The 57,671-nt window shown below is 69.6% G+C and carries 33 protein-coding genes (2 of these 33 running past the window's edge); 18 read left to right on the top strand and 15 right to left on the bottom strand.

Annotated features, from left to right (window positions below):
• Both ACIBTM_RS20295 and ACIBTM_RS20290 read right to left on the bottom strand, forming a co-directional pair.
• Positions 1 to 402 carry the 5' portion of an LLM class F420-dependent oxidoreductase gene (locus tag ACIBTM_RS20295; RefSeq protein WP_395878610.1) on the bottom strand. It extends 624 nt beyond the left edge of the window, so the window shows 402 of its 1,026 coding nt (coding positions 1-402); the start codon lies at positions 400 to 402; its stop codon lies off the left edge, out of view.
• 12 nt (positions 403 to 414) lie between these two features.
• Positions 415 to 1,335 (bottom strand): oxygenase MpaB family protein, encoded by a 921-nt coding sequence (locus tag ACIBTM_RS20290; RefSeq protein WP_378369282.1) that lies wholly within the window; start codon positions 1,333 to 1,335, stop codon positions 415 to 417.
• 90 nt (positions 1,336 to 1,425) lie between these two features.
• Here ACIBTM_RS20290 and ACIBTM_RS20285 point away from each other — a divergent pair, with 90 nt between their 5' ends.
• Positions 1,426 to 2,019: a TetR/AcrR family transcriptional regulator gene (locus ACIBTM_RS20285; RefSeq protein WP_016334041.1), complete on the top strand. Its 594-nt coding sequence runs from the start codon at positions 1,426 to 1,428 to the stop codon at positions 2,017 to 2,019.
• Here the strand turns inward: ACIBTM_RS20285 and dmpG are convergent.
• Both dmpG and ACIBTM_RS20275 read right to left on the bottom strand, forming a co-directional pair.
• Entirely contained in the window at positions 2,010 to 3,044 is a 1,035-nt protein-coding gene (gene dmpG, locus ACIBTM_RS20280) for a 4-hydroxy-2-oxovalerate aldolase (protein WP_395878609.1), read from the bottom strand. The genes ACIBTM_RS20285 and dmpG overlap by 10 nt on opposite strands.
• Positions 3,041 to 3,943: an acetaldehyde dehydrogenase (acetylating) gene (locus ACIBTM_RS20275; RefSeq protein WP_038514145.1), complete on the bottom strand. Its 903-nt coding sequence runs from the start codon at positions 3,941 to 3,943 to the stop codon at positions 3,041 to 3,043. Before ACIBTM_RS20275 ends, dmpG begins: the two co-directional genes overlap by 4 nt.
• A gap of 41 nt (positions 3,944 to 3,984) precedes the next feature.
• Here ACIBTM_RS20275 and ACIBTM_RS20270 point away from each other — a divergent pair, with 41 nt between their 5' ends.
• The gene (locus ACIBTM_RS20270; RefSeq protein ID WP_395878608.1) at positions 3,985 to 4,752 is read left to right on the top strand and encodes an IclR family transcriptional regulator; all 768 of its coding nucleotides are present in this window, start codon (positions 3,985 to 3,987) and stop codon (positions 4,750 to 4,752) included.
• A gap of 5 nt (positions 4,753 to 4,757) precedes the next feature.
• Here the strand turns inward: ACIBTM_RS20270 and ACIBTM_RS20265 are convergent, their stop codons facing one another.
• The 3 genes from ACIBTM_RS20265 to ACIBTM_RS20255 all read right to left on the bottom strand — a co-directional run bounded on the left by ACIBTM_RS20265 (position 4,758) and on the right by ACIBTM_RS20255 (position 7,598).
• The gene (locus ACIBTM_RS20265; protein ID WP_395878607.1) at positions 4,758 to 5,861 is read right to left on the bottom strand and encodes an LLM class flavin-dependent oxidoreductase; all 1,104 of its coding nucleotides are present in this window, start codon (positions 5,859 to 5,861) and stop codon (positions 4,758 to 4,760) included.
• A gap of 484 nt (positions 5,862 to 6,345) precedes the next feature.
• On the bottom strand, positions 6,346 to 7,056 hold the full coding sequence (locus tag ACIBTM_RS20260) for an MBL fold metallo-hydrolase (protein ID WP_395878606.1): 711 nt from the start codon (positions 7,054 to 7,056) through the stop codon (positions 6,346 to 6,348).
• Between the two features lie 17 nt (positions 7,057 to 7,073).
• Positions 7,074 to 7,598 (bottom strand): DinB family protein, encoded by a 525-nt coding sequence (locus tag ACIBTM_RS20255; RefSeq protein ID WP_395878605.1) that lies wholly within the window; start codon positions 7,596 to 7,598, stop codon positions 7,074 to 7,076.
• Positions 7,599 to 7,639: 41 nt separating this feature from the next.
• Here ACIBTM_RS20255 and ACIBTM_RS20250 point away from each other — a divergent pair, with 41 nt between their 5' ends.
• Positions 7,640 to 8,491 (top strand): hypothetical protein, encoded by an 852-nt coding sequence (locus tag ACIBTM_RS20250; RefSeq protein ID WP_395878604.1) that lies wholly within the window; start codon positions 7,640 to 7,642, stop codon positions 8,489 to 8,491.
• Here ACIBTM_RS20250 and ACIBTM_RS20245 read toward each other — a convergent pair.
• Positions 8,472 to 9,509, bottom strand: a complete 1,038-nt coding sequence (locus ACIBTM_RS20245; RefSeq protein ID WP_395878603.1) for a FecCD family ABC transporter permease — start codon at positions 9,507 to 9,509, stop codon at positions 8,472 to 8,474. The genes ACIBTM_RS20250 and ACIBTM_RS20245 overlap by 20 nt on opposite strands.
• Before the next feature lie 23 nt (positions 9,510 to 9,532).
• Positions 9,533 to 10,576, bottom strand: a complete 1,044-nt coding sequence (locus tag ACIBTM_RS20240; protein ID WP_395878602.1) for a FecCD family ABC transporter permease — start codon at positions 10,574 to 10,576, stop codon at positions 9,533 to 9,535.
• Positions 10,577 to 10,688: 112 nt separating this feature from the next.
• On the opposite strand from ACIBTM_RS20240, the gene ACIBTM_RS20235 reads away from it, so the two are divergent.
• The 3 genes from ACIBTM_RS20235 (at position 10,689) to ACIBTM_RS20225 (ending at position 15,318) form a co-directional block, all read left to right on the top strand.
• Positions 10,689 to 12,365, top strand: coding sequence for an ABC transporter ATP-binding protein (locus ACIBTM_RS20235; protein WP_395878904.1), 1,677 nt, complete (start codon positions 10,689 to 10,691; stop codon positions 12,363 to 12,365).
• Positions 12,362 to 14,119, top strand: a complete 1,758-nt coding sequence (locus ACIBTM_RS20230; RefSeq protein WP_395878601.1) for an ABC transporter ATP-binding protein — start codon at positions 12,362 to 12,364, stop codon at positions 14,117 to 14,119. The genes ACIBTM_RS20235 and ACIBTM_RS20230 overlap by 4 nt, the downstream gene beginning before the upstream one ends.
• Positions 14,120 to 14,232: 113 nt before the next feature.
• On the top strand, positions 14,233 to 15,318 hold the full coding sequence (locus tag ACIBTM_RS20225; protein WP_395878600.1) for an ABC transporter substrate-binding protein: 1,086 nt from the start codon (positions 14,233 to 14,235) through the stop codon (positions 15,316 to 15,318).
• 152 nt (positions 15,319 to 15,470) lie between these two features.
• Here ACIBTM_RS20225 and ACIBTM_RS20220 read toward each other — a convergent pair whose 3' ends face one another.
• The 4 genes from ACIBTM_RS20220 to ACIBTM_RS20205 all read right to left on the bottom strand — a co-directional run bounded on the left by ACIBTM_RS20220 (position 15,471) and on the right by ACIBTM_RS20205 (position 40,666).
• The gene (locus ACIBTM_RS20220; protein ID WP_395878599.1) at positions 15,471 to 16,496 is read right to left on the bottom strand and encodes a metallophosphoesterase family protein; all 1,026 of its coding nucleotides are present in this window, start codon (positions 16,494 to 16,496) and stop codon (positions 15,471 to 15,473) included.
• Between the two features lie 167 nt (positions 16,497 to 16,663).
• Positions 16,664 to 16,873, bottom strand: a complete 210-nt coding sequence (locus tag ACIBTM_RS20215) for an MbtH family protein (protein ID WP_007029404.1) — start codon at positions 16,871 to 16,873, stop codon at positions 16,664 to 16,666.
• A complete protein-coding gene (locus ACIBTM_RS20210) occupies positions 16,870 to 39,102 on the bottom strand; it encodes a non-ribosomal peptide synthase/polyketide synthase (protein ID WP_395878598.1) in 22,233 nt (7,410 codons plus the stop codon). The genes ACIBTM_RS20215 and ACIBTM_RS20210 overlap by 4 nt, the downstream gene beginning before the upstream one ends.
• Before the next feature lie 220 nt (positions 39,103 to 39,322).
• Positions 39,323 to 40,666 (bottom strand): lysine N(6)-hydroxylase/L-ornithine N(5)-oxygenase family protein, encoded by a 1,344-nt coding sequence (locus ACIBTM_RS20205; RefSeq protein WP_395878597.1) that lies wholly within the window; start codon positions 40,664 to 40,666, stop codon positions 39,323 to 39,325.
• Between the two features lie 137 nt (positions 40,667 to 40,803).
• On the opposite strand from ACIBTM_RS20205, the gene ACIBTM_RS20200 reads away from it, so the two are divergent.
• The 7 genes from ACIBTM_RS20200 to ACIBTM_RS20170 all read left to right on the top strand — a co-directional run bounded on the left by ACIBTM_RS20200 (position 40,804) and on the right by ACIBTM_RS20170 (position 48,646).
• Positions 40,804 to 41,751, top strand: coding sequence for a methionyl-tRNA formyltransferase (locus ACIBTM_RS20200; RefSeq protein ID WP_395878596.1), 948 nt, complete (start codon positions 40,804 to 40,806; stop codon positions 41,749 to 41,751).
• A 100-nt stretch (positions 41,752 to 41,851) separates the two neighbouring features.
• Positions 41,852 to 42,817, top strand: a complete 966-nt coding sequence (locus ACIBTM_RS20195) for an RNA polymerase subunit sigma-70 (protein WP_395878595.1) — start codon at positions 41,852 to 41,854, stop codon at positions 42,815 to 42,817.
• Positions 42,817 to 43,254 carry a PPOX class F420-dependent oxidoreductase gene (locus ACIBTM_RS20190; RefSeq protein ID WP_395878594.1) on the top strand — a complete coding sequence of 146 codons (438 nt, stop codon included), beginning with the start codon at positions 42,817 to 42,819 and terminating at the stop codon, positions 43,252 to 43,254. Before ACIBTM_RS20195 ends, ACIBTM_RS20190 begins: the two co-directional genes overlap by 1 nt.
• A 166-nt stretch (positions 43,255 to 43,420) precedes the next feature.
• Positions 43,421 to 45,526 (top strand): alpha-galactosidase, encoded by a 2,106-nt coding sequence (locus ACIBTM_RS20185; protein ID WP_395878593.1) that lies wholly within the window; start codon positions 43,421 to 43,423, stop codon positions 45,524 to 45,526.
• Positions 45,527 to 45,664: 138 nt separating this feature from the next.
• Positions 45,665 to 46,936: an extracellular solute-binding protein gene (locus ACIBTM_RS20180; RefSeq protein ID WP_395878592.1), complete on the top strand. Its 1,272-nt coding sequence runs from the start codon at positions 45,665 to 45,667 to the stop codon at positions 46,934 to 46,936.
• Between the two features lie 34 nt (positions 46,937 to 46,970).
• Positions 46,971 to 47,831 (top strand): carbohydrate ABC transporter permease, encoded by an 861-nt coding sequence (locus ACIBTM_RS20175; RefSeq protein ID WP_395878903.1) that lies wholly within the window; start codon positions 46,971 to 46,973, stop codon positions 47,829 to 47,831.
• A complete protein-coding gene (locus ACIBTM_RS20170; RefSeq protein ID WP_395878591.1) occupies positions 47,828 to 48,646 on the top strand; it encodes a carbohydrate ABC transporter permease in 819 nt (272 codons plus the stop codon). The genes ACIBTM_RS20175 and ACIBTM_RS20170 overlap by 4 nt, the downstream gene beginning before the upstream one ends.
• Before the next feature lie 99 nt (positions 48,647 to 48,745).
• Here the strand turns inward: ACIBTM_RS20170 and ACIBTM_RS20165 are convergent, their stop codons facing one another.
• Positions 48,746 to 50,383, bottom strand: a complete 1,638-nt coding sequence (locus ACIBTM_RS20165; RefSeq protein ID WP_395878590.1) for an ABC-F family ATP-binding cassette domain-containing protein — start codon at positions 50,381 to 50,383, stop codon at positions 48,746 to 48,748.
• Between the two features lie 148 nt (positions 50,384 to 50,531).
• On the opposite strand from ACIBTM_RS20165, the gene ACIBTM_RS20160 reads away from it, so the two are divergent.
• From ACIBTM_RS20160 to ACIBTM_RS20150, 3 genes are all read left to right on the top strand, one after another.
• Positions 50,532 to 51,422 (top strand): PaaX family transcriptional regulator C-terminal domain-containing protein, encoded by an 891-nt coding sequence (locus ACIBTM_RS20160; RefSeq protein WP_395878589.1) that lies wholly within the window; start codon positions 50,532 to 50,534, stop codon positions 51,420 to 51,422.
• 36 nt (positions 51,423 to 51,458) lie between these two features.
• On the top strand, positions 51,459 to 52,238 hold the full coding sequence (locus tag ACIBTM_RS20155; RefSeq protein ID WP_395878588.1) for an enoyl-CoA hydratase/isomerase family protein: 780 nt from the start codon (positions 51,459 to 51,461) through the stop codon (positions 52,236 to 52,238).
• A gap of 272 nt (positions 52,239 to 52,510) precedes the next feature.
• Complete coding sequence (locus ACIBTM_RS20150; protein WP_395878902.1) at positions 52,511 to 54,727, top strand: glycosyl hydrolase family 18 protein; 2,217 nt, start codon at positions 52,511 to 52,513, stop codon at positions 54,725 to 54,727.
• Between the two features lie 35 nt (positions 54,728 to 54,762).
• On the opposite strand, the gene ACIBTM_RS20145 is transcribed toward ACIBTM_RS20150, so the two are convergent.
• Positions 54,763 to 55,470, bottom strand: a complete 708-nt coding sequence (locus ACIBTM_RS20145; protein ID WP_395878587.1) for an SDR family NAD(P)-dependent oxidoreductase — start codon at positions 55,468 to 55,470, stop codon at positions 54,763 to 54,765.
• Positions 55,471 to 55,512: 42 nt separating this feature from the next.
• Here ACIBTM_RS20145 and ACIBTM_RS20140 point away from each other — a divergent pair, with 42 nt between their 5' ends.
• A complete protein-coding gene (locus tag ACIBTM_RS20140) occupies positions 55,513 to 56,538 on the top strand; it encodes a lactonase family protein (protein WP_395878586.1) in 1,026 nt (341 codons plus the stop codon).
• A gap of 133 nt (positions 56,539 to 56,671) precedes the next feature.
• Positions 56,672 to 57,671, top strand: partial view of an alginate lyase family protein gene (locus tag ACIBTM_RS20135; protein ID WP_395878585.1) — the 5' portion only. 170 nt of this gene lie beyond the right edge of the window; 1,000 of the gene's 1,170 nt are visible here — the first part of the coding sequence; the start codon lies at positions 56,672 to 56,674; the stop codon falls past the right edge of the window.

The following is a 57,671-nucleotide window of genomic DNA, read 5'->3' as shown; positions in this document are numbered from 1 at the left end:
GGTCACCGGCGCCTCACGCGCGACGACCTTCCGCACGATGTCGACGTACTCGCGGGTGCGGGCGAGCGGTTTCGGATAGGGCTGCCCGTACCAGCCTTCGACCACCTGCGGCCCGGACGCGCCGAGCCCGAGCACGAACCGGCCGCCGGACAGATGGTCCAGCGTCAGCGCGTGCATGGCGGTGGCGGTCGGGGTGCGCGCCGACATCTGGACGATGTTGGTGCCGAGCTTGATCCGGCTGGTCGACGCGCCCCACCAGGCGAGCGGGGTGAACGCATCCGAGCCGTAGCCCTCGGCGGTCCACACCGAATCGAAGCCGAGTTCTTCGGCGCGCAGGATCGCGTCCAGCGCGCCCTCCGGCGGGCCGGAGGACCAGTAACCGAGGTGGTAACCAAGCTTCATCGAGGCTCCTCGTCAGACGTTCGGTGAGTAGTGCTCGGGTTTGCCCCGCTCCGAAAGCGGCGGAAGGTTCCTCGCGGGAGTCTCGACCAATGGCGCGTCCGGGGCCAGTTCGCCTCGCTCGCGACGCCAGCCCGCCCTGGCGCGCGGGTGGTAACGGCGATCGCGCGGGACCAGCTTGAACGCCGCGTTGATCAGCTTTCCCACGCGGCGGTGCCGTCGCTCGTCGCGTTCGGTCCAGGTGTAGCCGAGCCGCTCGCGGATCGGCGGGTCGTACAGGCCGACCGTCAGCCAGACGAAGTTCCGCGCCACCTGCCCGCGCACGAGATTCCACGCGAAATCCGGCAGCCAGGGCAGGAAATGCGGCTTGGCGATGTCCTGGATCTCGAGGACGTCGCGAGTCGCCTTGTTGTCCTCCAGGACGTCCTCGCACATGCGCTTCCAGTACAGCTGGAAGTCCTCCCACGACTCCGGCACCGGGCGCATGCTCATCCCGTACATCTCGTACCACCGCACGTGCTCGTCGAAGAGTTTCCGCTTCTCGGCCTCGCCGATGCCGCCACAGAAGTTGTCGGCGATGAGGATCGCGCTCACGAAGAACGTCGAATGCGCCCAGTAGAACGTGTCCGGGTTGAGCGCGTGATAGCGCCGCCCGTGTTTGTCGACGCCCTTGATCCGATCGTGGTAACCGCGCACCTCCAGCGCGGTCTGCCGCGCCCGCGGGCCGTCGTAGATCACTCCCCCGATCGGGTAGAGCGAGCGGAACAGCCGCTGCCAGCGCTCCTCGAAGAACCGCGAGTGCTCCTCGACGCCCGCACCCAGCTCGGGGTGCATGTTCTGCATGGATCCGGCCCAGAGCGCGATGAGCAGCCCGCGCCAGTCGCCGAAGTACTTCCAGGTCAGCGAATCCGGTCCCAGCGGCCGCGGCTGTGTCATCACCGGTCTCCTCAATGAGCTGGTTAAATTGACCACAACTGTTGTCAGGTTAAAGTTGACAACGGCCGTAGTCAACAAGAGGAGCCGATCATGGCCGGCCGGAGCTGGGCAGGCACGACCCTGGACGACCGCAAGGCCGCGAGGCGGGGACAACTCGTCGACGCCGGCCTCGACCTGCTCGGCACCCAGGGCAGCGCCGGGGTGAGCGTCCGCGCGGTGTGCCGCCACGCCAAGCTCACGGAGCGGTACTTCTACGAGAGTTTCACCGACCGCGAGGAACTGGTCGTCGCGGTGTACGAACACATCGGCGAGCAGGCACGGCAGGCACTGGTCGACGCGGTCAGCGACACCGCCGAACCCGCCGAACGGGCCAAGGCCGCCGTCCGCGCGTTCGTCGAATTGATGCTCGACGACCCGCGCAAGGGCCGGGTGCTCCTGCTCGCGCCGATCACCGATCCCGCGCTGACGACACGCGGGATCGCGCTCCTCCCCTCGTTCGCCGAACTGGTCAGCGGGCAGCTGTCCCACGGCGACGCCGCCGAACGGCAGATGACCTCGATCGGGCTGGTGGGCGCGCTGAGCAACGTGTTCATCGCCTACCTCGACGGCTCGCTCAAGGTGAGCCGCGAGCGCCTGATCGAGCATTGCGTCCGCCTCGTGCTCGGCGCCGACCGTCAACCCTGACCGCGTTCGGCGACCAGCTGCAGGGCGATGTCGATGATCATGTCCTCCTGCCCGCCCACGTACTTCGCGGCGCCGACGCGGTAGAGGATCTCGTGCGCCGGGACGTCGTAGCGTTCCGCCGCGCGTTCGGCGTGCAGGAGAAAACTCGAGTACACCCCGGCGAATCCCTGCACGATCGACGACCGGTCCATCACCGGCAGCCGGGTGATGTAGGGCTTCACGACGTTTTCGGCCGCGTCCATCAGCACGTCCTTGTCGACGCCCGTGCGGATCCCGAGCCGCTCGAAGGTCGCCGCGAGGACCTCGGTCGGCGAGTTGCCCGCGCCCGCGCCGAGCGCCACGAGCGAACCGTCGATCTGCCGTGCGCCCGCGCGGTAGGCGAGCACCGAGTTCGCGACGCCGAAGCTCAGGTTCTGGTGCCCGTGGTAGCCGACCTGCGCCTCGTCCCCGAATTCCGCGACCAGCGCGGCGACGCGTTCACCCGCGTCCTCCAGGATCAGCGCCCCGGCGGAGTCGACGACGTAGACGCACTGGCAACCGGCGTCGACCATGATCCGGCCCTGTTCCGCCAGCGCCTCGGGCGTGGACATATGGGACAGCATCAGGAAACCGACCGTCTCCAGCCCGAGCTCGCGCGCCGCGCCGAAGTGCTGGACGGAAACGTCGGCCTCGGTGCAATGGGTCGCGATCCGGACCGCGCCGGCACCGAGGTCCGCGGCCACCCGCAGGTCGCCGACCGTGCCGAGTCCCGGCAGCAGGAGCACCGCGATCTTCGCGTGCCGCGCCTCGTCGACCGCCGCCTCGATCAGCTTCCGTTCGTCCACAAGGGAGAAGCCGTAGTTGAACGTCGAGCCGCCGAGCCCGTCGCCGTGGCTGACCTCGATCAGCGAGACCCCGGCGTCGTCCAGCGCCCGGACGGTGTCGCGCACGTTCTTCTCGGTGAACTGGTGCGCCATCGCGTGGCTGCCGTCGCGCAGGCTCGTGTCGACCAGCCGGACCTCACGGTCCACGTCGTCCCAGCTCATGCCGCCACCTCCTGCGTGGCCAGAAGGTCACCGACACGGGCGGCCGCGGCCGTCATGATGTCGAGGTTCCCGGCGTATTTCGGCAGGAAGTCCCCGTTCCCGGCGACCTCCAAGAACACCGCGACCCGTGCCTGCCCGCTCCAGCCAGGCCGGGGCGGATCGTATTGCGGATCTGCCTTGAGCGTGTAGCCCGGCACGTAACCCTGGACCGTCTCGACCATCCGGTGGATGGATTCGCTCACCGCGTCGAAGTCCGCGTCCGGGTCGATCGCGCAGAACACGGTGTCGCGCATGATCATCGGCGGCTCGACCGGATTGATGATGATGATCGCCTTGCCGCGGCTCGCTCCCCCGACGAGTTCGATCCCGCGCGCCGTCGTCGCGGTGAACTCGTCGATGTTCGCCCGCGTCCCGGGTCCTGCCGAACGCGACGAGACGGACGCGACGATCTCCGCGTAGGGCACCGGCGTCACCCGCGACACCGCGTGCACGATCGGGATCGTCGCCTGGCCGCCGCAGGTGATGAGGTTGACGTTGGGCACGTCGAGCCGTTCGGGCAGGCCCACCGCGGGGCAGGTGAACGGGCCGACCGCGGCCGGGGTCAGGTCGATCGCGCGGATCCCGGCGGTGGCATACCGCGGCGCGTTCGCCAGATGCGCCTTCGCCGAAGTCGCCTCGAAGACCAGGTCCGGCAGCTCGTCGCGCGACAGCAGCCAGTCGACTCCGCCGGCGGAGGTCTCCAGTCCCAGTTCCGCGGCCTTCGCCAGCCCGTCCGAGTCCGGGTCCACGCCGACCATGTACCGCACCTCGACGTGCTCGCTGCGCCTCAGCTTCGCGAGCAGGTCGGTGCCGATGTTCCCGGGACCGACGATCGCGGCCACCGCTTTCCGTTGCGCCATGCCAGGTGACGCTCCCCGAGCGGATAGGGCACACTCAACCCATGCGTGCCGCTGGGCGGAACGACGACCCGGAACGAACCGGAGCGGACGGCCTCGTCGCCGCCCGCATCTCCGCGCTGCTCTCCGCCTTCCGTCCCGGCGACGACGCGCTCGGCGTCTCCGAACTGGCGCGGCGGACCGGGCTGGCGAAGTCGACCGTCCACCGGCTCACCGGGCATCTGGTCGCGACCGGTCTGCTCGAACGCGAGGGCGCGGCGTTACGGCTCGGGCTCAAGCTGTTCGAGATCGGCCAGCTGGCGGTCCGGCGCCGAGGGCTCGTCGAGGCGGCGCGGCCGTATCTCGCCGACCTGCGCGAGGCGACCCGCAACACCGTGCACCTCGCGGTGCTGGAAGGCACCGAGGTGGTCTACCTCGACATCCTGCGGGGACCCGACGCGCCGTCGCTGCCGTCCCGGATCGGTGGCCGGTTCCCCGCGCACGCCACCGGCGTCGGCAAGGCCATCCTCGCCTTCTCCCCGGAATCCGTGGTGACACAAGTGATCGAATCCGGTTTGCCCCGCGTCAGCGCGCGGACGATCACCGCCGCCGGCCTGTTGCGCCGTCAGCTGGCCAAAATCCACGGTGAAGGAATCGCGTTCGAACGGGAGGAGTCCGGCGTCGGCGTCGTCTGCGCCGCGAGCCCGCTGCTCGACGCGCGAGGTGTCGCGGTGGCGGCGTTGTCGATCTCCGGCTGGGCCAACCGCATGCACACCAACCGCGTCGCGCCCGCGGTGCGGACCGCGGCTTTGGCCCTTTCCCGCACCCTGTAAGGGATTTACGCGACGAGACCGCGGCGGACCAGCTCCGGCCGCACGCCCTCGCCGAACCAGTACGCCTCTTCCAGATGCGGGTATCCGGAAAGGACGAACTCCTCGATGCCGTGCGCGTGGTACTCCTCGATGAGGTCGGCCACCTCGCGGTGACTGCCGACGAGCGCCGTGCCCGCGCCACCGCGGACCAGGCCGATCCCGGCCCACAGGTTGGGGTACACCTCCAGGCCGCGGACGCCGCCGTCGGTCTTCCCGCCGTGCAGTGCGGCCATCCGTTGCTGGCCGACGGATTCACTGGCGGACAACTGTTTCTGAGTATGGGCGATCCGCTCCGGGTCGATCGCGTCCAGCAGTTTCCCCGCCTCCGCCCAGGCTTCCGCCGACGTGTCACGGGAAAGGGTGTGCAGCCGGATACCGAAGCGGATCTTCCGGCCCTGCTCCTCGGCGAGTTCGCGGACCTTGGCGATCTTCTCGGCGACCTGCGCGGGCGGCTCGCCCCAGGTCAGGTAGACGTCGGCGTGCCTCGCCGCGACCGGCAGCGCCGCCGCGGACGACCCGCCGAAGTAGATCGGCGGGACCGGGTCCGGCGCCGCGCGCGTCGTCGCGCCTTCGACCTTGAGGTGCTCGCCGTCGAAGTCGAACGGCTTGCCGCTCCACACGCCGCGCACGATATCGAGGAACTCGCCCGTGCGGGCATAGCGTTGATCGTGGTCGTGCCAGTCGCCGAACCGGCGCTGCTCGACCGTGTCGCCGCCGGTGACGACGTTGAGCAGCACACGCCCCCGCGAGATGCGCTGGAACGTCCCGGCCATCTGCGCGGCCAGCGTCGGCGAGATCGTCCCCGGCCGGAACGCGACCAGGAACTTGAGGCTTCTCGTTTCGCGGATCAGCGCGGCCGTCGTCAGCCAGGCGTCCTCGCACCAGGTGCCGGTCGGCGTCAGCACGCCTTCGAAGCCGTTGGCCTCGGCGGCGCGGGCGACCTGAGCGAGATAGTCGAGGCTCGGCTCACGGGCGGCGGACGCTCCGGCGGCGCGGCTGGCGTGGAAGTGCTCGACGATCGTCCGGCCGTCGCCAGTGGTGGGCAGGAACCAATGCAGCTTGAGCGTCACGGTTCCGAGCTTCGGCTTCCGGGGCGGGCCGGGTCAATCGGCGGGCTCCGCGTCCCGCGATCTGGACATCTTCCCGCGCATTTAGTCCTCTGAATGCGGGAGGCGGGATGTGTCGCGGCCCGGCGGAGGCCCGCACTCATGCACGAACGGGCGGGCAGGCGGCTCGACTATCCACAAGGGACACTACTTCGATCGAAATGCCCTGTTCGAGTGCTTTGCGCAGCTTCAGGCGGGGGCGTGAGTGCGTGTCGCGAAAGCCACTTTCGGGACATCACACGTCGCGAAAGTGGCTTTCGCGACACGCACCCAGATCATGGGGCTCGCCAAGAGGCACATCGGTGGCGTGGTGAAGGGCCCCTTCCCTACCTTCAGGGTAGGCAAGGAGGCCTTCACCACAACCTGAGCCCACACTCCGCTGACATTGCGAAAGCGGCTTTCGCGACACGCACCGCCACATTCGCCTGCAAGCGGTTGGAGGAGGCGGTCAGCCGCCGAACATCAGCCGCCATTCCTCCAGCGACTTCGGCCGGAACACGAAGTTCGTGTCCTTCACCCGCGACAGGTTCGCCGACGGCTCGGCGGAGTACTGGTGCCCCGGATAGACGACCGGGTCCCCGTCCAGCCCGGCCAGCCACTGCAGGCTCCGGTAGATCGCTTCCGCGTCACCGCCCGGGAAATCGGTCCGGCCGCAGCCTTCCAGGAACAACGTGTCCCCCGAGACGAGCCGTCCGTCGACCAGGAAGCACTGGCTGCCCGGGGTGTGCCCGGGCGTGTGCAGCAGCCGGATCGGCACCGCGCCGACCTCCAGGACCTCGTCGTGCTCGTGCGACCGCAGGTCGGTGCCGGAGACGCCGGTGATGCGCCGAACCCACTCGGCTTCGGCGCTGTTGACGTGGATCGGCACCTGGACGCGCTCCAGCAGCTCCGCGATCCCCGGCAGCGAGAACCCCATCATCTCGCCGCCGACGTGGTCGGGGTGGTGATGCGTCGCGAGGACACCGGTCAGCCGCATGCCGTCGGCTTCCAGCTGGTCCAGGAGATCGCCGACCGCGTACGCGGGGTCGACGACGACGGCCTCGTTCGTCTCCCGGTCGCCGATCAGATAGGCGAAGTTGACCATCTGCGTCGCGACGGGGTCCCCCACCGCGAAGTCGCGGCCCGCGAGCAACTGCCGGAAGTACAGCCTGTCAACCATGCGCACACCTTACGGCGCTACTCGCCCGTGGTTCCGTCGGCCAGCTCCCGCAAGACGTCCAGATGCCCGACGTGGCGCGCGGTCTCCTGAAGCACGTGGGCGAGCACCCAGCGCACGGTGAACTTCCCCGACCTGCGCGCCCGGTCGTCCGGCGAGACGCCTGCCAGCGACGACTCCGACAACGCCCACTCGGCGCGGTACGCCTCGACGACCGAGCGGGGGTCGTCGTCCTCGGACAGGTCCCAGCTCGGATCCGGTGAGCCTTCCCACAACGAAGGCAGATCGGCACCGCCCGCCTCGATCGAGAGCCACCAGCGTTCCACCGCGGTCAGATGCTTGAGCAGCCCCAGCGCGCTCGTCCTTGGCGACGACGGCAGCGGTGTCGCGGCCGCCTGCTCCCTGGTCAGCCCGGCGACCTTGTTGACCGCCGTCGCGCGGAGGAAACGCAGGAAATCCCACTGGATCCCGATTTCGTCCTCGGCGATCCCGTCCGGCCAGGCCCGCTCCACCGGCTCGGCGGGGCTCGAACTCGTGTTCGACATGCGGTCACCCTACACAGAGGACAGGACTAGGCTCACGATCCATGTGGTGGGGATTGATTTGCGCGTTCTTCGCGGCCTGTGCCTACGGTGTCGCTTCGGTGATGCAGGCGATCGCCGCGAAAGCGACCTCGGGCGCCGAAGACCGAGTCGATCCCCGGCTGCTCGTGCGGGTGCTGCGGCAGTGGAAGTTCGTCGCTGGCCTGGCGCTGGACGTCGTCGGGTTCGTCGCACAGGTCGCCGCCCTGCGGGTGCTACCGCTGTTCGTGGTCCAGGCGGCGCTGGCGGGCAGTCTCGCGGTGACCGCGGTCGCCGCACGGACACTCGGCGTCCGGTTAGGCCGTCGTGAGTGGACGGCGGTCGCGGTCGTCTGCGCCGGGCTCGCCTTGCTCGGGATGTCGGCGGAGAGCGAGGGCTCGGAGCCGACCGGGCTGGGTTTCCGGCTCGTGCTGATCGGCGCGGTGGTCGTCCTCGGTACGGCCGGGATGTTCGCAGGCCGGGCGTCACGACGGATCCGGACACCGTCGCTGGGCCTGATCGCCGGTCTGTGCTTCGGCGTCGTCGCGCTTTCCGGCCGCGCGCTCACGAGCCTCGCCCCGCTGGATCTGCTCGCCGACCCGGCCACGTACACCCTGGGTGTGGCGGGCGCGCTGGCGATGTTGTTCTACGCCACCGCGTTGCAACGCGGCAGTGTCACCACCTCGACCGCGATGATGGTGATCGGCGAGACCGTCTTCCCGTCCCTGATCGGCGTGCTCGTACTGGGCGACACCACGCGGCCGGGTTTCGCGGCCGTGGCGGCGATCGGGTTCGTGCTCGCGGTTTCGGCCGCGCTCGCGCTGGCCCGCTTCGGCGAGCCCGCGCCGATCGAGCCGGTCAGCGCGCAGCTCGGCTGACCCCGCGCCGGGACACCAGCAGCCAGGCCAGGTACAGCCCGCCGATCGCGCCGGTCACCAGACCGACGGGAAGGCCCGCCAAGAACTGTTGCGTGACCAGATCGCTCGTCACCAGCAGGAGCATGCCCATCAGCGCGGCGGCGGCGAGCCCTGGTCCCGAAGACCGGGTGAGCCGCTTCGACAGCTGAGGCGCGGCGAGCGCCAGGAACGCGATCGGGCCGGCGGCCGCCGTCGCGATCGAACACAGCCCGACACTGACGCCGAGCAGCACGATCCGGCTCCGCTGGACGGGCACGCCGAGCCCCATGGCCGAATCGTCGCCCATCTCCAGCAGCGAAAGCCGTCTGCCGTAGACGAATCCGGGCGGCAGCAGGACGGCGATGGCGATCGCGACCGGGACGACGTGTTCCCAGCCGCGTCCGTTGAGCCCGCCGACCAGCCAAGCCTGCGCCGCGAGCCCGTCCTGCCAGGCGGCCCTGGTGATCAGGTAGGAGTTGAACGCGATGAGCATCGCGTTCACGCCGATGCCGACGAGGATCAGCCGGAAGGTGTGCACGCCGCCTTTCAGCGCGAGCAGCGCGATCAACCCCGCCGTCACGACACCGCCGACCAGCGCACCCAGCGACACCTGGAGCATGCCGCCGTGCACCACGATGATCGTCAGCAGCGCCCCGGCCGCCGCGCCTTCGGTGAAGCCGATGAAGTCGGGGCTGCCCAAGGGATTCCCGGACAGGCTCTGCAGGATCGCGCCACTGACCGCGAGCGCGCCGCCGACCAGCAGGGCGGTCAGCAGCCGGGGCAGGCGCAGGGTGGTCACGATGAACTCGGTGCTCCGGTCGCCGAAACCGAACAGCGTCTGGATCACTTCGCCGACGGAAAGCGGGTAGTCGCCGGTCGTCATGCTGACCGCGCCGACGAAGAACACGGCGATGGCCAGCAGGGTCACGACGATCGCGGCCCGTGGGGTGACGCGCAGGGAAAGCCCGCCGCCCGGGGTGCGCAGGACGCGGGTGGTCATCCGTGGGTGCTCCTTGGTCGCGGTCACAGGCGGGCCAGCTTCCTGCGGCGGCAGAGCGCGATGAACACCGGCGAACCGAGGAACGCGACGACGATCCCCGCCTGCAGTTCCTCCGGCGGGTTCAGCACGCGGCCGACGACGTCGGCGCCGATCAGCGCGATCGGTGCAAGCAGCATCGAATACGGCAGGACCCAGCGCTGATCCGGGCCGACCAGCATCCGCGCGGCGTGCGGTACGGCGAGCCCGAGGAACAGGACCGGTCCGATCGCCGCGGTGCCCGCGCCGCAGAGCAGCATCACGACGACCGCGCCCAGCACCCGGGTGCGGCCGACGTGGGCGCCGAGCGCCTTGCCGGTCTGGTCGCCGAGCGCGAGCACGTTGAGCGGGCGGGCGAGCAGCAGCGCGATGATCACGCCGAGCACGACGAACGGAGAGATCTGCAGGAACACGTCCCATTTGCGGCCGCTGAGCGAACCGACGTTCCAGAACCGGAATTGGTTGAACGTCTCCGGCATCAGCAGCAGGACACCGACGATGTACGCCTGGAGCACCGCCATCACGGCCGAACCGGCGAGCACCAGCCGGTCCGGCGTGGCGCTGCGGCCCGCCGAGCCGAGGAGGTACACCACGACCGAGGCGATCGCGGCGCCGGCGAAGGCGAACCAGATGTAGCCGAGCACGCCGGTGACACCGGCGAACGCGATACCCGACACGACGGCGGCCGAGGCACCGGTGTTGACGCCGAGCAGGCCGGGGTCGGCGAGCGGGTTCCTGGTGAGCGCCTGCATCACCGCGCCCGCGAGCCCGAGCGCCGCGCCGACGACCACGCCCAGCAGGGTCCGCGGGATGCGGAGGTCGTGGATGATCACCGCGTCGGTCGAGCCGTCGTTGTGCCACAGCACCGACCAGGTCGAGGTGAACGGGATGCTCTTCGACCCCACCCAGATGCTGAGCAGGAACACCAGCGCCAGCAGGGCGAGCCCGACCACCAGACCGCCGGCGCGGAACGTCCGTGCCGCCGTACTGGGCGGGGACGCCGCTTCGGACGGGCGTTCGGTGACGACCACGGGACCTCCTTCGAGTGAGGCGAGGCTAACCGAACGCCGGAGTTCACCTCAACGAGCTACCTACTTAGACTAGCCTTACCTACCCCGATCTAGGAGGCCGCCGGTGACCGTAATGGCCACCACCAGCCGGAGTGTCCTGCGCCAGGCGATTTCCGGGCAGCGACGGCAGGTCACGCTCGCGTCCGTGCTCGCGGCCGGGCACCAGGGCGGTGAAGCACTCGTCCCGGTGATCATCGGCGTGGTGATCGACCAGGCGGTCGACGGCGGTTCCGTGGGCACGCTCGTGTTCTGGCTCGCCGTGCTCGCCGTGGTCTTCGCGGGACTGTCCTACAGCTACCGGTTCGCCGCGCGTGCGGCCGAAGGCGCGTCGCTGCGGGCCGCGCACGATCTCCGCATCGCGATCAGCCGGCGTGTCCTGCATCCCGGCGGTGGCGCCGAAAACGGCAAGCTCGCCGGTGAGCTGGTCAACATCGGCACCAGCGACGCGCAGCGCGTCGGGGTGGTGAACGCGGCGCTGCCGTTCGGGATCGCAGCGCTGGCCGGGGTACTGGTCAGCGCGGTCGCCCTCCTGCGCATCTCGCTTCCGCTGGGCCTCCTCGTGCTTCTGGGCACGCCGCCACTGCTGTACCTCGCGCATCTCATCGGCAAGCCGCTGGAACGCCGCAGCGAAGCGGAACAGGAGCGATCCGCGCATGCCTCGGGGGTAGCCACGGATCTGGTCGCCGGCCTGCGGGTGCTCAAGGGCATCGGCGCCGAACCGGCCGCCGTCGCCCGCTACCGGGACACGAGCCAGAACTCGCTCAAGGCGACGCTGCGCGCCGCGCGGGCCAAGGCCTGGCACGACGGCGCGGTGCTCGCGCTGACCGGCGTCTTCATCGCGATCGTCGCCCTCGTCGGCGGGCATCTCGCGACGTCGGGGTCGATCAGCGTCGGCGATCTCGTCGCGGCCGTCGGGCTCGCCCAGTTCCTGCTCACCCCGTTCCTGATCTTCTCGTGGGTCAACGGCGAACTGGCGCAGGGCCGCGCGTCCGCGTCCCGGGTCGCCGACCTGCTGACCACGCCGGCCGCGGTGGAACCGGGCGACGGCGAACTCCCTTCGCCCGCTACGGGGAACGTCCGGCTCGCCGCGGTCTCGTACGGCAGCCTTCGCGGTGTCGACCTCGACATCCCGGCCGGGCAGCTGATCGGCGTCGTCGCCGCGGATCCGGCCGCCGCGACCGATCTGCTCGACTGCCTCGGCCGGGCGGGCGATCCCGCCGAAGGCAGGGTCCACGTCGACGGCGTGGATCTGTCCACTGTGGACCCCGAACGGGTACGGGAGGTCGTCCTGGTGGCGGCGCACGACGCGGACCTGTTCGAAGGGACGCTCGCGGAGAACGTCCACGCCGGGGACCGCCCACTCGACGAGGCACTGGCCGCGTCGGCGGCGGACGAGGTCGCGGCGGCGCTGCCGGACGGCACCGGGACCGCGGTCACCGAACGCGGACGTTCCCTCTCCGGCGGCCAGCGGCAACGGGTCGCGCTCGCCCGCGCGCTCGCCGCGGACGCGCCGGTGCTCGTCGTCCACGACCCGACGACGGCGGTCGACACGGTGACCGAGGCGAAGATCGCCACCGGGCTCGCCCGGCTACGACGAGGACGGACCACGATCCTGGTGACCACCAGCCCCGCCCTGCTCGCCGTCGCGGACCGCGTCGTCGTCCTCGACGGCGGCCGGATCACCGGCGAGGGCGGCCACGCCGAACTCGTCCGGGATCGCGCCGACTACCGCGCGGCGGTGCTGTCATGACCCGCGAACTCCTGCCCACCGCCGACGGCAAGCGGATCCGGGCGGTCCTCGGCGAGCTGCTCCGCACCTCGAAGGCGCGCGCCGCCGGCGCCCTCACGATGCTCGTCGGCGCCACCGCGATCGGGCTGCTCACCGCCCGCCTGCTCGGCCACATCGTCGACCTGGTCATCGAGAAACGGCCCGCGACCGAACTCGCGACTCCGGTGGTAGCCCTGGTCTTGGTCGCCGTCGCACAGGCGATCGCGACGGCGCTGGGTGTCTCGCTCACCGCGAAGCTCGGCGAAACACTGCTGGCGGAACTACGCGAACGGTTCGTCGACCGCGCGCTGGGTCTTCCGCTGGAGCAGGTCGAACGCGCGGGCTCCGGCGACCTGACCGCCCGCGTCACCAACGACGTCACGGTGGTCGCGAGGGCGGTCCGCGAAGCCCTGCCCGAACTGGGCCGCTCGGTGCTCACGATCGTGCTGACCCTCGGCGCACTCGCCGTCCTGGACTGGCGGTTCCTGCTCGCCGCGCTGCTGGCGGCGCCGATCCAGCTGCACACCGTGCGCTGGTACGTCCGCAACGCCGTCCCGTTGTACGCGAAGCAGCGGATCGCGACGGGTTCGCAGCAGCAGCAACTGCTCGACACGATCGGCGGAGCGAAGACCGTCCGCGCGTTCCGGCTCGCCGACGCCCATGTGGAGCGCGTCCGGCAGCGGTCCGAGGGTGCGATGGACCTGATGCTGCGCGGTGTCCGGCTGATGACGAAGTTCTTCGCCCGGCTCAACCTCGCCGAGTTCATCGGTCTCTCGGCCGTGCTCGCGGCCGGTTTCCTGCTGGTGGGTGCCGATGCGGTGACCGTCGGCGCGGCGACGGCGGCGGCGTTGTACTTCCACAGCCTGTTCGGCCCGATCAACACCGCGCTCGCGCTGGTGGACGACGCGCAAGCGGCCGCCGCGAGCCTCGCCCGGCTGATCGGGGTCGCCGACCTGCCCGCGCCGCGCGAACCCGAGCGGCCGTCGAGGCCCGTCGACGCGTCGGTGAAGGCCGCCGGGATCTCCCATTCCTATGTGGACGGACATCCGGTGTTGCGGGACGTCGACCTCGACCTCTCCCCCGGCGAGCGGGTCGCCCTGGTCGGGGCGAGCGGGGCCGGGAAGACGACGCTGGCCAAGCTGATCGCCGGGATCCACACCCCGGCTTCGGGCACGGTCTCCGTCGGTGGGATCCCGCTCGACGAACTCGGGCCGTCCGCCACGCGGCGGGCCGTCGCGCTGATCAGCCAGGAGGTGCACGTCTTCGCCGGCTCGCTGGCGGACGACCTCCGCCTGGCCCGTCCGGCCGCGTCCGACGCGGACCTGTTGGCAGCGCTGGAAAAAGTCGGCGCGCGGGGCTGGGCGGAGGCGCTGGGCGAGGGTCTCTCGACCATCGTCGGCGAGGGCGGGCATCAGCTGACGGTCACCCAAGCGCAGCAGCTGGCGCTGGCCAGGCTGGTGCTCGCGGATCCGCCGATCGCGATCCTCGACGAGGCCACCGCGGAAGCCGGGAGCGCGGGTGCGAAGACCCTCGAAGCCGCCGCGGCCGCCGCTCTGGAAGGGCGGACCGGTCTCGTCGTCGCGCACCGGCTGACGCAAGCGGCGGCCTCGGACCGCGTCGTCGTGCTCGACGCGGGCGTGATCGTCGAAAGCGGGACACACGACGAACTCGTGGCCGCGGGTGGTCAATACGCAACGCTTTGGGCGGCCTGGTCGGACAACCGTTCACAGACGTGACCCGGGACGCAGCGTCACCGGTTGCAATCGGCCCGTCGGCGTCTTAGGTTAGCCAAACCTGATTCTCGATTAATCCGGCATCCCGCCGGACCTCCGATCACGAAGGACGGATGATGGCCCGAATCCCCACCCTCTCCGCCGTGCGCGGGCGCCTGAAGACCGCCGGCCTGCTGGCGTCCACCCTGGTGCTGGCCGCCTCGCTCACCGCGTGCGGAGGAGGCGGCGAGTCGGCCACCCCGGCCGCGCAGAACTCCGCCGGCTCCGCGGTCGACGCGAACGCGTTCCCGACCACCATCGAGCACAAGTACGGCAGCACCACCATCACGCAGGAGCCCAAGCGCGTCGTCACGGTCGGCCTGACCGAACAGGACGCGCTGCTCGCCCTCGGCGTGGTCCCGGTCGGTGTCACCGAGTGGCTCGGCAAGTTCCCCGGCACGATCGGCCCGTGGGCGACCGACAAGCTCGGCGGCGCCGCGCTGCCCGAGGTCCTCAAGGACGTGGACGGGCCGCAGTACGAGAAGATCGCCGCGCTCAAGCCGGATCTGATCATCGCCCTGTACTCCGGGCTCACCAAGGAGCAGTACGACAAGCTGAGCCAGATCGGCGTCCCGGTCGTCGCGCAGCCCAAGGAGTACAACGACTACGGCATCCCGTGGAACGAGGCGACCAAGAAGGTCGGCCAGGCCGTCGGGCGCGCGACCAAGGCGAACGAACTGGTCAAGGCCGTCGAGGACAAGTTCGCCCAGGCTCGCAAGGACCACCCGGAGTTCGCGGGCAAGTCGGCGCTGATGGCGTCGACCTACGAGGGCTATTTCGTGTACGGAAGCCAGGACGGCCGCTCGCACATCCTCGAATCGCTCGGTTTCAAGCTGCCCGCGGACCTCGACGCCGTCATCGGTGACAAGTTCGGCAAGAGCCTCAGCGCCGAACGGACCGACCTCCTCGACCGCGACGCGCTCGTGTGGCTCATCGACACCCCGGCCAAGGCGCAGGAGATCCTCGGCAAGGACGCGCTCTACACCGGTCTCAAGGTGGCGAAGGAAAAGCGCGAGGTCTTCATCGAGAACGAAGGCAACTACGGCAGCGCGGTCTCCTTCGTGACCGTGCTGAGCCTGCCGTACGTGATCGACCGGATCGTCCCGCAGCTGTCCGCGGCGGTCGACGGTAACCCGGCGACCGAGGTCAAGCCGGCCAGCTAGGCGGGATTCCGGCACAACGGTTGCGCGTGAAGGCCCCCTTCCCTCGGCTGAGCCGAGGGAAGGGGGCCTTCACGCGCTGGGGCCGGCCAGGGCCGCGGTGTCCCAGCTCCCCGCTCACCGGCATCGGCTCCGCCGCCGCGCCAGAACCGTCCTTACCACTCACGACCCCAGGAGTTGTGCAGCGGAACGGTGATCTGCTTCAGCCAGGTCTTCGTGGTGAAGTCGCGGGCCTTGATGACCACCGAGCCGGACGAGACCTCGACCTGCAGCCCCTGGTTGAACGCGCCACCGAGGGACACTTCCCCGCCTTTGCCGTCGTCCGTCCACCCGGTCTGGACGGCCGCGGTGTTGACCACGGTGAACCCTTCGAGGTTCCCGGTGCCCGGGACCACCCGGCGGACCACCCAGTCCGACAGGTTGAGATCCCAGTGCGTGTGCCCGGAGAACAGGAACACGTCCCGGTGCCTGCCGAGGATCGAGAGCAGCCTGTCGGGCTGGAGGTAGTCGGACCGGTAGAGCTTGTTGTGCGTACCGGAAACCGTGTTGGGCAACGGATGATGGGTCAGCACCATCACCGGGCTGCGCCGGTTCGACCAGTACCGGAGCCGCTGCTCCAGCCAGGTGAACTGGCGGTCGCTCATCCAGACCTCGTCCCACAGCTTGGGGTCGTGGTACTTCGCGTACCGCTCGGTCCCGAGGCAGAGCACCGGAACCCCGCCGAACGACGTCTCGTTGTAGACGGTGTTGCGGCCCGCGAACCGGTAGAAGCTGCGGAACAGGGAATCCTCGGTCGTCCCGTTGGGCCAGGTCTCCTGGGCGAGGGTGTCGGGATCACGCCATTTCGGGACGTAGAACTCGTGATTGCCGATGGCCCACGCGACCTCCCGCGGATGCGGGTGCTTGTCGAAGGTCGAGCGCAGCTGGGCGTACTCGAAGTCGTAGCCGCGCGGGGTGAGATCACCCGCGATACCGAGTCCCGTACTGCCCGGGTTGATCGCGTGCAGGTCGTCGAGCGCCTTGCCGAAATCGGTGAGATCACCCTGGATGTCGCTGAGGATGTTGAAGCGGACGACAGGCCGATGCGGGCCCCACTTCTCCTGTGCCTCGGCCTGTCCCGGCAGCATCGCCGCCCCCGCCGCCGCGCTTCCGGCGGCCACCATGAACGCTCTTCGATCCATAACCCGAACGCTAGTCACGTTTCATGGCCGGATGCGGTCGTGACGCTGAACAACGCAAGTCCGTCTCCACCGAGGAAACTCGCCCTGCACACCTTCCCCAGTACATGAAGGCCCCCTTCCTTGCGCCTGGCGCACGGAAGGGGTCCTTCATGTACCTCAGGTGCCGGTCAGGACTCCATGGCCTTGACAAGTGAAGCCGGCCGCAGGTCCGTCCAGTTGGTCTCGACGTATTCGAGGCATTCCGGACGCGAGGCCGGGCCGAACTTCGTGGTCCAGCCCGCCGGGACCTCGACGAACTCGGGCCACAGGCTGTGCTGCCCTTCGTCGTTGACGAGCACCAGGTACGTGCCGTCGGGGTTCTCGAACGGGTTCGTCATTCCTTGTTCTCCTTCTCTGCGGCCGGTGAATCAGCCCGGCGGATGAGCGCGTCCAGCGCGAGGAACCAGCCTTCCGCGAGTTCCCGCACCGAGCCTTCGGTGAGCACGGCCCCCGGCCACGACCAGTGTGCACCCAGCTCCGGGCCGCCGGGGCGATCCTCGGCCAGTGCGTTGACCGTCAGCGCGTGCGAGACCGGCATCCCCTCGTCGGCACCGAGTTCTGCCGCCTCGGCCTCCGGGGCGTACGACCAGTCGGTCGCTTCGGGGACGCCGATCCGGCCCAGGTAGTTGAACTCGATCTGCGGCTTCGCGAACTTCGCGAGTTCCGGCCCGGTCTGCGGGTTGAGGTGGCGGAGCACGCCGTGGCCGATGCCGCCGTCCGGCAGTCCGTCGAGGTGAGCCTGGACCCTCTTCAGCGCGTCGGCGGCGGAGGCGCCACCCGCGAACGCGTCCTCCAGGTCGACATCGCCCAGGTCCAGGCACACGGGCACGACACTGGTGAACCAGCCGACCGTCCGCGAAAGGTCCGCGCCGGCCGCCAGTTCCTCCTCGCGGCCGTGTCCCTCGACGTCGACCAGCACCGCCTGTCCCCCGTCACGGCGCCACCGGGCGACGGCGAGAGCGAGGCCGGTGAGCAGGACGTCGTTGATCGTCGCCCCGAACGCCGACGGCACCCGGGAAAGCAACGGGGCCGTCCGCTCGGCGGGCAGGGTCAGAGACACCTTCCGCACGGTCGCCTGCACGTCCCGAGCGGGGTCGAGCGGCCGGTCCAGCGGGATCGGATCCCCACCGCCCAGCACCGACTTCCACTGGTCCAGCTCGCCGTCGCGGTCCTGCGTGGACAAGACCCGCGCCCATCGCCGGAACGAAGTGTCCACAGAGGACAGCTTCGGCGGCTCGCCGAGCGCGACCGATTCCCACGCGGAAGCGAGGTCCGGCAGCAGGATCCGCCACGAGACGCCGTCGACGGCCAGGTGATGGATCATCAGCAACAACCGGCCTGGCGCCGACGAGCCCGCGTCGAACCACGTCGCGCTCAGCATCACGCCGTCGTCCGGATTCAGCCGACCTCGGGCCGGCTCCGCGTGCCGCTCGATCAGCGCGAACAGATCGCCGCCCCCGGCGTAGACACGCTCAACGAGCACGTCGGCCGATTCGGCGACCCGGAGCACCCAGCCGTCCACCGACCGGTCGAGCCGCGCGCGCAACATGTCGTGCCTCGCCACCAGCGCACCGAGCACGGTCTTCAGCTGCTCACCGGTCATCCCGGCGGGCGTCCGCACCAGCGCGGCCTGATGGTAGCCGTCGATCGGACCGCCGAGTTCACGGAGCTCGTGCATGATCGGCGTGAGCGCGACCGCTCCGTCGTCCTCGATCCGCTCCGCGACCTCGGCCAGCGCCGCGACCGTCCGGCCCGCGAACACCTCGTGCGGGGTGATCTTCAGCCCGGCCGCGCGTGCCCGGCCGACCAGCCGCATCGCGACGATACTGTCCCCGCCCAGGGCGAAGAAGTCGTCTTCGGCACCCAGTTCCGGCACGTCGAGCACTTCCGCGAAGAGCGCGCACAACGTCTTTTCCAGCGCGGTCTCGGGCGCGCGGCCACCGGCCAGCTCCGAGTAGTCCGGTGCCGGCAGCGCCTTGCGATCCAGCTTCCCGTTCGACAGCACGGGAAGCACGTCGAGCGTGACGAACGCCGCCGGGACCAGGTAGTCCGGCAACGTCTCGGCCGCGAACCGCCGCAGCTCGTCCCGATCCACAGTGGACACCACGTACGCCACGAGTTGCTTGACCCGAGGACGGTCCTCACGCACCAGGACGACGGCCTGCGCGACACCGTCGTGCCGTTCGAGCACGGCCTCGACCTCGCCCGGCTCGACCCGGAACCCGCGGATCTTCGCCTGATCGTCGGCGCGCCCGCCGAAGTCCAGGCGCCCGTCCGCGGTCCAGCGGGCGAGGTCTCCGGTGCGGTACATCCGGGCTCCCGCCGGGCCGAACGGATCCGCCACGAACCGCTCCGACGTCAGCGCCGTCCGCCCGAGATAGCCGCGGGCGAGCCCGGCACCGGCGAGGTACAGCTCCCCGGTGACCCCGGGCGGCACCGGCCGCAACGCCGCGTCCAGCACGTAGGCGCGGGTGTTCGCGACCGGGCGGCCCACCAGCGGTGTCTCGCTGTCGCCGATCCGCGCGACCAGCGCGTCCACAGTGGACTCGGTCGGCCCGTACAGGTTGAAGGCCTCGGTGCCGTCCAAAGTGGCCAGACGGCGCCACAGGCTCTCGGGCACCGCCTCACCGCCGACCCCGATCACCGCGAGGGGGCACCGGTCGCCGTCGAGCAGGCCCGCGTCCGCCATCTGCGCGAAGAACGACGGCGTGACCTCGATGAAGTCGAAGCCCTCCCGTTCGATCAGCGCGGCCAGCAGTTCGGGGTCGCGCCGGGTCTCCTCGTCCACGATGTGCACGGCGTGCCCGTCGAGCAGCCACAGTTGCGGCTGCCAGGAGGCGTCGAAGGAGAACGACCACGCGTGCCCGACCCGCAGATGCGGTTTGCCGGTGGCCTCGACCGCGGGCCGGTGCAACGTGGCACGGTGGCTCTGGAACAGGTTCACCACGCCGCGATGCGGGACGACGACCCCCTTGGGCGTCCCGGTCGAACCCGACGTGTAGATCACGTACGCCGGCTGCTCCGGGACGAGCGGGCGAACACGGTCCCGGTCGGTCAGGTCGTGCGACTGCCGATCCTCGGTGACGAGCGCGCAGAGCGCCAGTGTCTCGATCTCGGTCCGGGGCAACGACTCCAGCAGCTCGGGCTCGGTCAGGATCACCTTGGGCCGTGCGTCGGCGAGCATCGCGGACAGCCGTTCGGCCGGATAGTCCGAGTCGAGCGGCAGGTATGCCGCCCCCGCCTTGTGGACCGCGAGGATCGCCAGGAGCACGTCGGCCGAACGTGGCAGCGCCAGGGCGACGAAGTCCTCGGCCCCCACACCGTGGGCGACCAGCGCCCTGGCCAGCCGGTTGGCGCGCTCGTTGAGTTCGGTGAAGGTCAAGGCGACCGCACCGGACACCACCGCCGTCGCGCCGGGCGAACGCCGGACCTGGTCCTCGAACAGACCGGCCACAGTGGACGGTGCGACAGCGAGCGCCGTCCCGTTCCACTCGCGCACGATCAGGTCCAGGTCGGCCTCACTCAGGATGTCGGCCCTGCCGACGGGCGCGTCCACATCGGACACCATCGCCGCGAGCACGCGCTCCATCGCGGGGAGAAGCCGTTCCGGCAGGCCGGCGTCGAACAGGTCGGAGCGGTACTCCGCGGTGAGCTTCAGCCGCGCTCCCGGCTCCACTGCCCAGGTGAGCGGATAGTGCGTGGAGTCGTCGTGGCGCACGATCTCCCCGCGCAGCCCGGCCCCCGTCTCGTCCTCGTCCGCGCCTGGGTAGCTCTCGAACACCATCAGTGTGTCGAACAGTTCTCCCAGCCCGGCGCCGCGCTGGACGTCGGCGAGCCCGAAATGCTGGTGCGCGAGCAGTCCGGACTGTTCGTCCTGGACCCGGTCGAGCAGGTCGCCCAGCCTTTCGGCCGGGTCGAGCGCGATCCGCACCGGGATGGTGTTGATGAACAGGCCGATCATCCGCTCGACCCCGGCCAGTTCGGGCGGGCGCCCGGCGACCGTCGCGCCGAACACGACGTCCGAACGGCCGGTGAGCCTGCCGAGCACGATGCTCCACGCCGTCTGGACCAGCGTGTTCAGGGTCAGGCCGCGTGAACGGGCCAGTGCGGTGAGCGCCTCGGTCGCCTGCTCCGGCAACTCCAGCGACAGCCGCTCCGGCAAGGCCGGGACGCGCTGCGGGTCGTGCGGGACGAGATGGGTCGGCTCGGTCAGGCCGTCGAGCGCCCGCCGCCAAGCGGCCTCGGCCGCTTCCTGGTCCTGGCTCCCGAGCCAGCCGAGATGGTCGCGGTACTGGCGGGCCGGTGCCGGCTCGGCTCCGGCGTAGAGCTGGGACAGCTCCGCGAACAGCTGCGGTACCGACCAGCCGTCGAGCAGCACGTGCTGGTGGGTGAACACCAGCCGGTGCCGTCCGTCCGGCAGGGCGAAAAGCAGGAAGCGCAGCACCGGCGCGGCCGCCGGATCGAAGCGGCGCCTGTCGTGGGCCATCTCCGTTTCGACGGCGTCCGGCGAATCCACGAAGCGCCAGGGAACCGTGACCGAACGCGCCACCAGCGCGACCGGGCGACCCGACGCGAGGTAGCGATAGCCGGTCCGCAGGACGGCGTGCCGGTCGACGAGTGCCTGAGCCGCGTCGCGCAGCCGAGCCGGATCGAGTGGCCCGTCGAGATCGAAGGACACCTGGACCGTGTAGACGTCCGGTCCGTCGCCGTCCATCGTCGCGTGGAAGAGCAACCCGGCCTGCAACGGCGTCAGCGGCCACACCTCGGCCGTGTCCGGCGCGACGTCGAGGATCTCCGCGCGCTCGCTCGCGTCGAGCTCCACCAACGGCTTCCCGCTCCCGGGCGCGGGTGTGTCGAGCCGCACCGCGCTGACCTCGGCCAGTGCGGCGACGGTCCGGTGCCGGAAGACGTCACGCGGGCTCAGCAGCAGCCCGGCACTTCGCACGCGGCCGACCAGCTGCATCGCGACGATGCTGTCCCCGCCGAGGCGGAAGAAGTCGTCGTGGACACCGACCTTCTCCAACCCGAGCACCCCCGCGACGAGCGACGCGAGCAGTTCCTCGCGAGGCGTGCGCGGGGCGTCGTCGGTGACCTCGCCGGAGAAGTCCGGCGCGGGCAACGCCTTGCGGTCGAGCTTCCCGTTGGGTGTCAACGGCAGCGCGTCCAGCACCACGAACGCGGACGGCACCATGTACTCCGGCAGAGCGGTCTCCGCGAGCCGCCTGGCCTCCTCGACGTCGGCTTCCCCGGTCAGGTACGCGACGAGCCTGCCCTCCCGCAGAACCACCCGGGCGGAGAGCACGGACTCGATCTCGCCCAGCTCGATCCGGAAGCCGCGCAGTTTGACCTGGTCGTCGGCGCGGCCGAGATAGTCGAGCGCGCCGTCGGCCCGCCACCGCGCGAGGTCGCCCGTGCGGTACATACGCTCCCCCGCGGCGAACGGGTTCGCCACGAACCGTTCCGCGGTGAGCCCGGCCCGGCCGAGATACCCGCGCGCGAGCTGCTTGCCCGCCAGGTACAGCTCGCCCGCCACACCGGGCGGAACCGGCCGCAGCCGGGAGTCGAGCACGTGAACCTGCGTGTTCCACACCGGACGTCCGATGGGAACGGTGTCATCGACGACCTCCCACGAGGTCACGTCCACCGAGGCTTCTGTCGGCCCGTAGAGGTTGTGCAGCGGGACGGTCACGCGAGCGGCCAGCTCCGGCGGCAGCGCCTCGCCACTGCACAGGACGCGGCGGACGCCGTGCCACTCCGGCTCTTCGGCGAGGAACGCCTCCAGCATCGACGGGACGAAGTGCAGGGTCGTGATCCGCTGGTCGCGGATGAGCTCCTCGAGATAGCGCGGATCCCGGTGCCCGTCGGGTTTGGCGACCACCAGCGTCGCTCCGGTGATCAGCGGCCAGAAGAACTCCCATACCGAGACGTCGAAACTCGACGGCGTCTTCTGCAACACCCGGTCATCGGCCGTCAGGCCGTACTCGTCCTGCATCCACAGCAACCGGTTCACGATGCCCTCGTGCGGCACCACGACACCCTTCGGGCGACCGGTCGATCCGGACGTGTAGATCACGTACGCCGGAGACGCGGGATCCACGACCCGCCCCAGGCTCTCGCCGGAGTAACCGTCCAGCATCGGCAACTCGTCGAGGACGACCGCCGGGGCGGCGTCTTCGAGCATGAACGCGATGCGATCCGCCGGATAGTCCGTGTCGAGCGGCAGGTAGGCCGCACCCGCCTTGTGCACCGCGTACAACGCGATGACCAGATCGATCGACCGCGGCAACGACACCGCCACCACCGACTCCGCACCCACACCCTGTTCGACCAGCCACCGCGCCAGCCGATTCGCCCGCGCGTCGAACTCGACATACGACAGTTCGGTGCCCTCGAACACCACGGCGGGAGCATCCGGCGTCCGCGCGACCTGCGCCTCGAACAACTCCGGCAGTGTGCTCGCCGGGACGTCGTGCGAGGTGTCGTTCCACTGCCCGAGCAGCGTGCGCTCGTCCTCACCGAGGACGTCGAGCTCGCTGACCGGGATCGCGGGATCGGTCGCCACCTGCTCCAGGACCGTCACCAGGCGCCGCGCGATCGACTCGGCGGTGGCGTGGTCGAACAGATCGGCGCTGTACTCGATGGCACCCGAGATCCCGGCGCCGTTCTCCAGGAAGCCGAATTCGAGGTCGAACTTGGCGACGCCCTGCGCGAAGTCCTCTTGCTCCGCACGAAGGCCGGGCAGCTTCAGTCCCTCCTCGGCTTCGGGCAGATACACCACCATCACCTGGAACAGCGGGTGCCTGGCCAGCGAACGTTCCGGGTTCACCGCGTCGACCAGCCGCTCGAACGGCAGCTCCTGGTGGTCGAAGGCCGCCAGGTCGGTCGCGCGCACCCGCGAAAGCAGGTCGCCGAACGCCGGCTCGCCGGACAGGTCGGTGCGCAACACGAGCGAGTTCACGAAGAAGCCGATCAGCGGCTCCAGCCGTTCGTCGACGCGGCCGGAACCCGGTGCGCCGAGCGGGATGTCGTCCCCGGCGCCGAGCCGGTGCAACAGCGCCGCGACCGCGGCCTGCGCCAGCATGAACATGCTGACGTCGTACCGCTGGGCCACCGCACGCAGCCGTTCGGTGAGCGCGGCGTCGATCGGGAAGGTGACGAGCCCACCGCGATGGCTCGACTCGGCCGGACGCCGCCGGTCCGCGGGCAGGGCCAGTTCGTCCGGCAGGTCCGCCAGCGCTTCCTGCCAGAACCGCAGGTGCCCGGCGGCCGTCGAGTCGAGCAGGTCACGTTGCCACAGGGCGTAGTCCGCGTACTGGACCGCAAGTTCTGTCCACTGTGGAGCGATTCCGGCGAGACGCGCCTCGTACGCGGTGGCGAGGTCGGCCATGAGCGGTCCCTGCGACCACTCGTCCGTCGCCACGTGGTGGATCACCAGCAGCAGGACATGTTCCCGCGGCGACACGGCGAAGACCGTGGCCCGGATCGGCAGTTCCTCGTCGAGGGCGAATCCGCGACCGGCTTCGGCGGACAACCGCGCCGGCAGGTCGCCCGCTTCTTCGAAACGGACCTCAAGGTGTGCGTCGGCCAAGATCCGCTGCGCCGCGACGCCGCCTTCTTCGACGAACACCGTGCGGAGCGGCTCGTGCCGCTCGACGAGATCGCCGACCGCCGCGCGCAACGCGTCCACGTCCAGCTCGCCGTGCAGACGCCAGGCGAGCGGGATGTTGTAGGTGGGCGTGACCCCTTCGAGCCGGTACAGGAACCACAACCGTTGCTGCGCGGGCGAAAGCGGCAGCACGTCCGGCCGGTTCCCGGCACTGAGGACCGGCTGGGCCGACGGTTCCGCGAGCCGTTCGGCCAGGGCCGCGACCGTGGGGGCGTCGAAGACGTCGCGGACCGTCACCGTGGCGCCCAGGCTCGCGGAGATCCGGCTGACCAGGCGCATCACCAGCAGCGAATGCCCGCCGAGCGCGAAGAAGCCGTCGTCGATCCCGACCCGCTCGACGCCGAGCACGTCGGCGAACAACGCGCACAGGGCCTCTTCCCGCGAGTTCCTCGGCTCGCGTCCTTCGGTGGTCGCGAACTCGGGTGCGGGCAAGGCCTTCCGGTCGAGTTTGCCGTTCGGGGTCAACGGGATCTCGTCGAGCACAACGAACGCCGAAGGCACCATGTGGTCCGGCAGCTTCGCGGCCACTGCTTCCCGCAGTCCGTCGGCCGAACCGACGACGTACGCCACCAGCCGGTCCTCACGGGCCACGACCACCGCACGCGTGACGGACTCGGACGCGGTCAGGGCCGCCTCGACCTCGCCGAGTTCGACCCGGAAGCCGCGGATCTTGACCTGGTCGTCCACGCGGCCCAGGAACTCCAGCACCCCGTCGTCCGACCAGCGCGCGAGGTCCCCGGTGCGGTACATGCGCTCCCCCGGGCCGCCGAACGGGTCGGCGACGAACCGCTCGGCGGTCAGCCCTGGGCGAGCCAGGTACCCGCGAGCGAGCTGCACACCGGCGAGGTAAAGCTCACCGGGGACACCCGGCGGCACCAGGTTCAACCGCGCGTCCAGCACATACGTCCGCGTGTTCCACACCGGACGCCCGATCGGGACGGACGGCGTCGTCTGGGCACCGGCCCGCCAAGCCGTCACATCGACGGACGCTTCGGTCGGGCCGTAGAGGTTGTACAGCGGCACGTCCACGCGGGCGGCCAGCTCCGACGGCAACGCCTCGCCACTGCAGATCACGCGCCGCAGGCCGGTGCATTCGGCGGACTCCAGGAACAACGCGAGCATCGACGGTACGAAGTGGACAGTGGTGATCCCGGCGATGCGGATCAGCTCCGCGAGATACGCCGGGTCCTTGTGTCCCTCCGGTTTGGCGACCACCAGTGTCGCTCCGGCGATCAGCGGCCAGAAGAACTCCCACACCGACACATCGAAACTCGACGGAGTCTTCTGCAACACACGATCATCAGCCGTCAGAGCGAACTCGTCCTGCATCCACAGAAGACGGTTCACGATGCCCGCATGCGGCACCACGACACCCTTCGGACGCCCCGTCGAACCCGACGTGTAGATCACGTAGGCCGGAGAAGACGGGTCGACGATCCGCCCCAGCCTCTCGGCGGAGTAGCCGTCCAACACCGGCAGCTCGTCGAGAACGACCGCGGGGGCGGCGTCTGCGAGCATGAACGCGATGCGATCGGCCGGGTAGTCGCGGTCGACCGGCAGGTAAGCGCCACCGGCCTTGTGCACCGCGTACAACGCGACCACGAGATCGACCGACCGCGGCAACGACACCGCCACCACCGACTCCGCACCCACACCCTGCTCGACCAGCCACCGCGCCAGCCGATTCGCCCGCGCGTCGAACTCCACATACGACAGTTCGGTGCCCTCGAACACCACAGCCGGAGCATCCGGCGTCCGCGCCACCTGCGCCTCGAACAACTCCGGCAACGTCGCGGCCAGGACTTCCCGCGAAGTGCGGCTCCATTCGGTGACCCGCGCGAGCTCGTCACCGACGAGGACGTCGAGTGCGGCGACCGACCGCTCGGGCTCGGCGGTGACCTGCTCCAGCAGCGACGTGAGCCGGTCCAGCAAACGCACGGCCGTCGCCTCGCCGGCGAGGTCTTCGGCGTACTCCAGCATCAACGTCGCGGTGGCGCCGTCATCGACCATCGTGAAGTGCAGATCGAACTTCGCCATGCCGGTGTCCATCTCGAACCACTCGGCGGGCAGCCCGAACACGTCGTGCGCGTCGCTCTGCCGGTGGTAGCCCACCATCACCTGGAACAGCGGATTGCGCCCCGGCACCCGCGGCGGGTTCAGCCGCTCGACGACACTTTCGAACGGCAGGTCGCCGTTCGAGAACGCGGCCAGGTCGGCCTCGCGCACCCGGTCGAGCAGGGCGGCGAACGTCGGCTCGCCGGAGAGATCGGTCCGCAGCACCAGTGTGTTCACGAAGAACCCGACGAGGTCGTCGAGCGCCGCGTCGGTCCGTCCGGCGATCGGCGCGCCCAGCGGGATGTCGTCCCCGGCACCGGTCCGGTGCAGCAGTGCGGCCACCGCCGCCTGGAGCACCATGAACGGGCTCGCTCCCGCCTTCGCCGCCAGGTCTCGCACCGCACCCGACAGTTCCCCGGAGAGCGGGGATTTGACCTTGCCGCCCTTACCCGTCGGCTGGAGCGGACGCGGACGATCCAGCGGCAGGGTCAGCTCGTCCGGCGCCCCGCGCAGTGACTCGGCCCAGTAGGCGACCTGGGCGGCACCGTGCCGAGTGAGGAAGTCCTTCTGCCACAGAGCGAAGTCGGCGTACTGCACCGGAAGATCCGTCCACACGGGACTGTCACCGGCGAGCCGCGCCTGATAGGCCGACGTGAGGTCGCCCAGGAACGGCCGGTCGGACCATTCGTCGGTCGCGCTGTGGTGCAGAACCAGCGAGATCACCTGGTCACCTTCACCGAGCCGCAGCACCCGCAGCCGGACCGGGATCTCCAGAGCCAGGTCGAACGGTGTCCGTGAGAGCTCGGCGATCCGGGCATCCAGTCCGGCTTCGTCGCAGTCCTCGACGGCGAACGGGATCTCCGGCGCGTCGAGAACACGCTGGTAGGGCCCTCCGTCGTGCTCTTCGAAGACAGTGCGCAGGACTTCGTGCCTCCCGATCACGTCGCCGAGTGCGGCTCGCAGCGCTTCGAGATCCAGGTCTCCGCGCAGACGGAAGGTCAGCGGGAAGTTGTAGGCGACCGCGTTCGCCTCCATCCGGTCCACGAGCCAGAGGCTGCGCTGAGCGGCCGAAAGCGGGATCCGATCGGGGCGTTCGGCGCGGACCACGGCAGGCCGCGCCGGTTCACCGCCACCCGCGCGAGCGGCCAGCTCGGCGACCGTCGGCGCCTCGAACAGGTCACGGATGGCCAGTTCGGCGCCGAGTTCGGTGCGGGCCCGGCTGATGAGCCGGGTGGCGAGCAGGGAATGCCCGCCGAGGTCGAAGAAGTTGTCCTCGACGCCGACCCCTTCCACGCCGAGGACCTCGCCGAAGAGCGCGCACAGCGTCTCCTCCTCGACGGTCTCGGCCGGACGGCTTTCGGCAAGCCGAACCGTCTGCTCGGCGTCCGGAAGCGCGCGGGTGTTGAGCTTGCCGTTGTCGGTCAAGGGCAGGGCGCCCAGTGTGACGAACGCGGCCGGGACCATGTAGTCCGGCAGTTCCGCCTTGAGCCGGTCACGCAGGCGTTGCACCAGCTCGCCGCCGCCGCGTGCCGCCGTCGGGCTGGTGGCGTACTTGGCCAGGCTCGTACCCACCGACACCGGCTGATGCACACCGGTGACCAACACGTCCGTTTGTCCCTTGTGGACGAATACGGCCTCGAACGCGCCGTCGGCCGACCAGGTGCAGTACACCCGGAACCCGAGCCGGTCGCCGAGTTCGTGCACGTCCTCCGGTTCGCCCCCGGCCGGAGCGCGGAAGAGTTCCAGGACGTCGATGAGCGGTGCACCGGCGTCCAGCGCCCGGGTGGCCTCGACCTCGGGAGTCTGGCGGGCGTCCGGGATCCGGCTCACCCGCAGCGTTTCCACGCCGCTGAGGTGGTCCTCCAACGCTGCCAGGGAACCCACTTCGTCCCAGGACAAGCGCGGCGCCTGCGCGACCGAGAAGACCTCGGCGGGCTCTTTCACCAGGACCGCGTCGTAGCGGTACCGGCTCAGCTCGTTGTGCAACCGGGCCCGTTTGATCCGGACCTGCGCGGCGACGTCCGGGAGCCGCCGCGCGAGCGCGGTGAAGTAGTCCGGGTCGATCAGCAGTTCCTTCTCCAGCGCGGCACCGCGTTCGATCGCGCGCCGCACCTGGGCGATATCGGAGGTCGCGTCGGCGCGGGTCAGCTGGATCGCGGTGTGGAAGGCGCGGGCGAGCCGCAGGTTCCGGACGTCGCCGACGAACAGTGCGCCGCCGGGCGCGAGCAGGCCGATCGCCTGGGTGATGACGTCGGTCAGGTAGTCGACGCTCGGGAAGTACTGGATGACGGAGTTGATCACGATCGTGTCGAACCGGCCGGCGGGCAGGCCGTCGAACACATGCGCCGGCTGGGCGCGCAGGTTCACCTTGGCCGCCAGCTCCGGGTCCTGTTCGAGCTCGCGGTTCAGCTTCGCGATCACCGGCGCGGCGAGGTCGGTGCCCCAGTACTCCTGGGCCAGCGGCGCGATCTGCCCCATGAGCAGACCGGTGCCGACACCGATCTCCAGCACCCGTTCGGGCTTCAACTCGGCGATCCGGTCGACGGTCGCGCGCCGCCATTCCCGCATATGCTCCAGCGGGATCGGGTCGCCGTCGTAACTGGAGTCCCAGCCCGCGAAATCCTCGGTGAACAGCGCCGTCGGGATCTCGGTGTACTCGTCGGAGTAGATCTGCTGCCATTCGCCGACCTGGTCGGCTTCCGCTTCGGCGCGCGCGTCCCCGCTCAGTTCGGCCGGGACGACGTACCCGATCAGCCGCTGCAGACCGGGCGCCGACGGGTCCGGCCGTGCGATGACGGCGGCCTGCGCGACCTCCGGGTACCGGCTGAGCGCGGTCTCGATCTCGCCGAGTTCCACGCGGTAGCCGCGGATCTTCACCTGGTCGTCGGTGCGGCCGAGGAAGTCGAGGTTCCCGTCAGCACGGCGGCGCACCAGGTCACCGGTGCGGTACATACGCCCGCCCCCGGGCACGAACGGGTCGGCGACGAACCGTTCGGCGGTCAGGCCCGGGCGGCCGAGGTAGCCGCGGGCCAGGCCTTCGCCCGCGATGTAGAGCTCACCCGCGACACCGTCGCGGACCGGCCGGAGCCAGGCGTCGACGATGTAGGCGCGGGTGTTCCAGATCGGCTTGCCGACGGTCGGGGTGTCGCTGTCGGTCGTGCCGCCGCCGAGCGTGTTGATCGTGTACTCGGTGGGGCCGTACAGGTTGTAGCCGTAGGTCCCGTCGGTGTCGCGCAGCCGGTTCCACACCGACTCCGACACCGCCTCGCCGCCGAGCAGGACCAGCGCCGGGCGGTGCCCCTCCAGCAGCCCTTCCTCGATCAGCAGGTGAGCGTAGGTCGGCGTCACGTTGACGACGTCGACCTCGTGCTCGTCGCAGTACGCCACGAGCGCCCGCGCGTCCCGGCGCAGTTCCTCGTCGCAGACGTGGACCTCGTGTCCCTCAACGAGCCACAGCAGTTCTTCCCAGGACATGTCGAAGGCGAACGACACGGTGTGCGCGATCCGCAGCCGCCGTCCGCCCGCCGACGCGATGGCCGGGGCGAAGATCGCGCCCTGGTGGTTGAGCTGCATATTCGTCAGGCCGCGGTACGGCGTGACGACGCCCTTGGGCTTGCCCGTCGAGCCCGAGGTGTAGATGACGTACGCCGGGTGTTCCATGCGGTCCGCGCGGCTCCGCGCGAACAGCGGGCGTTCGGCGTCGGAGATCGGGCCGTCGCCGAAGGCCCTGTCTTCGTGGTCGTCGACGAGGACCCGAGGCGTGGCGCCGGGCAGCGTCGCCGACACGTCCTTTGTGGACACCAGGCACAACGGTGCGGCGTCCTCCAGCATCATCGCGAGCCGCTCGACCGGGTAGTCGAGTTCCAGCGGAAGGTACGCAGCACCCGTCCGCAGCACGGCGAACAGCGCGACGACCATGTCGATCGAGCGCGGCAGGCCGAGGGCGATCACCTGTTCCGGCGCGGCACCCTTGGCCAGCAGCAGCCGGGCCATCCGGTTGATGCGCGCGTCGAGTTCGGCGTAGGTCAGCTGTTCGTCGCCGAACACCAAGGCAGTCTCGTCGGGAGTACGCTCCGCCTGGACGGCGAGCAGATCCGCGATCGTGTCCTCGATGACGGGATGCTCGGCCTCGGCCCAGCCCGCTTCCAGCGCGGCACGGTCCTCGGTGGACACCGTGGCCAGCGCGGAGACCGGTTTCGCCGGGTCGTCGACGATCTGCCCGACCAGTGACGTGAACCGGTCGAGCACCGACGCGGCCTCGGCGGTGTCGATGACGTCGTCCCGGTAGGACAGCGTGACCCGCGTTTCCTCGCCCGGGGTGACCACCAGCGTCAGCGGGTAATGCGTGGCGTCGATGTTCAGCAGATCGGTGATGCCGTGCCGGTGACGGAGGCCGTCGCGCCGTTCGTCACCATCGGCGTTGCGCAGCACGAAAAGCGTGTCGAAGAGGACGCGGTGCCCGGCCTCGCGCTGCAGGACCCCGAGGCTCATGAACTCGTACGGGGTCAGGTCCATCCGCTCGGACTGCAGGCGCCGCACCAGATCCAGCACGGATTCGGCCGCGTCGAGCCGCACCCGCGTGGGCACCGTGTTGAGGAACAGGCCGATGGTGTTCTCGATCTCGGGCACGGCCGCGGGCCTGCCCGCGACCGCGGCGCCGAACACGACGTCGTGGCGTCCGGTCATGGTCGACAGGACCAGGCCCCAGGCGGCGTTGAGCACGGAGTTCACGGTGAGGCCGTGCCTGCGGGCCTGCTCGCGCAGCCTGCGGCTCAGGCCGGCGGGCAGCACGGTGTCCAGGTTGACCGGGGTCGCCGGAGCCAGGTCGCGGCCTTCCGGCCCGACGACGGTCGGCTCCGCGAGGCCGGACAACGCCTCGCGCCACGCGTTCGTGGCGGCCTCGATGTCCTGCCGGTCCAGCCAGCGCAGGAAGTCCACATAGGACCCGGCCGCGGGTAGCGTCCGGTCGTCGCCGCCGAGGTCGTACAGCGCGAACAGCTGCTCGATGAAGAGCCAGGCGGACCAGCCGTCCCAGAGCAGCAGGTGCCGGTTCAGCACCACCCGGTCGCGCCCGTCACCGAGCCGCACCAGTTTCAGGCGGAACAGCGGCGGGGCGCCGAGGTCGAACCGCGTCGCGCGGTCTTCGGCCATCAGCTCGTCGAGCTTCGCCTGTTGCTCGTCTTCGGGCAGCGTGGAAAGGTCCACTTCGGACATCGGCGGGGCGACCTCGGCCGCCACGAACTGGACCGGGCCGCGCAACCCCTCGCTGGTGAAACCGGCGCCCAGGCTCGGGATCCGCCGCAGCAGCGCGGACACCGCCGAACGGAGCCTGCCGGCGTCCAGGCGGTGATCGAAGTCGATCGCCTCCTGGATCGTGTAGATGTCCACCCGGTCGGAGTTGTAGCTGGAGTGGAAGAACAGGCCTTCCTGCAGCGGTGACAACGGCCAGACGTCGGCGACCGGCACCGGGCTGGACCGCTCGACGCGGGCGATCTCCTCCTGGGTCAGCGACACCAGTTCGAGGTCGGACGGCGTGAGCCCCACCGGCGCGTTCGTGTCCACGGCCGCGAGATCGACCAGGGCGGCGGCCCAGCGTTCGGCGAGGGCTCTGCCCGCACCCGCGAACGTGGCCGTCAGCCTCGGCCCGTCCTCGGTCTCCTCGCAGGCGACCCCGATACGCACGACGTGGTCGCCGGACGGTGGCACGGCCATGTACCCGGCGACCTGCCACTCCCCCGGCCCTGCCGGAACGCGGCCGTCGTACCGCAGGGCGATCCGCGGTTTCGCGAGCCCGGCGAGCAGCGGGCCGGTCTGGGCGCCGAGGTATCGCAGCGGGCCGTAGCCCTCGGGTGTCTTCCGGACGGTTTCCTTGACGGCCTTGAGCATCGCCAGCGGTTCGCCGGACGCGGTGATCCGCACCGGGCGGACCGAGGTCAGCGCGCCGACCGTGTCCGAGGGGTCGACCCGGCCGTGCAGATCGACGAGCAGGTCACCGTCGACGGCGGCCTTCAACGCGGTCAGGAGGACGTCGGTCACGTCGCCGTGCACGGCGGACGGCAGCGCGCCGACGAGTGTCCGGGTGTCCTCGACGGACAGCGTGATCCGGCGTTCGGTGACATCGCCGTCACCCTCGAAGGAGACAGGTGCCAGCGTCTCGGCCCAGTGCTCGATCTCGCCGAGCAGCGCGGGATCCTGCGCCGCGCCGGTGATCCGGCGGGCGATGGCCCGCAACGACGTCCGCGCCGGGGTGAACACCGGCGGGCGGCCGTCGGTCACGGCCTGCCAGGCGATCGCGAGATCGGCGGACACGGTGGTCAGGCTCCGCGCGTCCAGCAGGACCGGATGCGCGAGCAGCAGCAGCCTGCCCGGTTCGTCGAACCAGACGGCCTGCAGCAGATTGTCGGTCAGCCTGTCCGCGGCGTCCCGGTGCTCGTCTTCGAGGGATCCGGTCGCGTGACGAAGCAGGTCCGCGGCCTGGACAGTCCCATGTGGACGGACTTCGAGCGACCACAGCACCGAGGCGACCCGCGACAGCCGGAGCCGCAGGCCGTCGTGGTGGTCGAGCACGAGCTGCAGGGCCGCGGCGAGGGTCTCGAGGTCGGCATTGGAGGGCACGGTCAGCAGCACGGACTCCGGCCGCACCGCGTCGCCCAGCTCACGCAGCCGGAGCATTTCCGGCAGCAGCGGCAGCGCGCCGACACCCTCGATGTCGGCCACCGGCTCCGCCGGCGTGACGGACGCGGCGAGCGCGGCCGGGGTCCGGAGTTCGAACACGTCCTTGGGGCTCAGCTCGAATCCGGCCCGCCGGGCACGGCTCGACACGGCGATCGACGAGATGCTGTCGCCGCCCAGCAGGAAGAAGTCCCCGTCGGCGCCGACGGTCTCCAGGCCGAGGACGTCGGCGAAGATCCGCGCGAGCACACGCTCCTGATCGTTCCCCGCCGCGTCCCCGGTCCGGCCGGTCTCGGGCGCGGGCAGGGCCCGGACGTCGAGCTTTCCGCTGGGGGTCAAGGGGAATTCGTCGAGGACGACGAACGCATGCGGGACCATCGGGGCGGGCAGTGCCTCGCCGAGTGCGGTCCGCAGGCGCTCCGGATCCGCGCTCCCGGCGACGTAACCGACGAGCGCGCCGTCCTTCGCCACGACGGTCGCGGCCTTGACCCCCGGCTGCGCGACGAGAACCGCTTCGATCTCGCCGAGCTCGATCCGGTTGCCGCGGATCTTCACCTGCCGGTCGGTGCGGCCGAGGTACTCGATCTCGCCGTCGGTGCGGCGGCGCACCAGGTCTCCGGTCCGGTACATCCGCTGCCCCGGCTCGCCGAACGGGTCGGCGACGAAGCGTTCGGCGGTCAGCCCGGGCCGTCCGTGGTAGCCGCGTGCCAGCTGGACACCGGCGAGGTACAGCTCGCCCGCCACGCCGTCGGGTACTGGGCGCAGGCAGCCGTCGAGGACGTGCAGCCGTGTGTTCCACACCGGACGTCCGATGGGCACGGTGGCGCCGTCGGCATCGGTGCAGGCGAAGAAGGTCACGTCCACGGCCGCCTCGGTGGGGCCGTAGAGGTTGTGCAGCGGGACACCGGTGAGCGAGCGCCACCGTGCGGCGGTCTCACCGGGCAGCGCCTCGCCGCTGGAGAACACCTGACGCAACGAGCCGAGATCGCCGGTGGCTTCGTCGCTGCCGAGGAAGGCGGCGAGCATCGAGGGGACGAAGTGCAGGGTGGTGATCCGCCTGTCCCGGATCACTCGCGCGAGATAGGCGGGATCGCGGTGACCGTCCGGTTCGGCCAGCACAACCGTGGCGCCTTCGCACAGCGCCCAGAAGAACTCCCACACGGACACGTCGAAGCTCGACGGCGTCTTCTGCAGCACGCGATCCGAGGCCGTGAGCCGGTACTCGTGCTGCATCCACGCGAGCCGGTTGACGATCGCGCGATGCGTGACGGCCACGCCCTTCGGCCGCCCTGTCGAGCCGGAGGTGTAGATCAGGTACGCGGTGTTGTCCGGCCCGGCGGCCGCACCCTCGACATCTCCACCGGGCTCGCCGGTCACGGGGACCCGCGTCAGCCCGGCGACCGCCGGGATCCGCGCGGCCGTCCCGGGTTCGGAGAGGACGAGCCGCGCACCGGAATCGGCCAGCATGTATTCGAGCCGGTCGGCCGGATAGTCGAGGTCGATCGGCAGATAGGCTGCCCCGGCCTTGAGGACACCCAGCAGGGCGACCATCAGCTCGGCCGACCTCGGCACGGCGACGGCCACGACTTCTTCGGGACCGGCGCCCAGGGAACGCAGCCGGCGGGCCACATTCTCCGCGCGGGCGTCGAGGTCCGCATAGGACAGTTCGATGTCCTTGAACATCACGGCTGTCGCGGACGGGGTCTTGGCGGCCTGCTCGGCGAAGGCCTGGGCCAGCGTGCGCTCCAGCACGGGGTGCGAGGTCGCGTTGAGTTCGGCAAGGCGGCCGCGTTCGGCGGGTGACAGCAGGTCGAGCGCGGCGACCGGCAGGCCGGGGTTCGCGGTCAGCGTCTCCAGCAGCCGGGCGAACCGTTCCGCGAGGTGCCCGGCCGCGGCCGCGTCGATCCGGGCGGCGTCGAATTTGAGGCTGAACTCCAGGTCTTCACCCGGCGTCGCGATCATCGCGACCGGGAAGTGCACCGCGTCGGTGACTTCGACTCCGGTGATGCGGATGGCGCCGGACGCGCGCTCGTCGTCGCGCGGGAAGTTCTCGACGACGACCAGGGTGTCGAACAGTTCTTCCTGCCCCGCGCCCGCGAGGCGCTGCAGTTCGCCGAGGCCGAGATGCTGGTGGTCCAGCAACGCCGCCTGCTCGTCCTGCAGTCGTCGCAACACCGCGGCGACGGTCTCGGCCGCCGACCAGCGCAGCCGCACCGGCACCGTGTTGATGTAGAGGCCGACCGCCGATTCGAGGCCGGCGGCGCCGGTGTCACGGCCGGAGACCGTACTCCCGAACAGCACGTCGTCCCGGCCGGTGAGCCCGCCGAGCAGGAGACCCCAGGCGCCGTGCAGGACCGTGCCGAGGGTGAGCCCGTGCTCGCGTGCCATCGCGGACAACGCCGTCGTCGCCCGCTCGCCGAGGCTCAAGTGCAGCCGCGACGGTCTCGCCACCCCGGCCCGTTCGTCGATCAGCCGGGTGGGTTCGTCCACTCCGGACAATGCCGTCCGCCAGGCCTCGCGCGCAACCTCGCGATCGCGCGACGCGAGGCGCCGCAGGTGTTCGGCGCGGGTGCCCGCTTCCGGCAGTACGGGTGCTCCCCCGTACGCCGCGAGCAGTTCGCGCAGCAGCACCACGACCGACCAGCCGTCGGCGACGATGTGATGGAACGTGAGCGCCAGCTTGGCGCGATGCTCGCCGAGCCGGGTGAAGGTCGCCCGCAGCAGCGGCGGCCGGGCGAAGTCGAACCGGCGCGCACGCTCGGCTTCGAAGGCCGCCTCGGCGTCCTCGGCGGCCACCTCGCGCCAAGGCAGCTCGGCGTGCCGTGCGACCGTCTGGACGACCTGACCGCCGTCGAGCTGCCGGAAACCGGACCGCAGCGACGAATACCGGTCCAGCAGCGCCTGCACCGACCGGCGCAGCGCGTCGGCGTCGACGTCACCTTCGAGGTCCAGCACCTCCTGGACCGTGTAGATGTCGGCGGCCGACCCGCCTTCGAACTCCGCGTGGAAGAAGAATCCTTCCTGCAACGGCGTCACGGGCAGGACGTCGGCGTATTCGGCGAGGGACGCACGTTCGGCGCCGGTCAGCTCCAGCAGCGGCCGATCATCCACAGTGGACTCGGCGCTCACCGCTTCCGCGCAGATGGCCAGCGCCTCGGGAGTCCGGTGCTGGAACACCTGGCGCGGGGTGATGGCGAGACCTTGTTCCGCCGCACCCAGCACCAGGCGGATCGACAGGATGCTGTCGCCGCCGAGGGAGAAGAAGTCGTCATCGGCGCCGATCGTGGCCAGGCCGAGGACTCGTGCGGCGACGTCGCACAGGATCCGTTCCCGCTCGGTGCCCGGCGCGCGGCCGGTGGCGGCGGCGCCGAAATCCGGCAACGGCAACGCGGTCCGGTCGAGCTTGCCGTTCGGCATGATCGGCAGCCGGTCGAGCTCCACGAAGGCCGACGGAACCATGTAGTGCGGCAACGCCGATTCCGCGTGGGCGCGCAGATCTTTGAGCAGTACCGGCGATCCTGCCCGCGGGACGACGTACGCCACCAGGCGCCGGTCTCCCGGCTTGACCTCGCGCGGCACGACGGCGATCCGCTCGACCCCGGCGTACGCGGCGAGCGCGGATTCGACCTCCCCGGGTTCGATCCGGAAGCCGCGGATCTTGACCTGGTGATCGGTGCGGCCGAGGAAGTCGAGGTTCCCGTCCGCGCGCCAGCGGACGCGGTCGCCGGTGCGGTACATCCGCGCACCGCCACCGGCGAACGGGTCGGCGACGAAGCGTTCCGCCGACAGCCCCGGCCGTCCCGCGTAACCGCGGGCGAGCCCGCGTCCGCCGACGTACAACTCCCCCTCGACACCGGCCGGGACGGGCCGCAGCGCGGTGTCGAGGACGTAGCAGCGGGTGTTCGGATCCGGGACACCGATCGGGATCGGCCCGGTCCAGCCGGGTTCGGCCGCCCACAGTGTCGAGTTCACCGTCGCCTCGGTCAGCCCGTACGCGGCGACGACCTTCAGGTCTTCGGCCCAGCGCGCGATCAGTTCCGGCGGGACGGTCTCGGTGCCGACGATCAGCACCGCGCCCTTCGGCAGCTCGCAGTCCGCCGGAAGGGCCGCGACCAGCGACGGCGGCAAGATCATATGTGTCGCCGCGTTGGCGGCGATGTAGCCGGTCAGCTCGACGCCCGCGACGCGGCGGTGCGACGGCACGACGATCAGCGTCCCGCCGACGCACAGCGACATGACCAGATCCCAGACCGTCACGTCGAAGCCGGTGGAGGCGAACTGCACCACCCGGCTGTCCTCGCCGATGCCGATCCGCTCGGTCGCCGTGCTGATCAGGCTGCCGATCCCGTCGTGGGACAGGACCACACCCTTCGGCTTTCCCGTCGAACCCGAGGTGTAGATGACATAAGCGGCCTGGCTCAGCGCGATCCCGCTCACGTCCACAGTGGATGGATCGAGGTCCACGAGCTCGGCGGCGATCGCCGGGTCGTCGAGAAGGATCCGTTCGACGTCCACACCGGACGGGAGCTGCGCCGATTCCTCCACAGTGGACACCACGATTCCCGCGCCCGCGTGCGCGAGCATGTACGCGAGGCGGTCCTCGGGGTGGTCCAGGTCGAGCGGGAGATAAGCGGCCCCGGCCTTCATGACACCGAGCAGGGCGACCACGAGATCGGCCGAACGCGGCATGGCCACACCGACCACGTCCTCGTCACCGACCCCGCGTCGCCGCAGCAGCCGCGCGAGCCGGTTGGCGGCGGCGTCGACCTCGGCGTAGGTCATCCGGACGTCCTCGCAGACGACGGCCTCGGCGTCCGGTTTCCGTGCCACGATCCGGGCGAAAGCCTCGGGCCAGGACACCTCGGGCGACTCCGCGACCGCGGTCCCGAGCTCCAGCACCCCGGCCCGCTCCGCCACCGAAAGCAGGTCGATGGCGGCCAGCGGGAGGTCCGGGCCCGCCAGCAAGGCGTCCAGTACCGCGGCGAACCGGCGCCGATGGTCGGCGAGTTCGCCATCGGACGACACGGCCTCGTCGGCGTCGAAGTCGAACCGGAGGCCACGGCCCTCACCGGCGTCGTAGACGGCGATGGCGATGTCGCTGATCGGCCCGAGTTCGAGGTTGTGCACCTTCGCGCTCACGTCGCCGAACGTGAGTTCGCCGTCGACGGCCATGTAGTTCACGCTCAGCCCGACGAGTTCGTGCACCCCGCCGCTCGCGCCGAGCTCGCGGGCCAGGTCCTCCCCGCGGTACCGGCTGTGTTCCAGCAGGGCGGAGACCTTCTCCGCGACCTGGGCGACGAGTCGCGCAGGCGTCGTCTCGGGCCGCACCGTCAGCCGCAGCGGCAGGACGTTGGAGACCATGCCCGGCTGCTCACGCAGCGCGCGGGTGGTGCGCGCGGTGACGGGCAGGCCGAGGACGAGGTCTTCGGCTCCGGTCACCCGGTGGACGTACGCCGCCACGGCGGCGATCGCGACCCGGGACAGCCTCGTCCCCGCGTCCAGCGCGAACTTCCGCAACCGGCCCGCCTCCGCCGCCGGGAGTTCCCACGAATGCCTACGGAGCCGGACCCGGCCCGCCGACGCGCGGCCGAGCAGCCGCACCGGGTTCGGCCTGCCCGCGAGTTCGCCGAGCCAGTAGGCGCGGTCGGCTTTCGCGTCGTAGCCGGCCTCGGCCAATCCCGGCAGCGGCCAGGAGACCTCTTCGGCGGTGCCCGAATAGAGAGCGGCAGCGCGGCGGGTCAGGACGGCTTGCCCGTGTGCGTCCATGACCAGATGGTGGTAGCGCTGGAACCAGCGGACCCGGTCCCCGGCCAGGATCAGCAGCGCGTGCGCGGTCAGCGGCCCCCGGGCGGGGTCGGTCACGACGGCGAGTTCGGCCCGCGCCCACTCGTCGGCGGCCCGCTCCGGATCCGGCTCACCGCTGAAGTCGAGAACGGCGATCCCACCGGGAGCGACCGGACGCTGGACCGGTGTGTCACCGTCCAGCTCGACCGTGACATGCAGGCATTCCGCCTCCCCGACCGCCCGCCGGACGGCCTCGCCCAGCCGGGCGACATCGATGTCGCCTCGAAGCTCGGTGACCCAGCCGATCGTGTAGACCGGGTCGGCCGGGTCGAGCTGCTGGGCGAGCCAGATCCCCTGCTGTGCCGGGGTCAGGGGAAAGCCGCGGTTCATCGGGTTGCCTCCACCGTTCAGTAAGCGCTTGGGATCGTCCGGGCTCGGCGTCTGTTGGTGAACCCGCGTCCGCGATCGACGTCGGCAGGGCGCTGCCTCGCCAACCACCTCGCGCAGGTGAACAGGGCGCCCTGCCACCGCGATAGCGGGACCTTCGGCCATGGCGGGTTCACGCGTTTGGTCACCTTCTCGGGTCGATCTTCAGCTCCGCCAACAGGCCTCAGGCGGGCCCGGAACCGCTCACCGCGTACTCGGGCCGGGACGCGTCGGCGGCGCGCCGGTCCACAATGGACTGGAGGATCTCGCCGACCCGGACGGCGGTGTTGGACAGCAGCGAAGACGTGATGCCGTGCGTGTGCTCGGTACCGCCCTGGAGATAGATCCCGCCCTCGATCGGCGGCTCGGTGACGATCCGGTAGTCGCGTTCGACGCGAAGCCTGCCCTCGGCGTCGCGCGCGCAGGTGGAGGCGAGCTCGCCGAGCAACGGTGTCGGATCCGCCGGGCTGTACCCGGTGGCGTACACGACGAAGTCGGCGTCGAGCCTGGTCCGCGCCCCGGTCTCCAGCGCTTCGACGGTGACCCGCACCTCGGAGCCGGTGTCGGTGACCTCGGTGGGACGGGAGACGTTGATCAGCTTCAGCCGCTCGATCCCCTGCACCTTCTCGCGGTAGACGCGCCGGTACAGCTCGTCGATGAGCTCGATGTCCACGGCCGAGTAGTTGGTCGCGCCGTGGTAGCGCATCAGGCGATCCTTGACCGCTTCCGGCGCCTCGTAGAACCGTCCGACCGCTTCCGGGTCGAAGATCCGGTTGGCGAACGCGCTGTCGTCGGCCGGGCTGTAGCCGTAGCGCGCGAACACCGCGCACACCTCGGCATGGGGGAAGCGGTCGTGCAGCAGCGCGCTGACCTCCGCCGCGCTCTGGCCGGCGCCGACGACGACGAACCGGCGCGGTTCCTCGGCGGCCATGCCTTCGAGCCGGTGCAGGAGTTCGCTGTTGTGCCAGATGCGTGTGCCCGGCGTCACACCTTCGGGAAGATTCGGCCGCAACCCGGTGCCCATCACCAGATTCCGGGCGCGCAGGTTCACCAGTTCGCCGTCGGTGCGGGCGTGCACGTCGAAGAACACGATCTCGTCGCCGTCGAAGACCGGCGTCACCGAAAGCACCTCGGTGCCATAGGAAACCAGGTCGTCGACCTTCTCCGCCGCCCATTCGAAGTAGTCGTGGAACTCGATCCGCAACGGGAACAGGTTCTTGTGGTTGATGAAATCGACCAACCGGTCCTTGCTGTGCAGATACGACAGGAAGCTGAACGAACTGGTCGGGTTCCGCATCGTCGCCAGGTCCTTGAGGAAGGACACCTGCATGGTCGCGTTGTCGATCAGCATCCCGCGGTGCCAGCCGAACCGGACCTGGCGCTCGAGGAAGTGGGCCGTGACGGTCTCGGCCCCGGGCGCGGCGTTGTGCTCGGTGACGGCGATGGCGAGCGCGAGGTTCGAGGGACCGAACCCGACCCCGACCACGTCGTAGACCGGAACCCGTTCACCGACCACTGCTCGTGCCATCTTGAACCCCTTGCGCGGCTCAGCCGCATCTCGGTACTTCGCAACAAAGACCAGGGAACCCTAACCTAAGTTAGGTGAGGCTCAACTAGTACTTTCAGTGGTGATGTTCATCCCTCGACAAGGAGGAGGCCGGTCCCATGCGGGTCGCCATGTTCGGATACCAGACCTGGGGACACCGCACCCTGCGGGCGTTGATCGACGCGGGACACGATGTCGCCCTCGTCGTCACCCACCCGAAGAGTGACCACGCCTACGAGAAGATCTGGTCCGACTCCGTCGCGGACCTCGCCGAGGAGAACGGGATCCGCGCGCTGCTGCGGCAGCGTCCCGACGACGCGGAACTCCTGGCGGAACTGAAGGAAGCCGATCTAGACCTGATCGTCGCCAACAACTGGCGCACCTGGCTGCCGCCCGAGATCTTCGAGATGCCGCGGTACGGCACGCTCAACGTCCACGACTCGCTGCTGCCCGCCTACGCCGGCTTCTCGCCGCTGATCTGGGCGCTCATCAACGGCGAGAAGGAAGTGGGCCTCACCGCCCACATGATGGACGCCGACCTCGACGCGGGCGACATCGTGCTGCAGCGCTCCGTGCCGGTCGGGCCGAAGGACACGACCACCGATCTGTTCCACCGGACGGTCGACCTCATCGCGCCGATCACCACCGAAGCCATCGAGCTGATCGCGAAGGGGGACTTCACCCCCGTCAAGCAGGACAGGTCGAAGGCGAGCTTCTTCCACAAACGCGCCCTCGAAGACAGCCTCATCGACTGGTCGTGGCCCGCGGACGAGATCGAGCGGCTGGTGCGCGCCCAGTCCGACCCTTATCCCAACGCCTTCACCTACCACCGCGGCAAGCAGTTGCGCGTGATCCGCTCCTCGGTGTCGGTGGGCCAGTACGGCGGCACCCCCGGCCGGATCTTCATCCGTGAGGGTGAAGGCGTCGTGATCGTCGCCGGCCCCGAGTCGCGCCGCGGCCGGTCGCACGGGCTCGTCATCGAGCGGGTGCGGACCGAGGACGGCACCGAACTGGCCGCCACCGAGTACTTCCGCACCATGGGCGGATACCTCACCACCCGCCCCTGACCTGCGGTTTCGCCGGTCCCGCGAAAAAGTCATCGCAGGACCGATGAGTTCCGGCGAAGGGCGCCGTTACATCGGGTAAGAACACTCGATGGGAGGCGCCATGACCGACACGATCGCCGCGGCGAAGGCGGGAGACGAAACCGCCTTCGCCGCGCTCACCGGAGGGCACCGGCGGGAACTGCACGTCCACTGCTACCGGATGCTCGGCTCGTTCGACGAAGCGGAAGACGTCGTCCAGGAGGCGCTGCTCAACGCGTGGCGCGGGCTGGACACGTTCGACGGCGGCAACTTCCGCGCGTGGCTCTACCGGATCGCCACCAACGCCTGCCTCGACGCGATCCGCAAGAACGGACGGCGGGTGCCGTCGGCGCACTCGTTCGCCGAGATTCCTTGGATCCAGCCGTATCCGGACCGCCTGCTGGACGAAATCGCGCCGCCGGAGGCCGAACCGCACGCGCTCGCCGTCGCCAGGGAGACCATCGAACTCGCCTTCCTCGCCGCATTGCAGCTGCTGCCGCCGCGGCAACGCGCGGTACTGATCCTGCGCGACGTGCTCGGCTGGCAGGCTGCCGAAACCGCCTCCCTGCTCGATCTCTCGGTCCCCGCCGCGAACAGCGCCCTGCAACGGGGCCGCGCGACCCTGCGCGAACGCCTCCCGCACCAACGCGGCGAATGGTCGGTCGCGGCCCCTTCCGAAGAGGAACGGGCACTGGTCCGGCGGCTCGTCGAAGCCCACGACAACGGCGATTTCAGCACTTTGAGCAGTTTGGTCCGCGACGACGTCCGCGTCACCATGCCGCCGGAGCCCCACTGCTACATCGGCCTCGAACACCTCGCCAGGCACGGCAGGATCGCCGAGGAGATGGGCGAATGGCGCGCCGTCGCGGTCGACGCGAACCGGATGCCCGCCTTCGCCTCGTACCTGCGGCGTCCCGGCGACACCGTCTTCCGTGCCTTCAAACTCGATCTCGTCCGCGTCGTCGAAGGCAAGGCCGCGGAGTTCACCACGTTCGACAGTCACCTGTTCCCGGCCTTCGGCCTGGACGCCATCCTGGAGGGAAAGTAATGCCCGAGAAGATGACCGACGACCAGCGCCGCGCCTTCCTCGCCGAAGGCACCCGCACCGCCGTTTTCGCGACGGTCCGCCCGGACGGCAGGCCGCACGCGGTCCCGGTCTGGTTCGCCCTCGACGGCGACGACATCCTGGTCAACCTGGGTGCGGACACCGTCAAAGGCAAGGCGCTCAAGGAGAATCCGCGTGTTTCGATGGTCGCCGACGACCCGCTCCCGCCGTACTCGTTCGTCAGTGTCGAGGGCGTCGCGGAGATCGTTTCGGATCCGGACGGGGTCCGGCTCGGCTCGGAATCGATCGCTCGGCGGTACCTGGGTGAAGCCGGACAGGAGGCCATCGACGGCTGGCTGGCGTACGCGACGTCGCCGGGGAAGGTGATCGTGCGGGTGCGGCCGGAGCACTTCGTGGCGATCGCGAAGGTCGGCGGCTGACCGGCTTTGCGCCTTGCCGAGTACATGAAGGCCCCCATCCTTGCGCCTAAGTACAGGAAGGGGGCCTTCATGTACTTCTCAGCCCCCGCGACCAAACAAGAGGCCCGATGTACCGCCGAGCGGGAGCCACCTGGCCACCGCGGGCGTTCGACGCAAGGATGAGCTCGTGGCCGAGATCGTTTTCGACGACAGCACCCGTTCCTGGCTCATCCGCACGGCGGCCACGAGCTACGCGCTCAGGCTGACCGGGGACGACGCTCCCTCACACGTCTACTGGGGCCCGGCGCTCACCGCCGGCCAGCTCGCCGACGTCCTCAGCCGGACCGAGGAGCGCTGGGATGCCTTCAATGATCCCAACGAGGGACTGGACGAGCTCGCCGCCGACGGCGGCACCCGGTACTGGACCCCCGCCCTCCAGGTCCGGTTCGCCGACGGGACCCGCGCCCTCGAATGGCGCTACCTCGGCCACGACATCGACGACGGACGCCTGCGCGTCCACTTCCGCGATCGCCACTACCCGCTGCGGATCACGCTCGGCTACCGCGTCCCGGTGGGCACGGACGTCATCGAGCGCTGGACCGAACTCGCCCACGACGGCACGGACGGCCCGATCGAGATCATCCGCGCCGACTCGGCGACCTGGGTCGCGCCGATCCGGCCGGACTACCGGATCAGCCACGTCACCGGGCGCTGGGCCGCCGAGAGCCAGCTGCTCCGCGAGTCCGTCCCCCACGGCGAGACCACGTTCGGCAGCAGGCGCGGTATCACCAGCCATCACGCCAATCCGTGGGTGATGCTCGACGACGGCGAAGCCACCGAGCGGTACGGCGAGGTCTACAGCGCCGCGCTCGCGTGGAGCGGTTCGTGGCGGATCACCACCACCCGCTCCTCCACCGGACGGCTCACCGTGACCGGCGGCTTCGGCCAGGACGGCGTCGTCCCCCGGCTCGCCCCCGGCGAAACGCTCACCACCCCGGTCTTCGCCGGGTTGTACACCGACGGCGGATTCGGCGCCGCGAGCCGCGCCTGGCACGCGTACACGCTCGACCACGTCCTCCCGCATCCCGGCGAACTCCGGCCGGTGCTCTACAACTCCTGGGAGGCAACGGGTTTCGACGTCACCGAAGCCGGGCAACGCGCGCTGGCGGAGAAGGCCGCGGCGCTCGGCGTCGAACTTTTCGTGATGGACGACGGCTGGTTCGGCGCCCGCGACGGTGATCACGCGGGCCTCGGCGACTGGCAGGTCAACCGCGCCAAGTTCCCCGACGGTCTCGAACCGCTCGTCCGCGAAGTGCACCGGCTCGGCATGAAGTTCGGCCTCTGGGTCGAACCCGAGATGGTCAACCCGGACAGCGATCTGTACCGCGCCCACCCGGACTGGGTCCTGCACCATCCACATCGGACACGGTCGGAACTGCGACGGCAGCTGGTGCTCAATTTCGCCCGTCCGGACGTCGCCGAATGGGCGTTCGGCACGCTCGACTCCCTCGTCGGCGAGCACGGGATCGACTTCCTGAAATGGGACATGAACCGTCCTTTCAGTGAAGCGGGCTGGCCCGGCGGTGGCGATCCGGACACGCTGTGGGTGGAGCACACCCGCTCGGTCTACGCGATCATGGACCGCCTGCGCGCCCGCCATCCCGGGCTGCGGATCGAGGCGTGCAGCGGCGGTGGCGGGCGGATCGACCTCGGGGTGATGGCCAGGACCGATCAGGTCTGGACCTCCGACAACACCGACGCGCTCGACAGGCTCGTCATCCAGCACGGCTACGGCCAGGTGTACCCGGCGCGCGCGATGTCGGCGTGGGTCACCGACGACCCCAACTTCGTCACCCACAGGTCCACTCCCCTGCGTTTCCGGTTCCACGTCGCGATGGCCGGTGTACTCGGCATCGGTGGCGACATCGTGCGGTGGCCCGAGGAGGATCTGGCCTACGCGCGCGAACAGATCGGGCTGTACAAGGACATCCGGCCGCTCGTCCAGCACGGCAGGCTCCACCGTCTCGTGCCGCCGGCCACCGACGGTGTCTCCGCGCTGCAGTACGTGGCGGCCGACGGCGGGCGCGCGGTGGTGTTCGTGTTCCGGCAAGCGGCACATTTCCACACTCCCGAACGACCGGTCCGGCTCGGCGGTCTCGACCCCGCCGCCCGCTACCGTGACGAGGACACCGGAAAGGTGTGGCACGGGGCCTCGCTCCTGGCACACGGCCTGTTCCCCGGCCTTCCGGACGGTGATTTCGCGAGTGCGGTGATCCGGTTGACGAAGGTTTGAGCCCGGCGATAGATCAGATGTATCACCACTTTTCGCCGATCAAGGGTGGATAGAGCCGCTTGACATCCCTCTAGACATCCGATCGAATGCCGTCGTATATGAGACGTCGTGCATCGCCGCGAGAAGGGTGACTGGGGCATGAGAAGGTCCTTCGCGTTGGGAGCCGCACTACTCCTCGCCGCGAGCCTCACCGGATGCACCGTCGGCGGCGGGACGAACGCCTCCGGCGGCGAGATCACCTTCCTGACGTTCGAAACGCCGAACCTTCCACCGTCCTATTGGGACTCCGCCATCAAACGCGTCTCGGACCGGAACCCCGGCCTGAGCGTGAAGAAGCTGGTCGCCCCGTCGACCGACCGCACCGGCTACGCCAAACAGCTCCTGCAGTCCGGCCAGTTCCCCGACGTCGCGATCGCCGTCGATTCGGCCGGGTTCGCCGAATCGGGCAACCTCTACGCGTGGACGCCCGAGGAACTCAAGGACTTCCAGTTCCCCGGCGCCAACCCGATCAAGGGCGGGCACCACCAACTGCCGGCCAACACCCAGACCATCCCGCCGATCTACTACAACAAGAAGCTCTTCGCCGACGCCGGGATCACGTCCGCGCCGTCGACCTGGAACGAGCTCCTCGCGGCGTCGGAGAAACTGAAGGCGAAGGGCATCACCCCGTTCACCATCGGCGGCGGCAAGGAAGGGTTCCCGTCCGCGATGCTGCTGGACGGCCTGGTCAGCGTCGAGGTCTACGGCAAGACACCGGACTGGCTTTCCCAGCGGCGGGCCGACAAGGTCAAATTCGCCGACCCGGCCTTCCAGCAGGCGTTCGGCAAGTTCGCCGATCTGGTGGCCAAGGGCTACATCGACAAGACCCAGGTCTCGCGGGACTACTCGGCGACCGAGGCGGCTTTCCTCAACGGCGAAGGCGCGATGTACCCGATGGGCAACTGGTTCGCCGCGAGCGCCGACGCCAAGAAGCCGCCGTTCGAGATCGGTGTCTTCAACTTCCCTTCCGAGGACGGGAAACTCGTCGTGCCCGCGTACACCGGTGGCGGCATCGTCGTCAACGCGAAGTCCCGGAACCTCGACGCGGCGAGGAAGTTCGCGCTCGCCTTCCAGCTCGACAAAGAGCAGATCGACGCCTCGGTCAAGGCCGACGGCCTGTTCCCCGCGATCAAGGGTTACACGCCGCCCGCCGACGTCGGCCCGGTCTTCAAGGCGGGATACGAGCTCTACCGGGAAGCCGTCGCGAAGAACGCGGTCGTGAACGCCTTCAGCTGGGAAACCGCGGACGACGGACTCCTGCCGGGTATGAAGGACAAGGTCTACCAGGCCGCACAGGACGTCATCACCGGCCGCAAATCGGTGGCCGACGCCTGCGCGTTCCTGGACACCGAGTGGGCGAAGGCGCGCTGACGCCACAATGCGGAGAAAACCGATCCTGCCGCGACTGTGGCATTTCGCCTCGTTCGGCGCACCCGGCGTCGTCATCTATCTTTGCTTCGTCATGGCGCCGATCCTCATCAGCTTCGGCTACAGCCTGACGAATCACAACCCGTTCAACCCGCCCGCGGAGTTCGTGGGCCTGGAGAACTACCGGCTGCTGTTCCAGGACGAACAGTTCCTGACCGCGCTCCGGGTCACCACGATCCTGACCGTGATCGTCGTGGTCGTGCCGAACGTGCTCGGACTCGGCGTCGCGTTGCTGCTCGACCGGAAAGGCTGGCTGTACAACGCTTTGCGGAGTGTGTTCTTCACGCCCGTGATCCTCAGCTCGGTCGTGGTCAGCATCATCTGGACGAAACTGCTCGACGACCGGGGCCCGGTCAACGACGCGCTCCGCGCCCTCGGCGTCGAGCATCCGCCGGGCTGGCTTTCCGACCCGGATCTGGCGCTGTACTCGGTCGCGTCGATCGTGTGCTGGCAGATGCTGGGATTCTGCGTGGTCGTGTACCTCGCGGGCCTGCAGGGCGTCCCGGCCGAACTGCTGGAGGCCGCGGAGATCGACGGTGCCGGCCCGGTCCGCCGCTTCCGCGCGGTGACCTGGCCGCTGCTCGCGCCGTCGCTGACGATCAACACCGTCGTGCTGCTGATCTCGGCGTTCAAGACCTACGACTACGTCAAGGTCGTCACCAACGGCGGCCCGGGTTCGGGGACCACGGCCACCATCGCGTTCTCCGTCCTCGCCACCGGCCTCGACGCGAACCACGTCGGCTACGCGTCCGCGATGGCCATGGTGATGCTGGTGATCGTGGCGACCTTGACCACGATCGTGCTCCGGTTCCTGCGGCGCCGGGAGGTCGACCTGTGACCACGAAACTCCGGCCCGTCGCGGCGATCCTGGTGAGCACGCTCTTCGCCGTGCCGCTGTACTACGTGCTCGTCAACGTGTTCAAACCCGGCGAGCTGATCGCCCAGGAGCCGGCGTCGGTCCCGCTGCCACCGACGCTGTCCAACATCCACGCCGTGCTCACCAGGCCCGACGGCCTGTTCTGGGTCAGCCTGGCGAACAGCGTGCTCGTCACCCTGCTCTCGATCATCGTGCTGACCGTGCTTTCGGCCATGCTCGGGCACTATCTGGCGCGTTCGGCCAAGCGGTGGACCAAAGTGCTCGCGCTGATCCTGTTGGCGGGCTTGATGATCCCGCCCCAGGTGATCCTCATCCCGGTCACCGAGGTGCTGCGGCTGACCGGGTTGATGGCGACGATCCAGGGCTTGGTGCTGTTCAACGTCGGCTACTACGTGCCGTTCGGGGTCTTCGTGTTCACCGGGTTCATCCGCGGGGTGCCGGTGGAACTGGAGGAGGCCGCGCTGCTCGACGGTGCGAGCCGGGCGCAGGTGTTCTGGCGGATCGTGTTCCCGCTGCTGCGGCCGGCCACGGCGAGTGTGCTGATCTTCCTCGGGGTGTGGATCTGGAACGATTTCATCGACCCGTTGATCATCCTCGGCCCCAGCCAGGGGACCACGGTCACCACCGGTATCTACCGCTCGATCGGGCAGTACCAGGCGGATCTCGGCAGCGTCTTCGCGCTGATGTTCCTGGCGACGCTGCCGGTGCTGATCTTCTATCTGGCGCTGCAGAAGCAGTTCGTGAAGGGACTCACCGGCGGCGCCACCAAGGGCTGACCCCGCCTGTCAAGGCCCGATGCCAGGAACGGTCCTTTCCTTGCAAAATTTGCAAGGAAAGGACCGTTCCTGGCACGCGCGGCGACGTGAAAGGGCTGCTCAGAGTTCCGTGACCTTCCCATCGGCCACTTCAAGCCGCCGTGTCGTCGCGACCGCGTCCAGCATCCGCCGGTCGTGCGTCACCAGCAGCAGCGTCCCCGGATAGTCCGCGAGCGCCGACTCCAGCTGCTCGATCGCGGGCAGGTCCAGGTGGTTCGTCGGCTCGTCGAGCACCAGCAGGTTCACCCCGCGCGCCTGCAGCAGCGCGAGCGCCGACCGGGTCCGCTCCCCCGGCGACAACGTGGCCGCCGACCGCAGGACGTGCGCGGCCTTGAGCCCGTACTTCGCCAGCAGCGTCCGCACGTCGGCGTCGGCGAGTTCCGGTACCTCCCTGGCGAAGGCTTCGAACAGCGGAAGGTCGCCGAGGAACAGCTTCCGTGCTTGATCGACTTCCCCGACCACGACACCGGAACCGAGCGAAGCGGCGCCCTCGTCGACCGGGACCCGCCCGAGCAACGCCGCGAGCAGCGTCGACTTCCCGGCGCCGTTGGCCCCGGTGATCGCGACCTTGTCCGCCCAGTCGATCTGCAGGTCGACCGGGCCGAGGGTGAATCCGCCCCGCCGCACCACCGCGCCGCGCAGGGTCGCCACGACCGCGCCCGCCCGGGGCGCCGCGGCGATCTCCATCCGCAGTTCCCATTCCTTGCGCGGTTCTTCGACGACGTCGAGCCGCTCGATCATGCGGTCGGTCTGGCGCGCCTTCGACGCCTGTTTCTCGGTCGCCTCGCTCCGGAACTTGCGGCCCACCTTGTCGTTGTCGGTGGCCTTGCGCCGGGCGTTCTTGACGCCCTTCTCCATCCACGAACGCTGCATCGCACCACGGGCTTCGAGCGAGGCCTTGGTGTTCGCGTACTCCTCGTACTCTTCCCTGGCGTGCCGTCGCGCGACGGCACGCTCCTCCAGATACGACTCGTAGCCGCCGCCGTAGGTCCGCACCTGCTGTTGCGCGTAGTCGAGTTCGACGACGCGATCGACGGTGCGGGCGAGGAATTCCCGGTCGTGGCTGACCAGCACGGTCCCGGCGCGCAGCCCGGTCACGAACCGCTCCAGCCGTTCCAGGCCGTCGAGGTCGAGGTCGTTGGTCGGCTCGTCGAGCAGGAAGATGTCGTACCGGCTCAGCAGCAGCGAGGCCATCCCGGCGCGGGCCGCCTGCCCGCCCGACAGCGACAGCATCGGCTGGTCGAGGTTGACGGTGAGCCCGAGATCCGCGACGACCTCGCCCGCCCGGTCGTCCAGATCGGCCCCGCCGAGCGCGAGCCAGCGGTCGAGGGCCAGCCCGTAGGCGTCGTCCGCGCCGGGTTCCCCCGCGGTGAGCGCCTCGGTCGCGGCGTCGAGTGCGGCCTGGGCGGCGGTGACGCCGGTGCGCCGGGAGAGGAACGCGCGGACGGACTCACCCTCCCGGCGTTCCGGTTCCTGTGGCAGGTGACCGACGGTGGCCGTCGGCGGGTTCAGCCGTACACTGCCCTCTTCCGGCGGCACGAGTCCGCCGAGGGTCTTCAGCAGGGTCGACTTGCCCGCGCCGTTCACACCGACGAGACCGATCACTTCGCCCGGGGCGACGACCAGGTCGAGACCGGAGAACAGAACACGGTCGCCGTGGCCGGCGGCGAGATCCTTGGCAACGAGTGTGGCGCTCATGAGATCAGTAAGTCTACGGGGACCGATTGAACAGCTCGTGGTCCCTCGGAAGAGTGGCAAGTATCCAAGCGATCACGGAACGTGGGTAACCTGGATGTTCTTCTGGACCCGAACGAATCCCCCCGAGCATTGAGGTCGGTGACAGCAAATGGCGGACTCCGCCACCCCGGTCCCCGTCGTCCACCAGCAGAAAGGCGGTACTCGCAGGCCGACATTGAGCAGGCGACGGGAAGTCGGTCATGCCAGCGCGCGGTCGCTGCTGATGACGATCCTCGGCGAGTACGTCCTGCCCCGTGACCAGGCGATCTGGACGTCGACACTGGTCGAGGCCCTGCGCGTGCTGGACGTCGAGGAGAAGTCCGCACGACAGGCGCTGGCCCGCTCCTCGGCCGAAGGCTGGGTCGTTTCCGAACGCGTCGGACGAAGAGTGCGATGGTCACTCACTCCACCCGGCAGACGTCTGCTGACCGAAGGCGCGGAACGGATCTATGCCTTCGGCAACGAGGAGAAGACCTGGGACGACCGCTGGCTGATGCTGATCGTCTCGGTCCCCGAAGCGAAGCGGGATCTCCGGCACAGGCTGCGCACGCGCCTGACGTGGGCCGGGTTCGGCTCACCGGTGGCGGGTGTCTGGGTCAGCCCGGACCTCAGCCGTCAGCGGGAGGCACAGCAGATCGTGCAAGAGCTCGGCCTCGACGCCCAGGCGATGTCGTTCACCGCCGCCTACGGCGACGTCGGCGATCAGGAGACGATGGTCGCGCGATCCTGGGACCTCAGCGACCTCAAGGACCGCTACGAAGACTTCATCGACCGCTTCACCGGCCTGCGTCCGTCCGGCGAACACGGCGTCCTGCGCGCGCAAACCGAACTCGTACACGAATGGCGCAGCTTCCCGTTCCTCGATCCACGGCTTCCGCTGAAACTTCTCCCCGACGGGTGGAGCGGCGTGCGCGCGGCGGGCCTTTTCCACCGCAAACACGTCGAATGGCGACCAGAAGCACAGGCGCAATGGGACGAACTCGCGGCGACCTCGGGCTAGGGTCACGGGAAACCGACCCACCGGAGGGAACCCGCCTTGGCCACCTCGATCCGCCTCGACCGTGAAGACGACCTCGCCGTCCTGACCATCGCTTCGCCGCCGCTCAACCTCTACACGGCGGAGCTGCAGCGCGAACTGGGCGAGGCGATCGGCGAACTGGAGTCCACGCCGCCGCGTGCGGCGCTGATCCGCGCCGAGGGCAAGATCGTCAGCGGCGGGGTGGACGTCTCCCTGTTCGACGCCCAGTCGAACGCGGCCGAGGCGAAGGTGCTCTTCGACGAGATGCTGGCGATCCCCGACCGGATCGCCGCACTCCCGTTCCCCACCGTGTTCGCCGCCCACGGCCTGTGCCTGACCTGGGCCTTCGAGGTCGCCGTCGCCTGCGACATCATTCTCGCGAGTGAGAAGGCCAAGTTCGGCCTGGTCGAACGGGTCGTCGGCCTGACCCCGACCATGGGCGGCACGCAGCGGCTCGCCGCCCGTGCCGGTGTCGGCCGCGCGAAGGAGTTCGTGATGACGGGCGCGACGTACGACGCCGCCACACTCGAACGCTGGAACGTGGTCAACCGGGTGTTCCCGGCGGACGGCTTCGACGAAGCCGTCCGTGCCTTCACGACCGACCTCGCGCAGGGGCCGACGCGGGCACACGCCGCCACCAAGAAGGTCCTGGAGCATTACGAGCACGGTGGCGTCGCCGAGGCGAACGAGCACATCACGACCATCGCCGCCGGGCTCTTCGACACCGAGGACCTGCGCGGCGCGGTGAAGTCGTTCCTCGCCGACGGCCCGGGCAAGGCGACCTTCACCGGCCGCTGACCCTTCTCGCACCACTTCGAAACCGCGGCACCGCTCTCAAGCGGCGCCGCGGTTTTCGTTTCAGCAGGACGGTTCCGGCGGCGGATTCCGCCGAGCGCACGACAGGACGGCTCACGACCGACGAATCGGTCTAGACCTTTTATGCGCTCCGCGCTACATTCATCTGTGGTCTAGACCACACGCGCCAGTTTCAGAGCAGGTCAGTCTCGCCGCCTCTTTTGGAGAGAACCGCCATGAGACGCACCAGAAGAAGACTACTCAGCGCACTCACCGTGACACTTCTCGCCGCCGGACTCCTCGTGGCCGCAGGTAATCCGGCGTTGGCGGCGGGCCGCCTCCGCGCCGCCTTCACCTTGGCCGGAACCACCGGTGAGTACACCGTCACCAACCCCAGCAGCGAAACCGTCGCCGACTGGTCCATCACCTTCACCGTGCCCGCCGGCGTGACCGCCACGAGCGGCTCCCACGCCACGGTTTCCCAGTCCGGCAACCAGGTCACCCTCACCCCGGCGTTCTACATCAAGTCGCTCGCGCCGGGCCGTTCGACCTATCCCTACAGCCCGTCGTTCCGGCTCAGTTCCGCGGTCAACCCGGCCACGTGCCGGATCGACGACGCCAACTGCGACGGCTCGGGCGACACACCGCCGTCGACCCCGGCCAACCTGCGTCTCGTGGCGAAGACGACCACGACCGCCGCGCTGGCGTGGAATGCCTCGGCCCCGGGCTCCCTGCCCGTCACCGGTTACGACGTCTACCAGGGCACCACGCTGGCGGCCTCGGTCACCGGCACCGAAGCGAGGATCACCGGGCTGACGCCGAACACGGCCTACAGCTTCACCGTCGTCGCCAAGGACCGGAAAGACGCCAAGTCCCCGCCCACCCCGGCGCTGGCGGTGACCACCAACAATCCGAGCGACGACACCCAGGCACCGACGGCGCCGTCGAACCTCCGCTCGACCGCGGTCACCTCGGGCTCCGTCTCGTTGGCGTGGAACGCGTCCACGGACAACACCGGTGTCGTCTCCTACGACGTCTACCGCGGCGCGACCCTCGCCACCACCGTCACCGGGACGACCGCGACGGTGACCGGGCTTTCACCGTCCACTTCGTACTCTTTCACGGTCAAGGCCCGCGATGGATACGACAACGTCTCCGCCGCGAGCGCCGCAGTCAGCGCCCGCACCGGCGACATCGTGAACGGCTACGCCCGGGTCGGCTACTTCGTCCAGTGGGGCATCTACGGCCGCCAGTTCTTCGTCAAGAACCTGGTGACCAACGGATCGGCCGCCAAGCTGACCCATCTGCTGTACGCCTTCGGGAACATCGACCCGGTCAACCACACCTGCCTTTCGGGTGTCACCAAGGGAACGACGTCCAATCCGCAGGACCCGAACCAGGGCGACGGCGCGGGCGACGCGGAAGCCGACTACTCGCGGCCGATGTCCGCGTCCCAGTCCGTCGACGGTGTCGGCGACACCGGCTGGGAGACGCTGCGCGGTAACTTCAACCAGCTGAAGAAGCTCAAGGCCAAGTACCCCAACCTGAAGGTGCTCATCTCCTTGGGCGGCTGGACTTACTCGAAGTACTTCTCCGACGTCGCGGCCACGCCCGCTTCGCGGCAGAAGTTCGTCGCGTCGTGCATCGACACGTACCTCAAGGGGAACGTGAAGGCGTACGGCGGCGCCGGCGGGCCGGGCACGGCCGCCGGCATCTTCGACGGCATCGACATCGACTGGGAATGGCCGGGCAGCCCCGACGGGCATCCCGGAAACCACTGGAGCGCCAACGACAAGACGAACCTGACCGCTCTGCTGGCGGAGTTCCGCACGCAGATGGACGCCTACGGCGCGACCACCGGCAAACGGTACGAACTGCAGGCGTTCACCCCCGCCGACCCGGCGAAGGTGAAGGGCGGCTGGGAGATTCCGAAGATCTTCGACTATCTCGACGTCGCGAACGTGCAGGGCTACGACTTCCACGGCTCGGGCAGCGACAACTCGTGGGAGCCGAACCGCACCGGCCATCAGGGGAACCTCTACGCCGACGCGGACGACCCGTACAACTTCAAGTTCAGTGTGGAATCGGCGATCAACGCCTACACCGAAGCCGGTGCCAATCCACGGAAACTGACCCTCGGGCTCGCCTTCTACGGTAGAGGCTGGCAAGGGGTCGCGGACGGCGGGAAGAAGGGTGAATGGCAGAGCGCGACCGGAGCCGCGCCAGGCCAGTTCGCCGAGGAAGCAGGTACTCGTGGCTACGCGAATCTCTTGGCCAGCGTCCCCAACTGCGCCGTCCAGCACGACACCGCGGCCGTGGCCACGTCGTGTTACACCGGCAACGGCGGGCAGTGGTGGACCTTCGACGACGCCTGGTCCATCCAGCAGAAGGTCGCCTGGCTCAAGACGAAAGGACTGCTCGGGGTCATGGCCTGGGAGATGTCCGGTGACACCGGATCCCTCATGACCACAGTGGACAACTCACTGAAGTGACGGTCCCCCTGGGTGCCGGTGTCCGGCACCCAGGGCTAGACCGAGTCCTTGGTCGCGGACCAGCCCCCGTCGACCACCAGCTGCGTCCCCGTGACGTACGAGGCCGCGGACGAGGCAAGGAACGCGATCACCTCGGCCACCTCGGCGGGCTCCCCGAGCCTCCCCGCCGGGGTGGCCTTCACCGCGCGGGCGTGATCGGCCTCGTCCACCGCGTCCCAGACCGGCGTGAGGATCGGACCGGGCAGCACGGAGTTCACGCGGACGTCGGGCGCGTACTCCACGGCCAGCTGACGGCCGAGCGCCACCAAAGCTCCCTTGCTCGCCGCATAGGCGGGCCGGCCGGGCAGGCCGACCATGGCGTGCACCGAGGAGACCAGGACGATCGACCCCCGCCGCTCCCGCAACGACGGCAGGCAGGCCTTGGCGCCGAGATACGCGCCCGCCAGATTGACGTCCAGCTGGCGGTCCCAGTCCTTCCTGCCGAGCTCGTGCAGCGGCGCCATCACCGCGGTGAACGCGTTGCTGACCAGGACATCGACCCCACCGCACGTCTCTTCCGCCAGCTCGACGGCCCGGCGCCATGTGTCTTCCTCGGATACGTCACCGACGACGCCGTGCTGGAGTCCGGGCTGCTCGGTGATGTCGATGCCGACGACGGTGTGGCCGTCCGCGGTCAGGCGGGCGACGGTCGCCGCGCCGATACCGGACGCCGCTCCCGAAACGATCGCGCAGGATGTGGCCAAAAGGGATTCACCTCCACCTCGGCTTGCTGCACAGTGTGCCTCGTGACTTCTGCGAACGACGACCGGACTCTGCTCATCGTCGGCTCCTACACCGCCGCGAGCAACGGACGCGGCGAGGGCATCGGCACGTTCCGGCGCGACGCGCGGACCGGGGAGCTGGCCCCGGCGGGCTCGCTCGCACTGGATTCGCCGAGCTGGCTGACCCCGCATCCCGCTCTTCCGGTGCTCTACGCCGTCAACGAGACGGCCGAAGGCGCGATCACCGCCATGGCGGTCGCCGAAGACGGGACCCTGTCGGCCTTGAACTCGCTGCCGACCGGCGGAGCGGATCCGTGCCATCTGTCGGTCACCCCGGATGGCCGGTTCCTGTTGTGCGCCAACTACAGCGGCGGCAGCCTGGCCGCGTTCGCCCTGGGCCCGGATGGGGTGCCCACCGTGCGGACCGCGCTGGTCCGGCACGAAGGCACCGGCCCGAACACCGAACGGCAGGAAGCCGCGCACGTCCACATGGCCGTCGTCGACGAGACGGGCACGCTGGTCAGCGCGGTCGACCTGGGCACCGACGAGATCCGCAGCTATCGCCTCGGTGAGGAAGGCGAACTGATCCCCTTGTCGGTGTCGACGCTGCCCGCCGGAACCGGCCCACGGCAACTGGTCCGGCGTCCCGGTACGAGCCACGCGTACGTCGTCGGCGAACTGGCCGCCTCGCTGGTGACGGTGCGCGAAGAGCCGCCGGGCACGTTCGCCGTGGAGAACTCCGTTGCGGCGACGCTCGACCCGGGTGGCGAGAACCTCCCGGCGCAGCTCGTCCTGCACGACGACCGGCTGTTCCTCTCGAATCGGGGCCCCGACAGGATCACGGAGTTCACTTTCGACGGTGTCCTCCCGGAGGCTGTGGCCGCCCATCGCACCGGAGAATGGCCTCGGCACTTTTCCGTTGTCGGCGAGCATTGTTATGTCACGGCGCAGAGTGGTGACGCGATCCAGGCCTACGAACTCGCCACCTGGCGCCTGATCGGCACTTATCCGGTCGGAAGCCCGGCCTTCGTCGGCCTTTGGCCGCATTGATTCGTTCAGCCCGCTGAACAGCGGGTATCTCTTTCTTTTCGGGGTAAACGAAGGCCTTGACGCAACTGGTTCAGACCATGACACTGAAGCGCACGCCGCCGGTGACCTGGCTCACACCCGCCCGAGGAGAACCGTGTCCCTACCGAGGAAACTGCTCGCCCTGGCCACGCTCGTCCCGTTGGCACTAGGCCTTTTCAGCGTTCCGACCCAGGCCGCGCCCGCCACTTTCACCCATCCCGGCGTGCTGGTCAGCCGCCCGCAACTGGATTTCGTCCGCGCCAAGGTCCAGGCCGGCGCGCAGCCGTGGAAACAGGCCTACGACGCGATGATGTCGACTCCGTACGCCTCGCTGTCCCGGTCACCGAAACCACGCGCCATCGTCGAATGCGGCTCCTATTCGAATCCGAACATCGGCTGTACCGATGAACGGCAAGACGCGATCGCCGCGTATTCCCTTTCGCTGGCGTGGTACATCACGCGCGACGCGAAATACGCGACAAAGGCGATCGAGATCATGGACGCGTGGTCCGCGGTGCTGAAGGATCACACGAACAGCAACGCTCCCCTGCAGTCGGCGTGGTCGGCCTCCTCGTGGCCACGCGCCGCGGAGATCATCAAGCACACCTACCCGAGCTGGCCGAATTCCGGCCGCTTCGGCACCATGCTCCGGAACGTGTACCTGCCCGAGGTGATCAACGGCAGCCACAGCAACGGCAACTGGGAACTCAGCATGACCGAGGCCGCGATCGGCATCGCCGTGTTCCTCGACGACAAGACGACCTACGACAAGGCCGTCGCGAAGTTCCGGACCCGCGTCCCCGCCTACCTCTACCTGACCAGCGACGGCACGCTCCCGAAGACCGCGCCCGGCAGCGGGCTGGACACCCGCGACAAGATCGTGAAGTACTGGCAAGGCCAGACGACGTTCGTCAACGGCCTCTCCCAGGAGACCTGCCGGGACTTCACACACACCGGCTACGGCCTCGCCGCCATCGCGGACTTCGCCGAGACCACCCGCATCCAGGGCCAGGACCTCTACCCCGAGATCGCCGACCGCCTCCGCGAAGGCCTCGGCTTCCACGCGAAGTACCAGATGGGCGCGGCCGTCCCGTCGTGGCTGTGCGGCGGCAGCC

The sequence above is a fragment of the Amycolatopsis sp. NPDC049868 genome (assembly GCF_044461365.1).
Lineage (GTDB): Bacteria > Actinomycetota > Actinomycetes > Mycobacteriales > Pseudonocardiaceae > Amycolatopsis.
The sequence above is the reverse complement of the archived record's forward strand: the minus strand, read 5'-3'. Positions and strand labels throughout refer to the sequence as shown.

Excerpts from the sequence above, each read along its gene's own strand:
- ACIBTM_RS20290 (WP_378369282.1), bottom strand. The coding sequence starts at position 1,335 with ATGACACAGCCGCGGCCGCTGGGACCGGATTCGCTGACCTGGAAGTAC.
- ACIBTM_RS20285 (WP_016334041.1), top strand. The coding sequence starts at position 1,426 with ATGGCCGGCCGGAGCTGGGCAGGCACGACCCTGGACGACCGCAAGGCC.
- dmpG (WP_395878609.1), bottom strand. The coding sequence starts at position 3,044 with ATGAGCTGGGACGACGTGGACCGTGAGGTCCGGCTGGTCGACACGAGC.
- ACIBTM_RS20275 (WP_038514145.1), bottom strand. The coding sequence starts at position 3,943 with ATGGCGCAACGGAAAGCGGTGGCCGCGATCGTCGGTCCCGGGAACATC.
- ACIBTM_RS20270 (WP_395878608.1), top strand. The coding sequence starts at position 3,985 with ATGCGTGCCGCTGGGCGGAACGACGACCCGGAACGAACCGGAGCGGAC.
- ACIBTM_RS20260 (WP_395878606.1), bottom strand. The coding sequence starts at position 7,056 with ATGGTTGACAGGCTGTACTTCCGGCAGTTGCTCGCGGGCCGCGACTTC.
- ACIBTM_RS20255 (WP_395878605.1), bottom strand. The coding sequence starts at position 7,598 with ATGTCGAACACGAGTTCGAGCCCCGCCGAGCCGGTGGAGCGGGCCTGG.
- ACIBTM_RS20250 (WP_395878604.1), top strand. The coding sequence starts at position 7,640 with ATGTGGTGGGGATTGATTTGCGCGTTCTTCGCGGCCTGTGCCTACGGT.
- ACIBTM_RS20245 (WP_395878603.1), bottom strand. The coding sequence starts at position 9,509 with ATGACCACCCGCGTCCTGCGCACCCCGGGCGGCGGGCTTTCCCTGCGC.
- ACIBTM_RS20235 (WP_395878904.1), top strand. The coding sequence starts at position 10,689 with ATGGCCACCACCAGCCGGAGTGTCCTGCGCCAGGCGATTTCCGGGCAG.
- ACIBTM_RS20230 (WP_395878601.1), top strand. The coding sequence starts at position 12,362 with ATGACCCGCGAACTCCTGCCCACCGCCGACGGCAAGCGGATCCGGGCG.
- ACIBTM_RS20225 (WP_395878600.1), top strand. The coding sequence starts at position 14,233 with ATGGCCCGAATCCCCACCCTCTCCGCCGTGCGCGGGCGCCTGAAGACC.
- ACIBTM_RS20220 (WP_395878599.1), bottom strand. The coding sequence starts at position 16,496 with ATGGATCGAAGAGCGTTCATGGTGGCCGCCGGAAGCGCGGCGGCGGGG.
- ACIBTM_RS20215 (WP_007029404.1), bottom strand. The coding sequence starts at position 16,873 with ATGACGAACCCGTTCGAGAACCCCGACGGCACGTACCTGGTGCTCGTC.
- ACIBTM_RS20210 (WP_395878598.1), bottom strand. The coding sequence starts at position 39,102 with ATGAACCGCGGCTTTCCCCTGACCCCGGCACAGCAGGGGATCTGGCTC.
- ACIBTM_RS20205 (WP_395878597.1), bottom strand. The coding sequence starts at position 40,666 with ATGGCACGAGCAGTGGTCGGTGAACGGGTTCCGGTCTACGACGTGGTC.
- ACIBTM_RS20200 (WP_395878596.1), top strand. The coding sequence starts at position 40,804 with ATGCGGGTCGCCATGTTCGGATACCAGACCTGGGGACACCGCACCCTG.
- ACIBTM_RS20195 (WP_395878595.1), top strand. The coding sequence starts at position 41,852 with ATGACCGACACGATCGCCGCGGCGAAGGCGGGAGACGAAACCGCCTTC.
- ACIBTM_RS20190 (WP_395878594.1), top strand. The coding sequence starts at position 42,817 with ATGCCCGAGAAGATGACCGACGACCAGCGCCGCGCCTTCCTCGCCGAA.
- ACIBTM_RS20180 (WP_395878592.1), top strand. The coding sequence starts at position 45,665 with ATGAGAAGGTCCTTCGCGTTGGGAGCCGCACTACTCCTCGCCGCGAGC.
- ACIBTM_RS20165 (WP_395878590.1), bottom strand. The coding sequence starts at position 50,383 with ATGAGCGCCACACTCGTTGCCAAGGATCTCGCCGCCGGCCACGGCGAC.
- ACIBTM_RS20160 (WP_395878589.1), top strand. The coding sequence starts at position 50,532 with ATGGCGGACTCCGCCACCCCGGTCCCCGTCGTCCACCAGCAGAAAGGC.